Annotated in this window: 52 protein-coding genes and 1 tRNA gene; 11 read left to right on the top strand and 42 right to left on the bottom strand. The window is 61.3% G+C overall.

Annotated elements, in window-relative coordinates; genetic code table 11:
- A partial coding sequence (locus tag ABQX22_RS24270) for a hypothetical protein (RefSeq protein WP_349802425.1) occupies positions 1 to 507 on the top strand: 507 nt, incomplete at its 5' end.
- Between the two features lie 28 nt (positions 508 to 535).
- Here ABQX22_RS24270 and ABQX22_RS24265 read toward each other — a convergent pair.
- The 8 genes from ABQX22_RS24265 to ABQX22_RS24230 all read right to left on the bottom strand — a co-directional run bounded on the left by ABQX22_RS24265 (position 536) and on the right by ABQX22_RS24230 (position 6,986).
- Positions 536 to 1,588 (bottom strand): AI-2E family transporter, encoded by a 1,053-nt coding sequence (locus tag ABQX22_RS24265; protein WP_349802424.1) that lies wholly within the window; start codon positions 1,586 to 1,588, stop codon positions 536 to 538.
- Between the two features lie 105 nt (positions 1,589 to 1,693).
- Positions 1,694 to 2,512: a DUF4892 domain-containing protein gene (locus tag ABQX22_RS24260; protein WP_349802423.1), complete on the bottom strand. Its 819-nt coding sequence runs from the start codon at positions 2,510 to 2,512 to the stop codon at positions 1,694 to 1,696.
- Positions 2,513 to 2,664: 152 nt separating this feature from the next.
- A complete protein-coding gene (locus ABQX22_RS24255) occupies positions 2,665 to 3,519 on the bottom strand; it encodes an alpha/beta hydrolase (RefSeq protein WP_349802422.1) in 855 nt (284 codons plus the stop codon).
- Positions 3,516 to 4,349 carry an alpha/beta fold hydrolase gene (locus ABQX22_RS24250; RefSeq protein ID WP_349802421.1) on the bottom strand — a complete coding sequence of 278 codons (834 nt, stop codon included), beginning with the start codon at positions 4,347 to 4,349 and terminating at the stop codon, positions 3,516 to 3,518. The genes ABQX22_RS24255 and ABQX22_RS24250 overlap by 4 nt, the downstream gene beginning before the upstream one ends.
- Positions 4,350 to 4,467: 118 nt before the next feature.
- Positions 4,468 to 4,911, bottom strand: coding sequence for a hotdog fold thioesterase (locus ABQX22_RS24245; protein WP_349802420.1), 444 nt, complete (start codon positions 4,909 to 4,911; stop codon positions 4,468 to 4,470).
- A 173-nt stretch (positions 4,912 to 5,084) separates the two neighbouring features.
- Entirely contained in the window at positions 5,085 to 5,543 is a 459-nt protein-coding gene (gene sixA, locus ABQX22_RS24240; protein ID WP_349802419.1) for a phosphohistidine phosphatase SixA, read from the bottom strand.
- Positions 5,540 to 5,938 carry a DUF4389 domain-containing protein gene (locus tag ABQX22_RS24235; protein WP_349802418.1) on the bottom strand — a complete coding sequence of 133 codons (399 nt, stop codon included), beginning with the start codon at positions 5,936 to 5,938 and terminating at the stop codon, positions 5,540 to 5,542. Before ABQX22_RS24235 ends, sixA begins: the two co-directional genes overlap by 4 nt.
- 22 nt (positions 5,939 to 5,960) lie before the next feature.
- Complete coding sequence (locus ABQX22_RS24230; RefSeq protein WP_349802417.1) at positions 5,961 to 6,986, bottom strand: NAD(P)H-dependent glycerol-3-phosphate dehydrogenase; 1,026 nt, start codon at positions 6,984 to 6,986, stop codon at positions 5,961 to 5,963.
- 308 nt (positions 6,987 to 7,294) lie between these two features.
- Between ABQX22_RS24230 and ABQX22_RS24225 the strand changes: the two genes are divergently transcribed.
- The 4 genes from ABQX22_RS24225 (at position 7,295) to ABQX22_RS24210 (ending at position 12,277) form a co-directional block, all read left to right on the top strand.
- Positions 7,295 to 9,220 carry an ATP-binding protein gene (locus ABQX22_RS24225; protein ID WP_349802416.1) on the top strand — a complete coding sequence of 642 codons (1,926 nt, stop codon included), beginning with the start codon at positions 7,295 to 7,297 and terminating at the stop codon, positions 9,218 to 9,220.
- Positions 9,221 to 9,429: 209 nt separating this feature from the next.
- Positions 9,430 to 9,945 carry a 3-hydroxyacyl-[acyl-carrier-protein] dehydratase FabA gene (fabA, locus tag ABQX22_RS24220; protein ID WP_268800733.1) on the top strand — a complete coding sequence of 172 codons (516 nt, stop codon included), beginning with the start codon at positions 9,430 to 9,432 and terminating at the stop codon, positions 9,943 to 9,945.
- A gap of 10 nt (positions 9,946 to 9,955) precedes the next feature.
- Positions 9,956 to 11,176: a beta-ketoacyl-ACP synthase I gene (fabB, locus tag ABQX22_RS24215; protein ID WP_349802415.1), complete on the top strand. Its 1,221-nt coding sequence runs from the start codon at positions 9,956 to 9,958 to the stop codon at positions 11,174 to 11,176.
- A gap of 219 nt (positions 11,177 to 11,395) precedes the next feature.
- A complete protein-coding gene (locus ABQX22_RS24210) occupies positions 11,396 to 12,277 on the top strand; it encodes a pirin family protein (RefSeq protein ID WP_349802414.1) in 882 nt (293 codons plus the stop codon).
- A gap of 112 nt (positions 12,278 to 12,389) precedes the next feature.
- Here the strand turns inward: ABQX22_RS24210 and ABQX22_RS24205 are convergent, their stop codons facing one another.
- The gene (locus tag ABQX22_RS24205) at positions 12,390 to 13,115 is read right to left on the bottom strand and encodes a dienelactone hydrolase family protein (RefSeq protein WP_349802413.1); all 726 of its coding nucleotides are present in this window, start codon (positions 13,113 to 13,115) and stop codon (positions 12,390 to 12,392) included.
- A gap of 91 nt (positions 13,116 to 13,206) precedes the next feature.
- The gene (gene htpG, locus ABQX22_RS24200; RefSeq protein WP_349802412.1) at positions 13,207 to 15,111 is read right to left on the bottom strand and encodes a molecular chaperone HtpG; all 1,905 of its coding nucleotides are present in this window, start codon (positions 15,109 to 15,111) and stop codon (positions 13,207 to 13,209) included.
- A gap of 319 nt (positions 15,112 to 15,430) precedes the next feature.
- Between htpG and ABQX22_RS24195 the strand changes: the two genes are divergently transcribed.
- Positions 15,431 to 15,685 (top strand): hypothetical protein, encoded by a 255-nt coding sequence (locus ABQX22_RS24195; protein ID WP_349802411.1) that lies wholly within the window; start codon positions 15,431 to 15,433, stop codon positions 15,683 to 15,685.
- Between the two features lie 97 nt (positions 15,686 to 15,782).
- Here ABQX22_RS24195 and brnQ read toward each other — a convergent pair whose 3' ends face one another.
- From brnQ to sdhC, 10 genes are all read right to left on the bottom strand, one after another.
- Entirely contained in the window at positions 15,783 to 17,096 is a 1,314-nt protein-coding gene (gene brnQ, locus ABQX22_RS24190) for a branched-chain amino acid transport system II carrier protein (RefSeq protein WP_349802410.1), read from the bottom strand.
- 419 nt (positions 17,097 to 17,515) lie between these two features.
- Positions 17,516 to 18,403, bottom strand: a complete 888-nt coding sequence (gene sucD, locus ABQX22_RS24185; protein WP_349802409.1) for a succinate--CoA ligase subunit alpha — start codon at positions 18,401 to 18,403, stop codon at positions 17,516 to 17,518.
- Positions 18,403 to 19,569, bottom strand: coding sequence for an ADP-forming succinate--CoA ligase subunit beta (gene sucC / locus ABQX22_RS24180; protein WP_349802408.1), 1,167 nt, complete (start codon positions 19,567 to 19,569; stop codon positions 18,403 to 18,405). The genes sucD and sucC overlap by 1 nt, the downstream gene beginning before the upstream one ends.
- A 200-nt stretch (positions 19,570 to 19,769) precedes the next feature.
- Positions 19,770 to 21,206 (bottom strand): dihydrolipoyl dehydrogenase, encoded by a 1,437-nt coding sequence (gene lpdA / locus ABQX22_RS24175; RefSeq protein ID WP_349802407.1) that lies wholly within the window; start codon positions 21,204 to 21,206, stop codon positions 19,770 to 19,772.
- Positions 21,207 to 21,379: 173 nt separating this feature from the next.
- Positions 21,380 to 22,633 carry a 2-oxoglutarate dehydrogenase complex dihydrolipoyllysine-residue succinyltransferase gene (odhB, locus tag ABQX22_RS24170; protein WP_349802406.1) on the bottom strand — a complete coding sequence of 418 codons (1,254 nt, stop codon included), beginning with the start codon at positions 22,631 to 22,633 and terminating at the stop codon, positions 21,380 to 21,382.
- A gap of 41 nt (positions 22,634 to 22,674) precedes the next feature.
- Complete coding sequence (locus ABQX22_RS24165; RefSeq protein ID WP_349802405.1) at positions 22,675 to 25,506, bottom strand: 2-oxoglutarate dehydrogenase E1 component; 2,832 nt, start codon at positions 25,504 to 25,506, stop codon at positions 22,675 to 22,677.
- Positions 25,507 to 25,780: 274 nt separating this feature from the next.
- Complete coding sequence (locus tag ABQX22_RS24160; protein WP_349802404.1) at positions 25,781 to 26,485, bottom strand: succinate dehydrogenase iron-sulfur subunit; 705 nt, start codon at positions 26,483 to 26,485, stop codon at positions 25,781 to 25,783.
- A gap of 11 nt (positions 26,486 to 26,496) precedes the next feature.
- Positions 26,497 to 28,269 carry a succinate dehydrogenase flavoprotein subunit gene (gene sdhA, locus ABQX22_RS24155; RefSeq protein ID WP_349802403.1) on the bottom strand — a complete coding sequence of 591 codons (1,773 nt, stop codon included), beginning with the start codon at positions 28,267 to 28,269 and terminating at the stop codon, positions 26,497 to 26,499.
- Between the two features lie 3 nt (positions 28,270 to 28,272).
- Positions 28,273 to 28,641, bottom strand: coding sequence for a succinate dehydrogenase, hydrophobic membrane anchor protein (sdhD, locus tag ABQX22_RS24150; RefSeq protein WP_349802402.1), 369 nt, complete (start codon positions 28,639 to 28,641; stop codon positions 28,273 to 28,275).
- Positions 28,635 to 29,009, bottom strand: a complete 375-nt coding sequence (gene sdhC, locus ABQX22_RS24145; RefSeq protein WP_349802401.1) for a succinate dehydrogenase, cytochrome b556 subunit — start codon at positions 29,007 to 29,009, stop codon at positions 28,635 to 28,637. Before sdhC ends, sdhD begins: the two co-directional genes overlap by 7 nt.
- Positions 29,010 to 29,372: 363 nt before the next feature.
- Here sdhC and gltA point away from each other — a divergent pair, with 363 nt between their 5' ends.
- Positions 29,373 to 30,662 (top strand): citrate synthase, encoded by a 1,290-nt coding sequence (gene gltA, locus ABQX22_RS24140; RefSeq protein WP_349802400.1) that lies wholly within the window; start codon positions 29,373 to 29,375, stop codon positions 30,660 to 30,662.
- Between the two features lie 80 nt (positions 30,663 to 30,742).
- On the opposite strand, the gene ABQX22_RS24135 is transcribed toward gltA, so the two are convergent.
- From ABQX22_RS24135 to ABQX22_RS24095, 9 genes are all read right to left on the bottom strand, one after another.
- Positions 30,743 to 31,348 carry an START domain-containing protein gene (locus ABQX22_RS24135; RefSeq protein ID WP_349802399.1) on the bottom strand — a complete coding sequence of 202 codons (606 nt, stop codon included), beginning with the start codon at positions 31,346 to 31,348 and terminating at the stop codon, positions 30,743 to 30,745.
- A gap of 53 nt (positions 31,349 to 31,401) precedes the next feature.
- Positions 31,402 to 31,662, bottom strand: a complete 261-nt coding sequence (locus ABQX22_RS24130) for a YkgJ family cysteine cluster protein (RefSeq protein ID WP_349802398.1) — start codon at positions 31,660 to 31,662, stop codon at positions 31,402 to 31,404.
- A gap of 90 nt (positions 31,663 to 31,752) precedes the next feature.
- Complete coding sequence (locus ABQX22_RS24125) at positions 31,753 to 32,421, bottom strand: hypothetical protein (protein ID WP_349802397.1); 669 nt, start codon at positions 32,419 to 32,421, stop codon at positions 31,753 to 31,755.
- 144 nt (positions 32,422 to 32,565) lie between these two features.
- The gene (locus ABQX22_RS24120; RefSeq protein WP_349802396.1) at positions 32,566 to 34,005 is read right to left on the bottom strand and encodes an aminotransferase-like domain-containing protein; all 1,440 of its coding nucleotides are present in this window, start codon (positions 34,003 to 34,005) and stop codon (positions 32,566 to 32,568) included.
- A gap of 220 nt (positions 34,006 to 34,225) precedes the next feature.
- The gene (locus ABQX22_RS24115; protein WP_349802395.1) at positions 34,226 to 35,020 is read right to left on the bottom strand and encodes an OmpA family protein; all 795 of its coding nucleotides are present in this window, start codon (positions 35,018 to 35,020) and stop codon (positions 34,226 to 34,228) included.
- Positions 35,021 to 35,037: 17 nt separating this feature from the next.
- Positions 35,038 to 35,391 (bottom strand): DUF4398 domain-containing protein, encoded by a 354-nt coding sequence (locus tag ABQX22_RS24110; RefSeq protein WP_349802394.1) that lies wholly within the window; start codon positions 35,389 to 35,391, stop codon positions 35,038 to 35,040.
- A 10-nt stretch (positions 35,392 to 35,401) separates the two neighbouring features.
- Entirely contained in the window at positions 35,402 to 36,223 is an 822-nt protein-coding gene (locus ABQX22_RS24105) for a substrate-binding periplasmic protein (protein ID WP_349802393.1), read from the bottom strand.
- Positions 36,224 to 36,379: 156 nt separating this feature from the next.
- Entirely contained in the window at positions 36,380 to 37,312 is a 933-nt protein-coding gene (locus ABQX22_RS24100; RefSeq protein WP_441005323.1) for an electron transfer flavoprotein subunit alpha/FixB family protein, read from the bottom strand.
- A complete protein-coding gene (locus tag ABQX22_RS24095; RefSeq protein WP_349802391.1) occupies positions 37,309 to 38,058 on the bottom strand; it encodes an electron transfer flavoprotein subunit beta/FixA family protein in 750 nt (249 codons plus the stop codon). Before ABQX22_RS24095 ends, ABQX22_RS24100 begins: the two co-directional genes overlap by 4 nt.
- 541 nt (positions 38,059 to 38,599) lie before the next feature.
- Between ABQX22_RS24095 and ABQX22_RS24090 the strand changes: the two genes are divergently transcribed.
- The gene (locus tag ABQX22_RS24090) at positions 38,600 to 40,240 is read left to right on the top strand and encodes an electron transfer flavoprotein-ubiquinone oxidoreductase (protein ID WP_349802444.1); all 1,641 of its coding nucleotides are present in this window, start codon (positions 38,600 to 38,602) and stop codon (positions 40,238 to 40,240) included.
- Positions 40,241 to 40,342: 102 nt separating this feature from the next.
- Here ABQX22_RS24090 and ABQX22_RS24085 read toward each other — a convergent pair whose 3' ends face one another.
- On the bottom strand, positions 40,343 to 41,248 hold the full coding sequence (locus ABQX22_RS24085; RefSeq protein WP_349802390.1) for an AraC family transcriptional regulator: 906 nt from the start codon (positions 41,246 to 41,248) through the stop codon (positions 40,343 to 40,345).
- Between the two features lie 177 nt (positions 41,249 to 41,425).
- On the opposite strand from ABQX22_RS24085, the gene ABQX22_RS24080 reads away from it, so the two are divergent.
- Positions 41,426 to 42,478: an NAD(P)-dependent alcohol dehydrogenase gene (locus tag ABQX22_RS24080; protein ID WP_349802389.1), complete on the top strand. Its 1,053-nt coding sequence runs from the start codon at positions 41,426 to 41,428 to the stop codon at positions 42,476 to 42,478.
- A gap of 123 nt (positions 42,479 to 42,601) precedes the next feature.
- Here ABQX22_RS24080 and ABQX22_RS24075 read toward each other — a convergent pair whose 3' ends face one another.
- The 5 genes from ABQX22_RS24075 to ABQX22_RS24055 all read right to left on the bottom strand — a co-directional run bounded on the left by ABQX22_RS24075 (position 42,602) and on the right by ABQX22_RS24055 (position 47,797).
- Positions 42,602 to 43,408 carry an IclR family transcriptional regulator gene (locus tag ABQX22_RS24075; RefSeq protein WP_349802388.1) on the bottom strand — a complete coding sequence of 269 codons (807 nt, stop codon included), beginning with the start codon at positions 43,406 to 43,408 and terminating at the stop codon, positions 42,602 to 42,604.
- Positions 43,409 to 43,473: 65 nt separating this feature from the next.
- Complete coding sequence (locus ABQX22_RS24070; protein ID WP_349802387.1) at positions 43,474 to 44,787, bottom strand: MFS transporter; 1,314 nt, start codon at positions 44,785 to 44,787, stop codon at positions 43,474 to 43,476.
- Between the two features lie 175 nt (positions 44,788 to 44,962).
- Positions 44,963 to 46,111, bottom strand: a complete 1,149-nt coding sequence (gene dgoD, locus ABQX22_RS24065; protein ID WP_349802386.1) for a galactonate dehydratase — start codon at positions 46,109 to 46,111, stop codon at positions 44,963 to 44,965.
- A gap of 44 nt (positions 46,112 to 46,155) precedes the next feature.
- On the bottom strand, positions 46,156 to 46,794 hold the full coding sequence (locus ABQX22_RS24060) for a 2-dehydro-3-deoxy-6-phosphogalactonate aldolase (RefSeq protein WP_349802385.1): 639 nt from the start codon (positions 46,792 to 46,794) through the stop codon (positions 46,156 to 46,158).
- Position 46,795: 1 nt separating this feature from the next.
- Positions 46,796 to 47,797, bottom strand: coding sequence for a 2-dehydro-3-deoxygalactonokinase (locus ABQX22_RS24055; protein WP_349802384.1), 1,002 nt, complete (start codon positions 47,795 to 47,797; stop codon positions 46,796 to 46,798).
- A 318-nt stretch (positions 47,798 to 48,115) separates the two neighbouring features.
- Between ABQX22_RS24055 and ABQX22_RS24050 the strand changes: the two genes are divergently transcribed.
- Entirely contained in the window at positions 48,116 to 49,279 is a 1,164-nt protein-coding gene (locus ABQX22_RS24050; RefSeq protein WP_349802383.1) for an acyltransferase family protein, read from the top strand.
- A gap of 70 nt (positions 49,280 to 49,349) precedes the next feature.
- Here the strand turns inward: ABQX22_RS24050 and asd are convergent, their stop codons facing one another.
- The 4 genes from asd to leuC all read right to left on the bottom strand — a co-directional run bounded on the left by asd (position 49,350) and on the right by leuC (position 53,899).
- Entirely contained in the window at positions 49,350 to 50,462 is a 1,113-nt protein-coding gene (gene asd, locus ABQX22_RS24045) for an aspartate-semialdehyde dehydrogenase (RefSeq protein WP_349802382.1), read from the bottom strand.
- Positions 50,463 to 50,563: 101 nt separating this feature from the next.
- A complete protein-coding gene (gene leuB, locus ABQX22_RS24040; protein WP_349802381.1) occupies positions 50,564 to 51,646 on the bottom strand; it encodes a 3-isopropylmalate dehydrogenase in 1,083 nt (360 codons plus the stop codon).
- Positions 51,647 to 51,819: 173 nt separating this feature from the next.
- Complete coding sequence (gene leuD, locus ABQX22_RS24035) at positions 51,820 to 52,464, bottom strand: 3-isopropylmalate dehydratase small subunit (protein ID WP_349802380.1); 645 nt, start codon at positions 52,462 to 52,464, stop codon at positions 51,820 to 51,822.
- A 10-nt stretch (positions 52,465 to 52,474) separates the two neighbouring features.
- The gene (gene leuC / locus ABQX22_RS24030) at positions 52,475 to 53,899 is read right to left on the bottom strand and encodes a 3-isopropylmalate dehydratase large subunit (RefSeq protein WP_349802379.1); all 1,425 of its coding nucleotides are present in this window, start codon (positions 53,897 to 53,899) and stop codon (positions 52,475 to 52,477) included.
- Positions 53,900 to 54,058: 159 nt separating this feature from the next.
- Here leuC and ABQX22_RS24025 point away from each other — a divergent pair, with 159 nt between their 5' ends.
- Positions 54,059 to 54,934, top strand: coding sequence for a LysR family transcriptional regulator (locus tag ABQX22_RS24025; RefSeq protein WP_349802378.1), 876 nt, complete (start codon positions 54,059 to 54,061; stop codon positions 54,932 to 54,934).
- A gap of 32 nt (positions 54,935 to 54,966) precedes the next feature.
- On the opposite strand, the gene ABQX22_RS24020 is transcribed toward ABQX22_RS24025, so the two are convergent.
- The 3 genes from ABQX22_RS24020 to ABQX22_RS24010 form a co-directional block, all read right to left on the bottom strand.
- Positions 54,967 to 55,926 (bottom strand): tRNA dihydrouridine synthase, encoded by a 960-nt coding sequence (locus ABQX22_RS24020; RefSeq protein WP_349802377.1) that lies wholly within the window; start codon positions 55,924 to 55,926, stop codon positions 54,967 to 54,969.
- 75 nt (positions 55,927 to 56,001) lie between these two features.
- Positions 56,002 to 56,442 (bottom strand): acyl-CoA thioesterase, encoded by a 441-nt coding sequence (locus ABQX22_RS24015; protein ID WP_349802376.1) that lies wholly within the window; start codon positions 56,440 to 56,442, stop codon positions 56,002 to 56,004.
- Positions 56,443 to 56,608: 166 nt separating this feature from the next.
- Positions 56,609 to 56,684 (bottom strand) — tRNA-Glu (locus ABQX22_RS24010).
- Between the last annotated feature and the right edge of the window lies 1 nt (position 56,685).

The raw sequence follows: 56,685 nt of genomic DNA, 5'->3' as shown, positions 1-56,685 counted from the left end.
TCAACAAGCCTGACCCACCGCACACTCTGGTTTACTGCCGGTGCCCGGCAGATCGCAGGCAAGCCAGCTCCCACGGCCTTCGGCCAGAATCAACAGTCAAAATCGCCGCAAGATCGCTCTACGGCCTGCGGCCAGAATCAAAAGCCAAACTCGCCGCCCTATCGCTTCTGCCCGGAGGGCGTGGGAGTCCGGCTTGCCGACGATGGGCTGGGCACCAGCCCCAAAACAGGCGCCTCAACAGGCCTGACCCACGGCACGCTCTGGTTTACTGCCGGTGCCCGGCAGATCGCAGGCAAGCCAGCTCCCACGGCCTGCGGCCAGAATCAAAGGCCAAACTCGCCGCAAGATCGCTCCACGGCCTGCGGCCAGAATCAAGGGCCAAACTCGCCGCAAGATCGCTCTACGGCCTGCGGCCAGAATCAACAGCCAAACTCGCCGCCATATCGCCCCACGGCCTTCGGCCAGAATCAAAAGCAAAGTGTGCTTCGCTTCCCCACGCAAGCCTAAAGTCAGCGGCGGCTTTTATGACAGGAACTCAAACCCGTGGCGGCTGCGCGCGGCTGCTGCCCACCCAGTCCAGCAGCAGGCTGTAGGCCACCGCCAGCAATGTCGGGCCGATGAACAGGCCGATGAAGCCGAACGCCAGCAAGCCGCCGAATACGCCCAGCAGCACGATCACCAGCGGCAGGTTGCCGCCGCGGCTGATCAGGTACGGTTTGAGCACGTTGTCGACGCCACTGACGATGAACGTGCCCCACAGCCCCAGAAAGATCGCCATGCCGTAGTCGCCTTTCCAGGCCAGCCACGCCGTGGCCGGAATCCAGATCAGCGGCGGGCCCATGGGCACCAGGCTGAGCAGGAAGGTGCCGATGCCCAGCACCAACGCCCCCGGCACCCCGGCGATCAGGAAGCCGATCAATGCCAGCAGCGCCTGGGCCGCGGCAGTACCGATCACCCCGTTGACCACCCGTTGCACGGTGCCGGCCACCAGATCGACGTAGTATTGCGCGCGATCGCCGATCAGCCGTTCCAGCAGGCTGAGCACGAAGGCCGCCAGTCGCGGGCCGTCGCGGTAGAAAAAGAACACGAACACGATACTCAGCGTCAGCTCGAGAATCCCGCCGCCGATCTGCGCACTGCGCGCCAGCAGGAAATTACCCACCTGGCCCAGGTACGGCCGCACGCTGGCCAGCATGGCCGCGCCCTGCTGATCGATGGTGCTCCAGAAGCTCACCAGCCGTTCACCCACGATTGGCACACTCGCCAGCCACGTGGGTGGATCCGGCAGGCCGTCGACCTGAACGTCCTTGATGAACCCGGTGGCATCGCGCACGTGGTCTGCCAGGTTGAAACCCAGCCACACCAGTGGCGCCAGCACCAGCACCGCCCAACCAAGGGTCAGCAGCGCCGCCGCCAACGATTCCCGGCCCTTGAGCCAGCGCGTCAACAGGCGCATCAGCGGCCAACTGGCAAACGCCAGCACCGCCCCCCAGAACAGCGCCGACCAGAACGGCGCCATCACCCACAGGCAGGCACCGAGCAACGCCAGGAGCAGAATCTGCACCAACAGGCGATCGTTATTGAGCATGGTGTATCCCACCGATAAAGCATTGAGCCACAGAGGATAACGGCGAACACCGGCATTGCCAGCCTTCGCCCGTCAGCGATTTGAACGCGTGCCCCGGTCAAGGGCTCAGGGGATGAGTTCGATGACCAGACCATCCGCGTCACGGTTGCCCGCTTCCAGCCGCGCCGCACGCACGCCTTTACTCACCAGCCCCTGGCGCCAGGCCTCGGCGTTTTTGCCGGACACCGTTGCCCGCAGGCCGCTGTCCAGGTTCAAGCCTCGGGACAGCAAGGTGATCCAGGGTTCGGCGGGCGCACCGGCCAGCATCGGCAGGTCCAGCTCGCCGGTGCTCTTGAGCTGGCGTAACAGGGTCGCGGACGTCGGCAGCAATTCACCCAGCGGCGCGCTGGCCTGAAATTGATCGACATGCAGGTAGGCGCGACGATTGCCCCGGGTGATGCCGTACAACGCCACCAGTGTGTTGTCGTTCGGCGCTGCCAGGCGCAACAGCAGGTACGCCTGCTGATCGTCGGACCCATACAGCTTGGCGTTGCCGAACACCTCGTTGGCCCACAGGCTGCTTTCGCCGCAGTCCCGGGACTGGCACCAGAACAACAGCTGCGCGTCCTGCTTTTGCAGGGCCTGACGCGCGGCGGTGAAGGCTTCATCGGAGGTGTGTTCGGCGGGAATCTGGTAGGTGATGGCGGTGACGTTCCCCCGGGCGCTGACCTGGCCGTCGAAGCGCAACTGGCCGCTGATCTTGCGAATGGAGCCCATGGGGTAGATACGTTCGAGCTCAGCGCTGGGGCGATAGTCGACGATTTCAGTGTCTGGCAGCCGGGGCACAGCGGCCAGGTCCTGACTGCCCGGCACATCGTCGGCGTGACTGAATGCACTGAGGGCGCAGATGCACACCGTCAAACCGAGGGCGCGGGTAATACGCATGGGTGCTTTCATCGGCTCGCTGTCGGAAGGGGGAAGTGGCGAAAAAAGCGCGTAGCGGAGCGGTTTGAACGGCCAGGGGCGGCGTGGTGGGGGTCCGTCATGGGGAGTCTCCTGTCTCAACCCGCTCAGCCTCGGCAGTTGCCGGTCGCAAGTCAAGGCACAGCGAAGAACCGATTGAAACAGTCTGCAACAGCGCATGCCCCCGCCTCGTCGTTGAGGTGCAGGTGATGCCCGCCCGCCAGGTGTTTGACCTCGAACGGCAGGCTCGCCAGCAGTGCGTTGTTTTTCGCCAGCATGCCGTCCTCGGCGACGATCAACTGGGCCGGACAGGCGATGGCCTGGACAAAATCAAGGGCCTGGGCCTCGGTGAAGCGGATCGGCGACGCCTGGGTCAGGCGGCTGTCGCTGCGCCAAGTGTAACCGCCCGGCACCGGCATCAGACCGCGTTGCGCCAGCAGTTGCGCCGCCTCGCGACTGACCGCCACCACGCCTTTCATTCGCGCTTCGACGGCGCGGTCGATGTCGGCGTAGACCGGTTTGCGTTTGGCCGATTGACGCAATTGCGCCTGCAACGCGGTGCCCATGCGTTCGGCAGCGCTACCGGCCTCACCCAGCGGCGGTATCAGGCCGTCGATCAGCGCCAGTCGTTCGACCCGATGGGGCAAGGCGCCGGCGATGACCACCGAGACGATGGCGCCCAGCGAATGCCCCAGCAGGGAAAATGTCTCCCAGCCAAACTGCTCGGCCACCTGCAACACGTCATGGGCGTAATCCGGCAGGCTGTAACCGGCGCCGGTCGGCCGATGATCGGAATGACCGTGACCGGCCATGTCCAGGGCGACGATGCGCAGCCCCTCAAGCTTTGGCGCCAGCCGGGCGAAGCTGTTGGCGTTGTCCAGCCAGCCGTGCAGCGCGATCACCGGCCGGCCGTCCGCAGGGCCGAACAGATGGGCCGCCAGTTCGATGTGCGGCAGGCTCAGCCGGACTTCTTCAACGTTGCAGGTCATGCCTCTGCACGCGCGGGCGGTTGCAGGTCATTGGCCGACGCGCGACGCAAGGTCCAGCGGGCAAACAGGGTTTTGAGCATGTGCGCGGTGTCCTCGGGATGTTCCAGCGGGAACATGTGCCCGCCCGGCACTGAAAGGTACTCCCCTTCGCGCATGCTTTTCACGGAATAGGCGTGATGGCGCCTGATCACCTGGCTGTGTTCGCCGCGGACCACCGCCAAAGGCACCCGCAACTGCCGCGCCAGGCCGGGACTGGTGTGGGGCACGCTGCGGTAAATGCTGATCTCGGTGGCGGGGTCGAAACGCAATCGCAACGTGTCGCCGTCCGCCAGCAGGCCGTGCAGCAGGTAGGCCTCGAAACACTCGGGATCGAAGCGCCGGAACAGGGTCTTGCCGGAGAAATAGTGCCGCGCGGCGTCGAGGTCGGAAAACACTTCACGCCGCCCCAACGTACGGCCTGCCGGGGTGATGCGATCGATAAAGCCGAAGCGCTTGGCCGCGCGGATCATCCATTGATCGAACCGCGTCAGCACCGGCGAATCCAGCATCACCACGCCCCGGTACAGCTCCGGGCAACGCAGCGCGGCGTGGTAGTGCAGCACGCCGCCCAGGGAGTGCCCGACGCCCCAGACCGGTTGCGGTTGTTCGCGCAGGTGGTGGATCAGCTCGTCCACCAGGGTCGACCAATTGTCGGTCACCGGGAAGCGTGGATCATGGGCGTGCTGCTCCAGGTGCGTGACCTGAAACTCGGGACCCAGCGCGGCAAACAATTTGCCGTACGTGGCGGACGGAAAACCGTTGGCGTGAGCGAAAAAGACAGGTTGAGTCATGCCAGCGCCTCCCGGACAGCCAGATATGGCGGCCATTGTGGGCAGCGGCCAGGGGCACGGCAACGACCGGAAGCGCCATCGACAGTGACACTCCGGTCATGGGGTGAAACAAATGGGCTTATTGCTTCGGCGGCTGCTCGCCATGGGGCACCACCGCCACGGTCAGGCGCGAGATGCAGCTGGCTTTGCCGTCATCGCTGGTCAGGCGGATGTCCCAGACGTGGGTGGTGCGGCCCAGGTGCACCGGACGGGCCACGGCGGTCACCCGGCCACTGCGCAAACCGCGCAGGTGGTTGGCGTTGACCTCGATGCCAACGCAGAAGAACTTACTCGGGTCGATGACCAGGTAACTGGCGGAAGACCCCACGGTTTCGGCCAGCACCACCGATGCGCCGCCGTGCAACAGACCATAGGGCTGATGCGTGCGCTGATCGACCACCATGCTTGCGGTGAGGGATTCGTCGTCGACGGCCTCGAAGCGGATGTCCAGCAGCTCGCCGATGGTGTTTTTCTGCTTTGCGTTCAGCGCGTCGATATCAGGTGGGCTGTGCCAAATCGTCATGTTCATTCCTTTGTTGTTTTGACCGGCTGGGAGAAACCTTGAATGATCGTGCCCACGCGGAGCCTGGGAACGATCAACAGAATCTGTAGGAGCCAACTTGTTGGCGAAGCTCCTGACCGGGCGTGTCGGCAAGGCCGCCTCGCGAACACGTTCGCTCCTACAGATTTTCAGAACTATGCGGGATGCTTCACGCCCACTATCTCCATGGACCCCGCCAGCGGAAAATCCCCTTCCAGCTGCGCAAGGCTGGCGGTGTGCATCGGCTGCGCCTGCTGGACGTTGCCGTGCACGGCGAGGCCGATCAGGGTGCCTACCAGCGGTTGGTGGCTGACCAGCAGCACCTCATCGCCGGCATACGCGTCAAGCTGGCTGAGCACCTTGCGCGGATCGCTGTCCGGCGTCAGCCATGGCACGGTGACGATGGACTCGCTAAACCCCAGGGCCTGACGCACAAGTTCAGCGGTCTGCTGTGCACGCACGTACGGGCTGGCGATGATGCAGCGCAGCGGCTTGCCCATCAGATGCGCCGCACTGGTCAGCACCTCTTCGCGCCCGTGGGCGGTCAACGGGCGCTCGGCGTCGGTGCGGGCCTGCTGCTCGGCCTCACCGTGGCGCAGAATCCATAGCTTCACAGCTTCGGCTCCTCTTCATGTACTGGAGGGGTTGTTTCATGTACTGGAGGGGTTGCGGTCGGCACCGGCTGAGTCGCGGCCGGCCCGTTGCGCGGCTCGGTATGCGGCGCTTCACCTTCAGGCGGGCGTGGCGTCGGCCAATCGGCAAACGGCCAGGGCTTCTGATCGGTATGGAAGGTGCCGAAGCGGCCGATCTGCGCCAGGAACTGGCTCAAGCTGTCGCCGAACTGCATCATGCTCAGGCTCGGCGCGCCGTAGAACAGGCGGTAGGCAAGCTGCACCAGCACCACCACGGCCAGCACCAGTTCGGCCACCTGCCATACCACGACAAACACCACCATCCACAGAATGCGCAGCAGCATCGATTCGTTTTGCTTGAATCTGGATTCGTTCAAGAGGCTCTCCTGCCGGGTTATTTCAATTGAAACCGCTGGTCGAAATGAAGTCGACATCGGTTTTGGGTTCGGCGCGCATCAACAGTTCAATCACCTGTTCGAGGGTACGACCTTCAAACAGGATGGCATGCAGACCCGCGACCAGTGGCATGTAGACCTGCAGCTCCTGGGCCTTGACCTTCAACACCTTCAGCGTGTTGACGCCTTCGGCGACTTCGCCCAGACGGGTCACGGCTTCGTCCAGGCTCAGCCCCTGGCCCAGCGCGAAGCCCACCTGATAATTGCGGCTCTTGGGTGAGGAACAGGTGACGATCAGATCGCCGACGCCCGCCAGCCCCAGAAAGGTCATCGGGTTGGCGCCCTGGCTGACGGCGAAGCGGGTCATTTCCGCCAGCGCCCGGGTGATCAGCATGCTCTTGGTGTTTTCGCCCATGCCCAGCGCTACCGCCATGCCGGAAATGATCGCGTAAACGTTTTTCAGCGCACCGCCGAGTTCGACCCCGAAGCGGTCGGCACTGGCGTAGACCCGGAACGTACGCCCGTGCAGCGCGGCCTGGACCTGCTGGCAAAGGTCTTCGTCTTCACTGGCGACCACGGTGGCGGTCAGCGCGTGTTCGGCGATTTCCCGGGCCAGGTTGGGCCCGGAGAGCACGCCGATCCGGGCTTGCGGGGCGATGTCTTCGAGGATTTCGCTCATCAGTTTGAAGGTGTCGGCCTCGATGCCCTTGGTCAGGCTGACCAGCATTTTGCCGGTCAGCCGTTCGACATGGGGCGTGAGCACTGAACGCAAGGCGCTGGACGGCAGCGCGACGAACACCAGCGCGCTGCCTTCGAGGGTGGCTTTGAGGTCGGTGACCGGTTCCACGCCGTCGAGCACCTTGATGCCCTTGAGGTAGCGCGGGTTTTCACGGTTGACGCGGATCGCCTCGGCCTGCCCGGGGTCGCGCATCCACTGCACGACCCGGTGGCCGTTTTCGGCCAGCAGGTTGGCCACGGCCGTACCGAAGCTGCCGCCGCCGAGCACTGCGATAGGTTGCTGTGGGGTCATTTCACAATCCAGTCAGGGCCAACACATCTGGCGATGGACGCATTATACGGTGCGACGCCGATGCGACCAGCGGCAAACGCAACACCGCTCAAAGGCCGCGCAGCGCCCGCCGCCGACGAAACCCCGTCGGCTCGGTTAAGATGCCGGGCCGCAGGGAAAATTCCAGCGCGCCGCCCATGAGCTATCGTTACGCCGCCGCCCGACGAGACCGACTTGATGCCACCCATTTGTGCTTATCGCTGGCCCGCACGGGTCGCGTTCAGCGCCTTGTTCCCCGTGACGTGGCCAACCCCTGCAGACGTGCAGCCATGACCCTGCGCCGCGCCTGGAACATCAGCACCCGCACACAAGTCCTCAGCCTGGGACCGGCACTGTTGCTGACCCTGTTGCTGATCAGTTTCTTCACCGTGGTACGGATTCAGGACCTGCGTCAGGAACTGACCCACACCGGGCAACTCATCGCCAACCAGCTGGCACCGGCCTGCGAATACGGTGTGATCGTGGGCAACACCGACGTGCTGGAAAGCCTGATGCGGGCCACGATGCAAACGCCCCACGTCAGGTTTCTGGAGTTGCGGGACAGCAGCGGCAAAAGGGTGGTGCATCTGGAGCAGCCGGCCGACAAGCACACCCCGCCTCGGCAGATCGAAGTCTTCCAGGCGCCCATCCGCTTGCAGCGCCCCCCGTTCAGCGGCCTGACCGTGCCCGGCGCCGCGTCCCCCGGCGCGCATGCCAATCAGTACCTGGGCCAGGTGCTGGTGGGGATGTCCAGCGACGCCTTCAATCAGCGCGAACAGGAAATCCTGCTCAAGGCCGGCATCCTCGCCCTCTTCGCCTTGCTCTTCACCTACATCCTGGCCCGCCGTCTGGCCCTTAGCCTGTCCCAGCCCATCAGCGCCATGAGCCAGGCGGTCAAGGCGATCCAGCGGGGCGACTATTCCAAGCCGCTGCCGGTGGCCGATGACGCCGAACTGGGCGACCTGGCCCGGCACATCAACAACCTGGCGTTCGGCCTGGAAAAAGCCAGTCGCGAGCAGAAACAGGCCATGGACGAGCTGATCCGGACCCGCGAGGAAGCCGAGCGGGCCAACAGCGCCAAATCGGAATTCCTGGCCATGATGAGCCATGAACTGCGCACCCCGATGAATGGCGTGCTGGGCATGCTGCAGTTGATGGAAACCACCACCCTGACCGAAGAACAGGCCGAGTATTCGGCGCTGGCCACCGAGTCCACCGAGCACCTGTTGCGGGTGATCAACGACATCCTCGATTTCTCGCGCTTTGAACGCGATGCGCTGGAGCTGGAAAACATCGCGTTCTGCCTGGGCGGCTTGATTACCACGTCGGTGCAAGCCTTCGCCCCGGACGCGCAGCAGCGTGGGCTGGCGCTGGAGCTGAACCTGCAGCCGGGCATCGATCAGCTTCAAGTCAACGGCGATCCAACCCGGATTCGCCAGGTGCTGGTGAACCTGATCGGCAACGCGCTGAAGTTCACTCAGTTCGGCAGCGTGCGCATTCACACGAGTTGGACGCAACCGGACCCCGAGCACATCCACTTCACCTGTGCCGTAGAGGACAGCGGTATCGGCATTTCGCCGCAGCTGCTGGAATCGATGTTTGACCCGTTTCAGCAGGCCGACAATTCGATTTCCCGGCGCTACGGCGGTACCGGCCTGGGCTTGCCCATCGCCCGCAACCTGGCCGAGCGCATGGGCGGCACATTGACCGCCCAGAGCAACGAAGGCCTGGGCTCGGTGTTCACCCTGCAGATCCCGTTGCCACTATTGCCCCCGGAAAAACCGGCGAGCGAACACGCGACCGTGGGCGATCAATCCGGCCAGCGCCAGGGCCACGTGCTGCTGGTGGAGGACAACCCGGTCAACCGCACCGTGGTGGAAGCCATGCTGCGCAGCCTGGGGCTGGAGGTGCGCGTCGCCGGCGATGGCGCCCGGGCAGTGAGCATGGTGAGCAAGGAACCGTTCGCCCTGGTGTTGATGGATTGCCGACTGCCGGTCATGGACGGCTACGAGGCAACGCGGCGCATCCGGGCGCTGCCGGGGCTCGAGTCGCTGCCGATCATCGCGCTGACCGCCAATGCTCGCCTGGGTGACCGCGAGCTGTGCCTGCAAACCGGAATGAACGATTACCTGGCCAAGCCGTTCAAACGTACTGATTTGCAGCAGGTTTTACAGCGCTGGTTGACCATTAAGGCATCTGCGACTGGCGATAAATGATAAATTGCGGCAGTCTTGTACGCCGATTCGCTCCACGGAAAAGTGTGGACGGAAAATTTCAGTGCACAGGTGTACATTCATTTCGCCTGTGCTGTGACTTTCACTACAACGACACAGTCTATGAGTAGGCTGCCGGCAGGGACCAGAGCGCGTAAATGCGACCCGCTGGTGGATTGCACCCTGCCGCACAGGATTATCGAGGAGCTCGCATGACCAAACAAAACGCCTTTACCCGGGAAGATCTGCTGCGCTGCAGTCGCGGCGAGCTGTTCGGCCCAGGTAATGCGCAACTGCCCGCCCCCAACATGCTGATGGTGGATCGCATCACTCACATCAGCGAAGAAGGCGGCAAGTTCGGCAAAGGTGAATTGGTCGCCGAACTGGATATCACTCCCGACCTGTGGTTCTTCGCCTGTCACTTTGAAGGTGATCCGGTCATGCCAGGCTGCCTGGGCCTGGATGCCATGTGGCAACTGGTAGGCTTCTTCCTCGGCTGGCAGGGTCTGCCGGGCCGCGGTCGCGCACTGGGTTCGGGCGAAGTCAAATTCTTCGGCCAGGTCCTCCCGACTGCAAAGAAAGTCACCTATAACATTCATATCAAGCGCGTCCTGCGCGGCAAGTTGAACCTGGCCATCGCCGATGGTTCGGTCAGCGTCGATGGCCGCGAGATCTACACTGCCGAAGGCCTCCGGGTCGGCGTGTTCACTTCCACTGAAAATTTCTAAGGGTATTCGCATGCGCCGCGTCGTTATCACTGGTCTGGGCATTGTTTCCTGCTTGGGCAATGACAAAGACACCGTTTCCGCCAGCTTGCGTGAAAGCCGCCCTGGCATCCGGTTCAACCCGGAATATGCCGAAATGGGCCTGCGCAGTCAGGTGTCCGGCTCCATCGACCTCAATCTGGAAGAACTGATCGATCGCAAGATCTATCGCTTCGTCGGTCACGCGGCGGCCTACGCCTATCTGGCGATGAAAGACGCCGTCGCCGACTCCGGTCTGACCGAGGAGCAGGTGTCCAACCCGCGTACCGGCCTGATCGCAGGTTCCGGTGGCGCCTCGACGCTCAACCAGATGGAAGCGCTGGATATCCTGCGCGAAAAAGGCGTCAAGCGCGTCGGTCCGTACCGCGTGACCCGCACTATGAGCAGCACCGTGTCAGCCTGCCTGGCAACGCCGTTCAAGATCAAAGGCCTGAACTACTCCATCGCTTCTGCCTGCGCCACCAGTGCTCACTGCATCGGTACCGCCATGGAACAGATCCAGATGGGCAAGCAGGACATCGTGTTCGCCGGCGGCGGTGAAGAAGAGCACTGGAGCCAGTCCTTCCTGTTCGACGCCATGGGCGCACTGTCCAGCAAACGCAACGACTCCCCGCAGACCGCCTCCCGCGCCTACGACGCCGACCGTGACGGTTTCGTCATCGCCGGCGGTGGTGGCATGGTGGTGGTCGAGGAGCTGGAGCACGCACTGGCCCGCGGCGCGAAAATCTACGCCGAACTGGTCGGCTACGGCGCGACCTCCGACGGCTACGACATGGTCGCCCCGAGTGGCGAAGGCGCCATCCGCTGCATGCAGCAGGCACTGTCCACCGTTGAAGGCCCTATCGACTACCTCAACACCCACGGCACTTCCACCCCGGTGGGCGATGCCAAGGAAATGGAAGGCGTGCGCGAAGTGTTCGGCGGCAATGCCCCGGCCATCAGCTCCACCAAGAGCCTGTCCGGTCACTCCCTGGGCGCCGCCGGCGTTCACGAGGCGATCTACTGCATGTTGATGATGGAAGGCAACTTCATGGCCGGTTCGGCCAACATCGACGAGCTGGACCCGGCCGTTGCTGACATGCCGATCCTGACCAAGACCCGCGAAAATGCCGAGATCAACCAGGTCATGAGCAACAGCTTCGGCTTCGGCGGCACCAACGCCACGCTGGTGATGAAGCGCTGGACCGGTAAGTAACAGTCGCAGTCGCAACACCTGAAAAAGGCGCCCTTCGGGGCGCCTTTTTTATGCAAGACATTTCCTGGATACCGTGGGAGGGAGCTTGCTCGCGATGATGCCAATGCATCCGACCCACCCTCAGATGGTAAATGACGGCATCGCGAGCAAGCTCCCTCCCACAGACCAGAGCTCCCGGTTTAAGCTTTGCCCATACAACCCACCTTCGAGAGCCCTGAGATGTTAACCATCACCCCCCGCGCCGAAGACGTCGAAGGCCAGCCAATCCTGCGCCCCCTGCCCTCCGCCGGATGCCGCAGTGTCGGGCCGTTCGTGTTTTTCGATCATATGCTGGAGACCACTTACCCGGCAGGTCGCGGCATGGACGTCCGTCAGCACCCGCACATCGGGCTGTCGACGCTGACGTACCTGTTCGAGGGCCAGCTCCGGCACAAGGACAGCCTGGGCAGCGATCAGCGTGTGCGGCCAGGTGAAGTCAGCTGGATGACGGCGGGACGCGCCATCGCCCACATCGAACGCACGCCGGATGATCTGCGCGACAGTGGCTCGACACTGCATGGCCTGCAGGTCTGGCTGGCCTCACCGCAATCCATGGAACAGGGAGACGGCCATTACAGTCACCACGCCGCCAGCACCCTGCCGGTCAGTGACAGCATGGGCATCCACATTCGCCTGATTGCCGGCAGCGGGTTCTGCCTGACATCGCCGGTGCCGGTGCTCTCCTCCACCTTGTACGCCGAGCTGCAACTGCAAACCGCCACGACACTGCTCATCCCCAACGAACACGCTGAACGTGCGTTGTACGTGATCGAGGGCGAGGCGCGGCTGAACGGCGAACCGGTGCAGGCCCGGAGCCTGGTGGTGCTGACGCCTGGTGACGAGCCGACGCTGTGCGCGGACAGTGACTGTCACGCGGTGCTGATCGGCGGGACTGCGCTGGACGGGCCGCGGCGCATGAACTGGAACTTCGTGGCCAGCAACGCAGCGTTGATCGAGCAGGCACGGGCGAAGTGGGCGGCCGGCGATTGGCCGACGGTGCCGGGGGAAACGGGCAGGATTGAGCTGCCGGCCAGCCCGAAAGCCAGACCGCAACCGTTGTGAACTGGCACACCCTGGAGTAGCGAATTCATTCGCGAAACGATGTTGCAGGCGCCGAAGATGCCTCACATGCGCCGCCGTTCGCGAACAAGTTCGCTCCTACAGGGCCGTGTCCTTACTTGGCGAACACTTCATCCAGCAAGTTGTACATCGACTGGAACGCGCGGTCCGAGACTTTCTTGTTGTACATCTGCTTGCCGGGGTTGTTGGCTTCCGGGTCGGTGAACGAGTGGTACGCACCGCCGTAGCTCAACAGCTGCCAATCCACGTTTGCCGCGTTCATTTCGTCTTCGAACGCGGGTAACTGCTCTTTCGGCACCAATGGATCGGAAGCACCGTGCATCACCAGCACCGCGCCCTTGATGTTCTTCGCATCAGACGGGTTCGGGGTGTCGAGGGTGCCGTGGAACGAAACCGCTGCCTTTAATGGCGCACCGGTCCGGGCCAGTTCCAGCGAGCAGCAACCGCCGAAGCAGAAGCCGAACGTCGCCAGCTTGCCAGCGTCCACCGGCGCCTCCGTCTGCGCGGTGAGTTGATCCAGCGCCGCCTGCATCAGGGTGTTCAGGCGCTTGCGGTCATTCTTCAACGGCATCATCGCGGCCAGTGCTTCATCGGCGTTCTCCGGGCGAACGCCTTGACCATAGAGGTCGGCCAGCATGACGACATAACCCTGAGCGGCAACATTCTTTGCGATTTGCTCCGCGCCTTCGCTGGCGCCCATCCAGTTGGGGGCCATCACCAGGCCGGGACTGGACGCCGCGCCCTCGCTGAACGCCAGACGGCTTTCGTAGCTCACGCCATCGACCTGATACACCACGGAACGCACTGTAACGTTGCTCATTGCTGACTCCTGCTAATGGAAAAAACGACGAATGAAGTAAGGGGCTGTAAATGACAAAACCCGCCGAAGCGGGTCTTGCGTGCAGCGGATGTTAAACCGAGAGTTCAACCAGTAACTTGTTCAAACGGCGCACATACGCGGCCGGATCTTTCAAGCTGTCGCCTGCCGCCAGCGCGGCCTGGTCGAACAGGATGTGCGAGAGGTCGCCGAAGCGCTCTTCGCTCTGCTCGTTGTCCAGCTTGGCGATCAGCGGGTGGGCCGGGTTGAATTCGAAGATGGGCTTGGAGTCGGGCACCTTCTGACCGCTGGCCTCGAGGATCTGACGCATCTGCATGCCCAAATCCTGCTCGCCAATGGCCAGGATCGCAGGCGAATCGGTCAGGCGGTGGGAAACCCGCACTTCGCTGACGGCCTCGCCCAGCGCCGTCTTCAGGCGCTCGATCAACCCTTCCTTGTCCTTGGCGACTTCTTCCTGAGCCTTCTTGTCCTCTTCGGAATCAAGCTTGCCCAGGTCAAGGTCACCACGGGCCACGTCGACAAAACCCTTGCCGTCGAAGTCGCTGACGTAGCTCATCAGCCACTCATCGATGCGGTCGGTCAGCAGCAGCACTTCGATGCCTTTCTTGCGGAAGACTTCCAGGTGCGGGCTGTTCTTGACCTGCGCGTAGCTTTCGCCGGTGAGGTAGTAAATCTTGTCCTGACCTTCCTTGGCACGGGCCAGGTACTCGGCCAGGGAAACGCTTTGCTCGCCGTCTTCGCTGGAGGTGGACGCGAAACGCAGCAGGCCGGCGATTTTTTCCTTGTTGGCAAAATCCTCGGCCGGGCCTTCTTTCATGACCTGACCGAAGTTCTTCCAGAAGCCCTTGTATTGTTCAGGCTCGTTCTTCGCCAGTTTTTCCAGCATGTCCAGCACGCGCTTGGTCAGCGCCGACTTCATCGAATCGATGATCGGGTCTTTCTGCAGGATCTCGCGGGACACGTTCAGCGACAGGTCGTTGGAATCCACCACACCCTTGATGAAGCGCAGGTACAGGGGCAGGAACGACTCGGCCTGATCCATCACGAACACGCGCTGGACGTACAGCTTCAGGCCGCGAGGGGCTTCGCGCTGGTACAGGTCGAACGGTGCGCGGGCCGGTACGTACAGCAGCGAGTTGTATTCCAGCTTGCCTTCGACCTTGTTATGGCTCCAGCTCAGCGGGTTCTCGAAATCGTGGGCGACGTGCTTGTAGAACTCCTGGTATTCCTCGTCTTTGACTTCAGTGCGCGGACGGGTCCAGAGGGCGCTGGCACGGTTGACGGTTTCCCATTCAACGGCAGGCTCGGCCTCGCCTTCGGCAGCCGCCACTTCTTTGGGCAGCTCGATCGGCAAGGCAATGTGATCGGAGTACTTCTTGACGATGTTGCGCAGGCGATAGCCGTCGGCAAATTCGGTTTCAGCGGGCTTGAGGTGCAGCACGATCCGGGTGCCACGCTCGGCCTTCTCGACGGTGGCGATTTCGAATTCGCCCTCGCCCTTCGACGACCAGTGCACGCCTTCGCTGGCAGCGAGGCCGGCACGGCGGCTGAACACGTCCACTTTGTCAGCGACGATGAACGCCGAGTAGAAGCCCACACCAAACTGACCGATCAGGTGCGAGTCTTTCTTCTGGTCGCCGGACAGGTGCTTCATGAAGTCGGCAGTGCCGGATTTGGCGATGGTGCCCAGATGGGTCACCGCCTCTTCCCGGCTCAGGCCGATACCGTTGTCTTCAAGCGTGACGGTGTTGGCGTCCTTGTCGAAGCTCACACGGATTTTCAGTTCGGCGCCGCCTTCGAGCAGGTCCGGTGTGGACAGCGCTTCGAAGCGCAGTTTGTCCACGGCGTCAGAGGCGTTCGAGATCAATTCGCGGAGAAAAATCTCCTTGTTCGAATACAGCGAATGGATCATGAGGTGCAGCAGCTGCTTTACCTCGGTCTGGAAGCCCAGGGTTTCCTTTTGAGTTTCCACACTCATGGTCATCAAACTCCAATCAGATGGCATAAGCCGCCAGCTCAGGTCAGGCCTGCGCCGGTCAGCGGGTTGTCATCAAGGTGGGGGCTGGGTTGCGGATTTCAAGAGGGGGCAAATGCGACTGAACTGAATCTTCATGCTCAGGGTCGCCGACAGCTTCATCGCAATCCGGCCTGGCACCAAAACGTTTAACCGGCGCAGTGCCGCAAACAGCCCTTAATAAGGCTGAAAACCTTATTTATTTATAACGGAAATATGCGGAACTAAATTTATCGCGCCACGCTCGAAAGGCTCGTAGATATTCAATAAGGAGAAACACCCCATGCGTAAATCTTTAGCTATCGCCCTGATGCTTTCTGCCACCCTCGGTCTCGCTGCCTGCGATAAAAAATCCGAGGACAAACAACAAGATGCCAACAAGGCTGCACAAGAGTCCCAGGAGTCGATGCAAAAGGCTCAAGACAAAGTAAACGACGCTGCCAAGGAAAGTCAGGAAGCTGCCCAGAAGAACGCCGAAGCTGCGCAAGAGCGCGCGAAAGAGGCTAACCAGCAGGCACCGGCACCAACTAAGCCGTAAGCCCGCAAGTTTCAAAATAATAAAGCCCGCGATCAGCGGGCTTTATCAGTTTAAGGGAAAGGCATTCTCGGACGCGCTTCAGCGACCGCCCTTCCCTTCAGGCCAGCGCTTCGCTGCGCTTGCCCATCACTCGATCCACCACGAACGCCACGAACAGCGTGATCAGTGCGGGGATCAACCACGCCAGGCCTTGCTCACTGAGCGGCAACTGCGCCAACGCTGCGGGCAGGTATTCACCAAAGCCTGCACCCTTGAACGCGTCGACCATCCCGAACAGCAGCGACACCAGCATCACCGGGGCCACGATCCGGCCTTGCTCATGCCAGAAATCCTTGCAAAAGCTCAACGCCACCAGCGCGATGCACGGCGGATAGATTGCGGTTAGCACGGGAATCGAGAACTGAATCAGGTTGGTCAGCCCCAGGTTCGACACGAGCAGCGAAAACGCCGCCAGCAGGATCACCAGGGTCTTGTAGGACAGCGGCAGTACGCGGCTGAAGTACTCGGCGCAGGCGCAGGTGAGGCCTACTGCCGTGACCAGGCAGGCCAGGGAAATAAGCACTGCGAGGAAGCCGCTGCCCAGGGAGCCGAACGTGTGCTGCACGTACGCATGCAACACGGCCGCGCCATTGCTGGCCCCGGCGGCGACAGCGTGACTGCCGGACCCGAGGCGGAACAGGCTGATGTAGACCAAGGCCAGCCCGACGCCCGCGATCAAACCGGCAATGATGGCGTAACGGGTGATCAGCCGAGGTGACTCCACGCCCCGAGAACGAATGGCGTTGACAATGACGATGCCGAAAACCAGCGCCCCCAGGGTGTCCATGGTCAGGTAGCCGTTGATGAAGCCCTGGGAAAATGGCGCCGCGACGTAGGCAGGCTCGGCGGTGCCGATGTCGCCCGCTGGCAGCGCGAAGGCGGCAATCCCGAGGACTGCGAGCGCGATGATTTTCAGCGGCGCCAGGAAGCGGCCGACGGTGTCCAGCAGGCGGCCCGGGTACAGCGACACCCAGAACACCAACAGGAAATACACCAGACTGTAGAGAAACAGCGCCAGCGGGCTTTCGCCCGTGAGGGGCGCCAGCCCGACTTCAAAGGAAACGGTGGCCGTGCGCGGCGTCGCGAAGAGCGGGCCGACCGCCAGATAGGCCACGGCGGCGAGAACCCCACCGGCGACCTTGCCGATGGGGCTGCTCAACGCGTCCATGGCGCCGCCGACCTTGGCCAGGGCAATCACAGTGACCACCGGCAGACCGACCGCGGTCACCAGAAAGCCCAGGGCCGCCATCCACACATGAGGACCGGCCTGCAAGCCAACGATCGGGGGGAAGATGATGTTGCCGGCGCCCACGAACAACGCGAACGTCATGAAACCCAATGCCAGGATGTCCTGACCTTTCAACACTTTCATCGAAGAATCCACACAGCTGATCGGAATTGAGAAGAGGATTTCCCGGTGGATGCGGGAAATGCTGCCAGCCCTTTTAAGGCTGACCCGTCGCGCAACGCAGACCCTTGTGGGGTCGGCAGCGCAAAATGGCGGCTAGCCTACCCTATTTTGCGCACCTATACAGGGCGCACCGACCGATGCCTGCACGTTCGTGTCGCATTCAGAAACGTCCTACAGATGAATGCATCCAGACCGGTTGGAGCGAGGCTTGCCCGCGAAGCTGACGACGCGCCGTATCAGGCAAGACCAAGATGCTCACTTCGCGGGCAAGCCTCGCTCCAACACGACGGACATCGGGGCGCGGATCGAGAAACGCGAGTGCCAGAAACACAAAAACCACCCGAAGGTGGTTTTTGTCGATCAGGCAGATCAGACGGCAATTAAGCCTTCTTCACTTCCCAACCAGTCAGCTCAGCCAGGGCTTTGCCGATGTCTGCCAGCGAACGCACGGTTTTGACGCCTGCGTCCTGCAGCGCAGCGAATTTCTCGTCTGCAGTGCCTTTGCCGCCAGAGATGATTGCGCCCGCATGGCCCATGCGCTTGCCCGGAGGAGCAGTCACACCCGCGATGTAGGAAACAACCGGCTTGGTCACGTTTGCCTTGATGTAGGCAGCCGCTTCTTCTTCAGCCGAACCGCCGATCTCGCCGATCATCACGATCGCTTCGGTCTTCGGATCTTCCTGGAACAGCTTCAGGATGTCGATGAAGCTTGCGCCCGGGATCGGGTCACCGCCGATGCCGACGCAGGTCGACTGGCCGAAACCGGCGTCGGTGGTCTGCTTCACAGCTTCGTAAGTCAGGGTGCCGGAACGCGACACGATACCGACTTTGCCTGGCAAGTGAATGTGACCGGGCATGATGCCGATCTTGCATTCGCCCGGGGTAATGACGCCTGGGCAGTTAGGACCGATCAGGACCACACCCAACTCGTCGCACTTGACCTTGGCATCCAGCATATCCAGGGTAGGAATGCCTTCGGTGATGCAGATGATCAGCTTGATGCCGCCGAACGCTGCTTCCAGGATCGAGTCTTTGCAGAACGGAGCCGGTACGTAGATGACCGAGGCGGTGGCGCCGGTCTTTTCAACGGCTTCAGCCACCGTGTTGAACACCGGCAGGTTCAGGTGCGTGGTGCCGCCCTTGCCTGGGGTCACGCCGCCGACCATTTTAGTGCCGTAGGCAATGGCTTGCTCGGAGTGGAAGGTACCTTGCGAACCAGTGAAACCCTGGCAGATAACCTTGGTGTCTTTATTGATCAGGACGCTCATTATTTGCCCTCCGCAGCTTTGACGACTTGTTGAGCAGCGTCGGTCAGGCTGGTAGCTGCGATGATGTTCAAGCCGCTTTCTGCCAGTACTTTAGCGCCCAGGTCAGCGTTGTTGCCCTCAAGACGCACAACGACCGGGATTTTCACGCCGACTTCTTTCACCGCGCCAATGATGCCTTCGGCAATCATGTCGCAACGAACGATGCCGCCGAAGATGTTGACCAGAACGGCCGCGACATTGCTGTCGGACAGGATGATCTTGAACGCTTCGGTGACGCGTTCCTTGGTGGCGCCGCCGCCAACGTCAAGGAAGTTGGCAGGTTTGCCGCCATGCAGGTTGACGATGTCCATGGTGCCCATGGCCAGGCCAGCACCGTTGACCATGCAACCGATGTTGCCTTCCAGTGCCACGTAGTTCAGTTCGAACTTGGCAGCATGGGCTTCACGCGGGTCATCTTGCGATGGGTCGTGGAATGCCTTCAGCTTTGGCTGGCGGTACATGGCGTTGGCGTCGATGTTGATCTTGGCGTCCAGGCAATGCAGATCGCCGTCAGCCTTGATCACCAGCGGGTTCACTTCCAGCAGGGCCAGGTCGTGGTCCTGGAACAGTTTGGCCAGACCGGTGAAGATCTTGGCGAACTGAGTGACCTGCTTGCCTTCCAGACCGAGCTGAAATGCCAGGTCGCGACCCTGGAACGGCTGAGGGCCAACCAGTGGATCGATGGTGGCCTTGAGGATTTTCTCAGGCGTGTCGTGAGCGATTTTCTCGATGTCCACGCCACCTTCGGTGGACGCCATGAACACGATACGACGGCTCGAACGGTCTACGACAGCGCCCAGGTACAGCTCTTTGGCGATGTCAGTGCAGGATTCAACCAGGATCTTGGTGACTGGCTGGCCAGCCGCATCAGTCTGGTAAGTCACCAGACGCTTGCCCAGCCACTGCTGAGCGAATGCCGCTGCGTCTTCTTTGCTGCGAACCAGCTTGACGCCGCCCGCCTTGCCGCGACCACCAGCGTGAACCTGGGCTTTGACAACCCATTCAGTCCCGCCAATCTTGTCGCACGCTTCTGCGGCTGCTTCGGGAGTGTCTACCGCGTAGCCTTTGGAGACTGGCAGACCGTATTCAGCGAACAGCTGCTTACCCTGATACTCGTGAAGATTCATGCTTATTACCGTCTTCGTTAGGTACTGCGCATTCGGTGCTGCTCGTCGAAACGTGCCGCACCACCTGTGACCGCTACTCCCGGACGCCGCAAGCACCTGAGTGCCGCAAGCGTTCCGAAGGGTCGAGTCCAACGCACTTTCCGCGGTGAGCCTTGCTCGCAAGGCTCACGACGGGCTGCGCGTCGTGGTTTCTTTTTGTCTTAGCGTTTTTTCTTGTTCTGGATGTGGATGGCGCCGCCATTCACTGCCAGGGCTGCTTCGTGCAGCGCTTCGGACAACGTCGGGTGGGAGAAGACCATCATGCCGATGTCTTCGGCACTGGTGCCGAACTCCATGCCGATCGCGCCCTGCTGTACCAGTTCTGCTGCGCCTGGACCGATCACGTGAACGCCCAGAACGCGGTCGGTCTTGGCGTCGGCGATGACCTTGACGAAACCGCCGGTGTCGTTGGCAGCCATCGCACGACCACTGGCCGCGAACGGGAAGCTGCCGACGTTGACTTCAACGCCTTCGGCCTTGAGCGTCTGCTCGGTCTTGCCCACCCAGGCGATTTCCGGGTGAGTGTAGATAACCGACGGGATCAGGTCGTAGTTCATCTGGGTCTTGTGACCCTTGATGCGCTCGACAACCATGATGCCCTCTTCAGAAGCCTTGTGGGCCAGCATCAGACCACGAACCACGTCACCGATCGCGTAAACGCCCGGCACGCTGGTCTCGCACTGATCGTTGACAAAGATGAAGCCACGCTCGTCGATGTCCACGCCGCTGTCCGAAGCCAGCAGGTCGGTGGTCACCGGACGACGGCCCACGGCCACGATCACGCGGTCGAAGGTGATGTTCTGCTCGCCTTCCTTGTCGGTGTAGGTCACCACGACTTCGTCGCCATTGACCTTGGAACCAGTCACCCGAGCGCCGAGCTTGATGTCCAGGCCCTGCTTGGTGAAGGTCTTCTGCGCTTCCTTGGCCACGGCTTCGTCGGCAGCCGGGAGGAATTTCTCCAGCGCTTCCAGCACGGTGACCTTGGCGCCCAGACGGGCCCATACCGAACCCAGTTCCAGGCCGATCACGCCGGCGCCGATGACGCACAGACGCTCAGGCACGGACGGAAATTCCAGGGCGCCGGTCGAATCGACGATGGTGACCTGATTGACTGGTGCAGGTGGAATGTCGATCGGACGCGAGCCGGAGGCCAGGATCACGTGGTCGGCTTCGATGATTTCAACGGTGCCGTCAACGCCGGTCAGCTCGACTTTCTTGCCGGCCAACAGCTTGCCGTGGCCTTGCAGGGAGGTAACGCCGTTGGCCTTGAACAGGCTGGCAACGCCGCCGGTCAGGCCTTTGACGATCTGTGCCTTGCGGCCAATCATGGCGGTCACGTCCATCTTCACTTCGGAAGTGGTGATACCGTGAACCGCGAAGCCGTTCTTGGCTTCGTAGAATTTCCAGGAGCTGTCCAGCAGCGCCTTGGAAGGAATGCAACCGACGTTCAGGCAAGTACCGCCCAGGGCCAGTTTGCCCTCCTTGTCCTGATATTTCTCGATGCAGGCAGTCTTGAGACCAAGTTGCGCGGCCTTGATGGCGGCAACATAACCGCCAGGACCTGCGCCAATCACTACCACGTCGAATTTCTGGGACATAACAAAGAGTTCCTCTTTAGCTGCGAGCTTCAAGCTGCAAGCTACAAGCCGATCTGCGCTGTACTGCAGAGCCGACTCGCGACCTATTGATTAGATGTTACCTACACGCCTCAAGCTGCATGCCGCTGCGCTTCGGTCTTGAAGCGTGCGGCTTGCAGCTTGCGGCTGCTTCATCAGATGTCCAGCAACAGACGAGCCGGATCTTCCAGCAAGTTCTTGATGGTGACCAGGAAAGTTACTGCTTCCTTGCCATCGATCAAACGGTGATCGTAGGACAACGCCAGGTACATCATCGGACGGATGACCACCTGACCATTGATCGCCATCGGGCGCTGCAGGATGTTGTGCATGCCCAGGATAGCGGCCTGCGGCGGGTTGACGATCGGGGTCGACATCATCGAGCCGAAGGTGCCGCCGTTGGTGATGGTGAAGGTACCACCGGTCATTTCGTCGATGGACAGCTTGCCGTCACGGGCTTTCTTGCCGTACGTGGCAATGCCGCCTTCGATTTCGGCCAGGCTCATCTGTTCGGCGTTACGCAACACGGGCACCACCAGACCGCGGTCGCTGGAAACGGCGACGCCGACATCCGCATAACCGTGGTAGACGATGTCCGCACCGTCGATGGAAGCGTTGACGGCCGGGAAGCGCTTCAGCGCTTCGGTCGCCGCCTTGACGAAGAACGACATGAAGCCCAGACGCACGCCGTTGTGGGACTTCTCGAACAAGTCCTTGTACTTGGAGCGCAGCGCCATCACTTCGGTCATGTCGACTTCGTTGAAGGTGGTCAGCATTGCCATGTTCGACTGTGCTTCGACCAGACGACGAGCCACGGTGGCCCGCACACGGGTCATCGGCACGCGCTTCTCGACGCGGTCACCGACCGCAACGGCAGGCGCGGCTTCGGCGGCAGGCTTGGCAACTGGTGCAGCAGCAGGCGCGGATTTCTTCGCTTCTACAGCGGCAACGATGTCTTCCTTGGTGACGCGACCGTCTTTGCCGGTGCCTTTGACGCTGGCCAGGTTGATGCCGTTTTCTTCAGCCAGCTTGCGGGCAGCAGGACCGCCGATGGCATCGTCGTCGGCGGCCGAGGCAGCCGGTGCCGGCGCAGCCTGAGCAGGCGCGGCGGCAGCAGGGGCAGGGGCAGAGGCCGGTGCAGCAGCGCCAGCCGGTGCAGCCGAGGCGGTGCCGCCGGCGTCCAGGGTCGCAATCAACTCATTGGAGAGGACGGTTTCGCCTTCGCCTTTTACGATCGATGCCAACACGCCATCGGCTTCGGCCAGGACTTCGAGCACGACTTTGTCAGTCTCGATATCCACCAGAAGCTCGTCGCGCTTTACCGCTTCGCCCGGTTGCTTGTGCCATTTGGAAATGGTGCCGTCGGCAACGGATTCCGGGAAAGAGGGGGCTTTGATCTCAATAGCCATTGTTCTAAATTCCTTAATTCGGTTTCAAATGCGCGAAGGCGTTAAACAGTGAACGCGTCTTTCAGCAGTTTTTCCTGCTGTTCGGCGTGCATCGATGCGTAGCCACAAGCTGGAGCAGCAGAAGCATCACGACCGGCGTACTCGAGCACGAGGTTACGGTTGTGATTGCCGATGCTACGGCGCAAGTGATGCTGGCTGCTGTACCAGGCGCCCTGGTTCATCGGTTCTTCCTGACACCAGACCACATGGGTCAGGTTGGTGTAGGACGCGATCGCGTCCATCAGGTCGTCTTCCGGGAACGGATAGAGCTGTTCGAGACGCACGATGGCCACATCTTCACGGCCTTCGGCACGACGTTTTTCCAGCAGGTCGTAGTAAACCTTGCCGCTGCACATCACCAGGCGCGTCACTTTGGCGGCATCGAGGGTATCGATTTCCGGAATGACGGTCTGGAACGAGCCGTGAGCCAGATCTTCCAGGGTCGAGATGGCCAGCTTGTGACGCAGCAACGACTTGGGCGTGAGCACGATCAACGGTTTGCGCAGCGGACGGATCACCTGACGGCGCAGCAGATGGTAGATCTGTGCCGGGGTGGTCGGTACGCAGACCTGAATGTTGTGCTCGGCGCAGCCTTGCAGATAACGCTCGAGACGTGCGGACGAGTGCTCCGGCCCCTGCCCTTCATAACCGTGAGGCAGCAACATGGTCAGACCGCACAGACGGCCCCACTTGTGCTCGCCACTGGTGATGAACTGGTCGATGACCACCTGGGCGCCGTTGGCGAAGTCGCCGAACTGTGCTTCCCAGATGACCAGCGCGTTAGGCTGGGTAGTCGAATACCCGTACTCGAACGCCAGCACGGCTTCTTCCGACAGGAAGGAATCGTACAGATCAAAGCGCGGTTGGCCGGCATACAGGTTCTGCAGAGGGATGTAAGTGCTCGCATCCTTCTGGTTGTGCAGAACGGCATGACGGTGGGAGAACGTGCCACGGCCAACGTCCTGACCGGTCAGGCGAACCTGGTGGCCTTCGAACGCCAGGGTCGCGTACGCCATGGTTTCGGCGTAACCCCAGTTGATCGGCAGCCCGCCCTGTTGCATCTTCTGGCGGTCTTCGTAGATCTTCTGGACCTGGCGCTGAACGACGAAGCCCTCTGGCAGTTCCATCAGCTTGGCCGACAGTTCCTGCAGGGTCTTGAGGTCAAAGCTGGTGTCGTGGCGCGCTGTCCAGGCGTGGCCCAGATACGGACGCCAGTCAACGAACAGCTCTTTGTTCGGTTCCTTGACCAGGCTTTTCACCACGTGCATGCCGTTGTCGAGCGCGTTGCGGTACTCGTCAACTTTGGACTGCGCAGCGGCGGCGTCGACAATACCGGCGTTGACCAGGTATTCGGCGTACAGCTCGCGGGTGGTGCGCTGCTTGGCGATCTGCTGATACATCAGCGGCTGGGTGCCACTCGGTTCGTCGGCTTCGTTGTGCCCGCGACGACGGTAGCAGACCAGGTCGATCACTACGTCACGCTTGAACTGCATGCGGTAGTCGATGGCCAGTTGGGTCACGAACACCACGGCTTCAGGGTCATCACCATTCACATGGAGAATCGGCGCCTGAATCATCTTGGCAACGTCGGTCGCGTACTCGGTGGAGCGCGAGTCTTCCTGGTTGCTGATGGTGAAGCCGACCTGGTTGTTAATCACGATGTGAATCGTGCCGCCGGTCTTGAAGCCGCGGGTCTGCGACATCTGGAAAGTTTCCAGTACCACACCCTGGCCAGCGAAGGCCGCGTCACCGTGAAGCGAGATCGGCAAGACTTTCTCGCCGGTCAGATCGTTACGACGATCCTGACGTGCGCGCACCGACCCTTCGACCACCGGAGACACGATCTCCAGGTGAGACGGGTTGAAGGCCATCGCCAGGTGAACTTCGCCACCGGTGGTCATCACGTTGGAGGAGAAGCCCTGGTGATATTTCACGTCACCGGAACCCAGCTCGACCTTCTTCTTGCCTTCGAACTCGTCGAACAGCTCGCGCGGGTTCTTGCCGAAGGTGTTCACCAGCACGTTCAAACGACCACGGTGGGCCATGCCGATGACGATTTCCTTGGTCCCGTAGGAACCGGAGCGCTGGATCAGCTCGTCAAGCATCGGAATCAGGCTTTCGCCGCCTTCCAGACCGAAACGCTTGGTGCCCGGGTACTTGGTGCCCAGGTATTTTTCCAGGCCTTCCGCTGCAGTCACGCGCTCAAGCAGGTGGCTCTGGATTTCAGGCGAGAACGTCGGACGACCGCGCACGCTTTCGAGGCGCTGCATAAACCAGTTGCGCTGCTCGGAATCGACAATGTGCGTGAACTCGGCGCCGATGGTGCGGCAATATGTCTTCTGCAAGACATCGATAATTTCGCGTAGGCTCGCCTCCTCTTTGCCAATGAACAAGTCACCGGCACGGAAGGTTGTATCGAGATCGGCGTTGGTCAAACCGTAGTGATCGATCGACAGGTCCGCAGGCGCAGGACGCTTCCACAGGCCCAGCGGGTCGAGCTGGGCGCCCTGATGGCCGCGCATACGGAATGCCTGGATTAGTCGCAGGACTTCAACTTGCTTCTTCTCGTGTTCGCTGCTCACGCTCCCGGCAGACACCGGTTGAGCGCGGCGCTGGTTTTTACCCAGCAACACGAAATGATCGCGAATGGTCGAATGCGATACATCGGTGGCAGTGCTGCCGTCAGCTGGCAGCTTCTGAAAGTAGTTGCGCCACTCTTCTGGCACAGCGTTAGGGTCGTGCAGGTAGAGCTCATAAAGCTCTTCCACATAGGCAGCGTTACCACCGGATAGGTGGGCACTGTTCCACATGCGCTGCATCACGCTTTCTTGCATGCTTGGTCACCCTCGGTAAGGGGACACCACCGGCGACGACACCACAGCGAGCCTGAAAACAGTCCATGTGCAGCGACTGTGACAAGCCACTAAGGATCTCGCAGATAGTCCGGGTACCAGCCCGGATGCCCCTGCTGGTCGTGTTTCTTCAAAATAAGAGCCGCAGCCACACGGTTGCTGCTCAAGTTAGAACTACGGCGCCGGTTGAAGCCTGCGCCGCAGCGGTTACAGGTGAAGCGCTTACAAATGCTGCAATGCTACGGGTGCAACGAAATCAGACACCGCTCTTGAGAAGCATGTTGCGCACGTGACCGATCGCCTTCGTCGGGTTCAGGCCTTTCGGGCACACGCTTACGCAGTTCATGATGCCACGGCAACGGAACACGCTGAATGGGTCGTCCATCGAAGCCAGACGTTCCTGGGTCTTGGTGTCACGGCTGTCGGCCAGGAAACGATAGGCCTGCAGCAATGCGGCAGGACCCAGAAACTTGTCCGGGTTCCACCAGAAGGACGGGCACGACGTCGAGCAGCAAGCGCACAGGATGCACTCGTAAAGACCGTCGAGCTTTTCACGTTCTTCCGGCGATTGCAGACGTTCGATGGCCGGAGGCGGCGTATCGTTCAACAGGAACGGCTTAACCTTCTCATACTGCTTGTAGAAGATGCTCATGTCGACGACCAGGTCACGGATCACCGGCAAGCCAGGCAGCGGACGCACGATCAGCTTGTTGCCCTTGACCACAGCCGACAGCGGCGTGATGCACGCCAGCCCGTTCTTGCCGTTGATGTTCATGCCATCGGAGCCGCAGACACCTTCGCGGCACGAGCGACGGTACGAGAAGCCCTCGTCCTGCTCTTTGATCAGCGCCAGCACGTCCAGCACCATCAGGTCTTTACCGTTGGTATTGACCTGAAATTCCTGCATGAACGGCGCAGCGTCCTGATCCGGGTTGTAGCGATAAACACTGACTTGCAACATATCGGCCACCCTTAGTAAGTCCGAATCATGGGTTCGAAAGTCGGAACCGTCTTCGGCGAGAAGTTGACAGCGCGCTTGGCCACACGTTTCTCACCCGGGAAATACAAGGTGTGGCAGAGCCAGTTGATGTCGTCGCGATCTTCGAAATCTTCGCGGGCGTGAGCGCCACGGGATTCCTTGCGGTGCTCGGCAGCGATCGCCGTGGCCTCGGCCACTTCCAGCAGGTTTTGCAATTCCAGCGCTTCGATCCGGGCGGTGTTGAACGCCTGGCTCTTGTCGTTGATCTTGACGTTGGCGATACGCGCGCGCAGGTCAGCCAGCTGGGCAATACCCTTCTGCATGTATTCGCCGGTGCGGAATACGCCAAAGTAGTTCTGCATGCAGCTTTGCAGCTCTTTACGCAGGGTTGCCACGTCTTCGCCATCAGTACGTTCGTTCAGGCTGCTCAAACGAGCCAGAGCCACGTCGATGTCGGTTTCCGAGGCGCGACGGTAGTCGATGCCTTCGTTGAGGGCCTGCTCCAGGTGCAGACCGGCCGCACGACCGAAGACCACCAGATCGAGCAGCGAGTTGCCGCCAAGACGGTTGGCACCGTGAACCGATACGCACGCCACTTCACCGACCGCAAACAGGCCAGGGATAATGGTGTCCACGCCAGCGGCGTCCTGAGTGATCGCCTGACCATGAATGTTGGTGGCAACGCCGCCCATCATGTAGTGGCAGGTTGGAACGACCGGGATCGGCGCGACGGCCGGATCGACGTGAGCGAAGGTTTTCGACAGTTCCATGATGCCCGGGAGACGGCTGTGTAGCACTTCCTCACCCAGGTGATCGAGCTTGAGCATCACGTGATCGCCGTCGGGACCGCAGCCATTGCCGGCAATGATCTCTTTGACCATCGAGCGTGCTACCACGTCGCGACCGGCAAGGTCCTTGGCGTTTGGCGCATAGCGCTCCATGAAACGCTCGCCGTGCTTGTTGATCAGGTAACCGCCTTCACCACGGCAGCCTTCGGTGACCAGTACACCTGCGCCGGCAATGCCGGTCGGGTGGAACTGCCACATCTCGATGTCCTGAACCGGAACGCCTGCACGCAGCGCCATGCCAACGCCGTCGCCGGTGTTGATCAGTGCATTGGTGGTCGACGAATAGATGCGACCCGCGCCGCCGGTGGCCAATACCGTTGCGTTGGCACGGATGTAGGAGGTTTCACCGGTTTCGATGCAGATGGCAATGATGCCGACAAAGGCACCGTCCTGGTTCTTGACCAGGTCCACGGCGTAGTACTCGTTGAGGAACACGGTACCGGCTTTCAGGTTCGCCTGATAAAGGGTGTGCAGCAGCGCGTGACCGGTACGGTCGGCAGCAGCACAGGTACGTGCAGCCTGCCCGCCCTTGCCGAAGTCCTTGGACTGGCCACCGAACGGACGCTGATAGATGCGGCCCTGTTCGGTACGGGAGAATGGCAGCCCCATGTGCTCGAGCTCGAACACGGCTTCAGGGCCTACGGAACACATGTATTCGATCGCGTCCTGGTCACCGATGTAGTCGGAACCCTTGACGGTGTCGTACATGTGCCAGCGCCAGTCATCGTTTGGATCGGCAGAGGCGATGGCGCAGGTGATGCCGCCCTGGGCGGACACGGTGTGGGAACGCGTCGGGAACACCTTGGTGACGACTGCGGTCTTGTGGCCACCCTGAGCCAGCTGCAAGGCGGCGCGCATGCCTGCGCCGCCGCCGCCAATGATGATGGCGTCGAATGAAAGTGTATTAATGTTAGCCATGAATCAGATACCCCAAAGAATCTGCACACCCCAGACGAAGTACGCGAACATCGCAATGCCGCAGACTGCCTGGAACAGGAAACGCACCACTGTCGCGGACTTGCCCAGCGCCATCGGCGTCAGGTAGTCGGTCGCGATAGTCCACATGCCAACCCAGGCGTGAGCCGCCAGGGCCACAAGGGCCAACAGACTGAAGATGCGCATCGCGTTATGGGTGAAAAGCGCGTGCCACGTGGCGAAATCAAGGCCAGGGTGCGCGATCAGGTACCCGATCAGGAAAATGAAATAAGCCGCGAGCACGACGGCGGAGACGCGTTGCGCCATCCAGTCATACAGGCCCGAACGAGAAAGGTTGGTGACGTTGGTTACCATATCCACACTCCTGCCAGAACGATCACCACCACAGACACGGCGATAACGATTTGAGAGCCCAGCTTGCCGCCTTCCAGCGTCTCGCCAATGCCTGTGTCCATGATCAGGTGACGGACGCCCGCCACCAGGTGATACAGCAGTGCGGACAGAAGCGCCCAGATCACAAACTTGACCAGCGGACTGGTCAGTCCCGCTTTCACCGACGCGAAGCCTTCCTCGGAGCCCAGCGACACATCCAATGCATAGAGCATGATGGCAATGCCGACGAAGAGGATGACACCGGAGACACGGTGAAGGATGGACGTGTAAGCGGTGATAGGGAGTTTGATGGTCCTTAAGTCTAGGTTTACAGGTCGTTGGCTTTTCACGGCTTTTTTTCACACTGAAGAGCCCCTAACAATCAGGGCAAATTATTGGGAAGTGCACTGGTCAGGTACCCACCACCCAGGAAGTGACGACCCCTAGAAAATCAGGCCTGAAAGCCCCTGGCGGTCGGACGCCGAGTATAGACAGTTAGGTTACTAATGACAACGCGTCAACCCCACCCTAATGGTGGATTGCGCTGGCTCGATAAAAGGCGTAAATGGCAGGGAAATTCGCGGAAAAGCATCGCTTCGACCCTTCTGCGGCGGGACTTTAGGCAAATTGACTTTAGAATTTATCTCACTATAGTGGTGCGGGCCCTGCGTGGGGGGCCTGTCTGATGATTTGAAGCATAAATAGGAGGCCACATGGCTGACAAAAAAGCGCAGTTGATCATCGAGGGCGCAGCCCCCGTCGAGCTGCCCATTCTGACCGGCACGGTTGGTCCCGATGTAATCGACGTACGCGGCCTTACCGCCACAGGACGCTTCACATTCGACCCAGGCTTCATGTCCACCGCCTCATGCGAATCCAAGATCACCTACATCGACGGTGACAACGGCATCCTGCTGCACCGCGGCTACCCGATCGAACAGCTTGCCGAGCAATCGGACTACCTGGAAACCTGTTACCTCCTGCTCAACGGCGAACTGCCGACTGCCGAGCAGAAGGCGCAATTCGTGGTCACCGTGAAGAACCACACCATGGTGCACGAGCAGCTGAAGACCTTCTTCAACGGCTTCCGCCGCGACGCCCACCCGATGGCGGTCATGTGCGGTGTGGTTGGTGCCCTGTCGGCGTTCTACCACGACTCCCTGGACATCAATAACCCGCAGCACCGGGAAATCTCCGCGATCCGCCTGGTCGCCAAGATGCCGACTCTGGCCGCGATGGTTTACAAGTACTCCATGGGCCAGCCCATGATGTACCCCCGTAACGACCTGAGTTACGCGGAAAACTTCCTGCACATGATGTTCAACACGCCGTGCGAGATCAAACCGATCAGCCCGACGCTGGCTAAGGCCATGGACCGGATCTTCATCCTCCACGCCGACCACGAACAGAACGCCTCGACGTCCACCGTGCGCATGGCCGGCTCATCGGGCGCCAACCCGTTCGCCTGTATTGCGGCCGGCATTGCCGCGCTGTGGGGCCCCGCTCACGGCGGCGCCAACGAAGCAGTCCTGACCATGCTTGATGAAATCGGCGATGTGTCCAACATCGACACCTACATCGCCAAGGCCAAGGACAAGAACGACCCGTTCAAACTGATGGGCTTCGGTCACCGGGTTTACAAGAACCGTGACCCACGCGCCACCGTGATGAAGCAGACCTGCGATGAGGTCCTGCGCGAGCTGGGCATCACTGACGATCCGCAACTGGAACTGGCCATGCGTCTGGAAGAGATCGCATTGACCGACCCCTATTTCATAGAGCGCTCGCTGTACCCGAACGTCGACTTCTACTCGGGGATCATCCTCAAGGCGATCGGCATTCCGACCAGCATGTTCACCGTGATCTTCGCACTGGCCCGCACCGTCGGCTGGATCTCGCACTGGAAGGAAATGCTCTCCAGCCCGTACAAGATTGGCCGTCCGCGCCAGCTGTACACCGGCGAGGTTTCTCGCGACATCGTGCCATTGGCCGATCGCAAGTAAGTCAAGCGGTAACGGAAAAAGGCTGCCAGTGGCAGCCTTTTTTGTTGATCCGTAAAACTGTACGGGTCATTGACGGGCGATTATTTCTCGGCCCGCTCCTTCAGCGCCTTCAATGTATTGAAAGGGGCATCCACCACAAACTTGTTGGCCAGCCAGGAAGGTACGCTGCCACCGGGCTCGGTGTGGACTTGATAGGTGACCTCCGTCACCCCCGCGCCCTTGGGCACAAATTTCCAGAAACCTTCGACTTGCGACACCCGAACGAAGCCTGGCTCTTCCGGAATGTACTTGGGCTGCCCTTCCAGATTGCGGGTGACGCTGCCATCGGCACCGTTCACGGTGGTGACCTGCAACACCGAGTCACGGGGCGTGACCGGCCACGGCGTGTTGAACTGGGAGTAGGTCCAGACCTTGTCGCCTTCGTGCTTGAGGATCTTCTGCGACTTGCACTCGTGAATCCACGCGCACGCGCCTGCGACATCCTCCTGGAGGGCGCGCAGTTTGGATATGTCTGCCTTGATCGTCGTCTCGCCACGGTAGGCCTTGTATTTGGAGCCCGCCACCTCGCTGAGCGACACCTTGATCCCGGCCTCATCCTTGGCCACCTGCCAGTCGTCTGCGTGAGCGGCGGTTGCCACCGCCATCGCAATACTCAATCCCAACGCCATCCGATGCAACGAACCCATATTGTCTTCCTTATTGTCGTGATGTCAGATCAATGCCTTAACCCGACAGGCCTTTAGCAGGCAGCTGTCGTGGCCTGCTCCCACCATCCGATCAAGCGAATGGCCTCGTCCTGACTGCTGCCGCACACCTCTGGCTCAGCCTTGAATCGGCCGCACACGTCGGGACGTCCCGGAAGACCGAACAACGCACACAGCATCTCGACCGACAAGTGCAGACAGCGCACCCCGGCCGGCTTGCCGTCGGGCATGCCGGGGATCGGTGAGGAAATCGATGGCGCAACGCAACACGCGCCGCAGCCCGGACGGCAATCCATGAGGATGATTCTCGAAAATGGCAGGAGGAAACGGAATCTTACCCGTTAAAACGCCTGTATGAAAATGAACGATGACGCTCGGCGCATCGCTCACTTGCGGAAGGTGAAGTCCACCGCGGCGCCTTCGACGTCGCGACGTGAGTCGTTACGCAGTTGCAGCTGCATTTCGTTGCTGAGCAGGCGGCCGTTGAGCTCAAAGTCCGGATCACTCTGCGCATCGGGGAACATTTTCGGCAGCAGCGGCTTGGGGTGTGCAGCTGTGATCACTTTACTGGGCGGCGTGAGCTGCTTGACCATATCCGGAGGCAAGCTCAGGTCCAGGTTGGCTTTGGGCAGCTGTGTGTCCTTGACCACCTGCGCCGGTGTCTTGCTCTTGCTGGCAACCGGCGCGCGACGTGCGACTTCGGCATTGTCTTCCTTGACCTTGGCCGACCTGGCGTTGCCCGAGGGGGCATTGCTTAGGGGCGACTTGGCCGAGACGCCGGGTGCCGACGGCTTGGCGGGCACAGGCTGCGGCTTGCTGGAAGCCACCACCGGCACCGTCGGCACGTTAGGCGCCAGTGCGTGCTCAGCCGGTTCGGCAGGCTCGGGCTTTGGGATGGCGACTACAGGCGCCGCGACTGCCGACGAGACGTTATCGTCCGCAGCCTTTGCCTGCACAGCCGCGTCCTTTGCCTGAGGCGCAGGGGCCTCGGCCGCAACTTTGGGCGTGGGCGGCGGCTGCTTGTCAGCATCACAACCGCCCATCAGCACTACCATCAACAATCCAGCACAACGCAGTGAGTTCATAGTTCGAAGGCAGAAATAAGTCAGAGGCCATATGCTGGCCCTACGCAAGCCACCTGACAAGATGTCGGGGCTAATCGAGTTCCTTCTTGATAGAAACCTGTGACGCGCAAGGGTTCACCACGCATGCACAGCTTCCTGACAAAGTTGCTTGGCAAGCATCCCCAATGTCATCAGCGCACGCTCTGCTTCGCGGTTCCACGGCATGCCGCAATTGAGGCGGATGCAGTGATTGAACTGCTCGGTGTTGCTGAAGATCAGCCCCGGCGCAATGCTGATGCCCTGTTCCAGCGCCCGCACGTGCAGCTCCTGAGTGTTCACCCTCCCCGGCAAGCTGATCCAGAGAATGAAGCCCCCCACGGGGCGGCTGATCTGCGTGCCCTCGGGAAACATCTGCTGCACCGCCAGCTGGAAGGCGCTGAGGTTTTTCCGATGCTCTTGACGGATATAGCGCAGGTGCCTGTCGTAGCCACCGTTCTCAAGGTAGGACGCCACCGCCATCTGCGTCACGCTGCACGCAGAGTGGGTACTGAACGTCTGCAAGCGCTGGATCTCGGCCTGGTACTTGCCGGCAATCATCCAGCCGATACGCACGCCCGGCGACAGGGTCTTGGAAAAGCTGGAGCAGTAGATGACGCGGCCCAGCCGATCAAAGGCTTTCAGCGCCTTGGTCTTGCCCTGCTCGTACATCAGCTCGCCGTAGATATCGTCCTCGATAATCTGGATATCGAAATCCGACGCCAGCCGCAGCAGATGCTTCTGCCGCTCTTCGGGCATGGTGCTGCCCAGAGGATTGCTGAGCCGAGAGGTCAAGACAAGCGCCTTGATGGACCACTGATTGGCCGCGAGCTGCAGCGCTTCCAGGCTGATGCCGGTGGTGGGGTCGCTGGGAATTTCAATGACCTTGAGGCCGAGCAAGTCGGCTAATTGCAGGAGGCCGTAATAGGTGGGCGACTCCGCCGCGATCAGATCGCCAGGGCTGGTCAGTACCCGCAACGACATCTGCAGCGCATCGACACAGCCGTGGGTGATGACCACCTCGGACGGATCGATCACCACACCAGCATCACGCATTCGAATAGCCACCTGACGGCGCAAGGGTTCGAAACCCGGGCTGAACATGTAGCTGAAGGCCCGAGGGCTCTGGAAGCGCGTGACCTTGGCCAACTGCTGATGCAGCGCACGGACCGGCAGATAATCCACGTGCGGCACTGCAGCGCCGAAGGCGAACACCCCTTCCCGCCTGGACTCCACCAGCACCTGCTGAATGATACTGGCCCGGGTCACCAGCCCAGGACGTTCGACCCGCGCGATGTCGGGGGTCGGCGCGGTCAGTGCCGGTGTCTGGTGAACGTAATAACCGGATTGAGGGCGGGCGCGAATGAGCCCCTGATCTTCGAGATTCGCATACGCCTGCAACACGGTGGCGTGACTCACATTGAGCTGCGAGCTCATCTTTCGCACCGACGGCACCCGTTCTCCGGGTTGGTAAACACCGCGCCGAATGTCTTCGGCCAGTTGCTGAGCGATACGTTGATACAACAGAAGATTGGTCATTTGACGCCCCTTGATCCCACCCTTAATCCATTCGTTCGAACAATCAGTGCGCCTGACCGCCAGAACAGTTGCAAAGTGTACGGGGACAGTTGTCCTGCTCACCAGTAATTTGTACGGGTGCTGAAATATTTAATGCGCCATAAGTGCCAACATCACCGACGTATCGGCACAAAAAAGCCCGACCGCGCAATACGCGGTCGGGCTGTTCGCAAAAAATAATTTACCTCGGGGCGCTCAAACGTCCTTTTTCGTCCGAAAAAACCAGCTCCACCCGACGATTCTGAGCCCTTCCGCGCTCGGACGCGTTGCTGTCCACGGAAAACTGATCGCCATAACCTTCCACCTGAATCCGTTCGTCTTCAATCCCCAGGTCGGACAGCACGTCGGCCACCGCTTGGGCGCGATCTTTCGACAGCTTCAGATTTTCCTGACGGTCACCGGTGCTGTCGGTGTATCCCTCGATGCGCACCACGCGCTTGGGATTGAGCAGCATAAATTGCACGACCTTCAGCACGGTTCGGTTTGCGGAGCTTTTAAGCTCGGCATGCCCGGTGTCGAACAGCATATCGCCCAGGGTCATGACCAGGCCCCGCTCGGTCTGGTTGGTCGACAGACTGGTGATCTGATCTTCCGCCCATTTGCCCTGCTCCTGCGCGCCCGCCAGCTTTTGTTCGCGCAAGGCCAGTTGAAGGCGTTGACGCTCCAGCTCAAGGCGGGCCAGCCGTTCCTGGTTCAACAGCAGTTTGCTGTGCTCACGGGCGATGGCGCTGTAGCGACTGCTCAAGTACGCGTAATGGCTGACGTCCTCGCCGCTGCCGATGTAGCCGGACAGGCGCTCTGCCCGGCCCAGCAATTCTCCGGCGCGGATCACGTCTTTCGGCGCGCTGCGCAACACGTTGGTGTCTTCCTTGACCTGCTGGTAATCCGCGCTGGCGGACTGCAGCGCACTGTCACTGCCTTGATGCCCGGCACAGCCGTAAAGTCCGGCCGAACCCAGCAGTAAACAGACACTCATTGCACGCGGGAAACCAGTCATTGCGCGGCCCCCAACTGCTTGCGCAGACGGTTGAGCCGGGTGTTCATCTGGGTCAATTGTTCTTCACTTTTCACGGTCAGCACCCGCGCTTCCGCCAGTCGCGCATCGAGCTCGGCCTGTTCGGCCTGCATGCGGGCTGCTTTGTAGGACTTGTCTTGCATGTCGGCTCGCGCCTGGACCAGCCTGGATTGCGCCAATGCCATATCAGGTTCGTCGTCGGTGGCGCCCACGGCTGTGGCCTGATTGACCGCCTGCTCAGTGAGTTTCAACTGCTCGGTGGGCGCGGGGTCGTTTGCGCAGCCGAACAGCGAGGCGAGCGCCATGGCGGCGAATAAGGGTCGAATTCTCAAAACAACATTCCTACTGGTGTGTGGCGCTGGCGGGCTGCTGAAGCTGGGCTTTCCACAACTCGACATTGCGCTGGATGGCTTCGGCAGACCGGCCCGAGGCGGCCAATTCTGTCATTTTTTTGGCCAGCTGTCCGCGCAGCCAGGAGTCGTTGCACGCCGAATTGAAAGACACCGCCAGATAAAGCCCGGGTTTGTCCAGCACCAACGGCTGGGCCACCAGCTCTCCAGCGGGGCTCATGGCCTGGGTCAACGCCATGCCGGCGTAGCGTCCAGCCAGCACGTATTCGACCTTGCCGGTCAGCAACTGCTCGAACGTGCGGGTCAGGTTCGGCTGCTTCTCGACGGTCAATTGCTCTTTGATCGCAGCCTCGAACGACGGCGTAATGCGCGTTTTCTCGGACAAGGCCCCCGGATGCCCGTGCAGGTCGGCCAGCAGGTTGAACGGCAGCGCCTGATCCTTGCGTGTCCAGACCATGATTTCGTTTTGAACGATGGGCGGATGAATGAAATCCAGGGACTCGAGTTCCGCGCTGGTCAACGGTGCATCGGCCAGGATGTCCATGCGTCCGGTGCGCACCTCATCGAGGGCCTGGCTGCGCTTGCCGGCATACAGCAGTTCGACCTTGACGCCGATCTGCTGCGCAGCTTCCTTCATCAGATCGGCATTGGCGCCCATCAGGTGTTTGGCGTCTTGCGGATCACGCCACAAATAAGGGGGGGCATCGGGACTGCCGGTGACGATCAAACGCTCGCATTTTCCAGCGGCCAGCGTCAGGGGTGGCAGCAGCGTAAGACTCAGCATCAGCGCTGTCAGGCTGGACCGTGGTGACATGGGTACTTCCCTTCTTCGCGCTGATAAAAATGCCGCCCAATAAAAAACCCGTTCATCGCCGGCTGCGCAACGTACTCAGCATCCACAACCGGCGATGACAGAGCAGTTCAAACAGCCCGAAACGAACGGGTTCTCTTTATAAGTCAGGCCACTGGATTAAACCAGCTTCTCCAACTCGGGGATTGCTTCGAACAGGTCAGCCACCAGGCCGTAATCAGCTACCTGGAAGATTGGCGCCTCTTCATCCTTGTTGATCGCAACGATCACCTTGGAGTCCTTCATGCCGGCCAGATGCTGAATCGCGCCGGAGATACCGACGGCGATATACAGCTGGGGCGCGACGATCTTGCCGGTCTGACCGACCTGCATGTCGTTGGGCACGAAGCCGGCATCGACCGCAGCACGGGACGCGCCCACGGCCGCGCCCAGCTTGTCGGCCAACGCGTACAGGTGCTTGAAGTTGTCGCCGTTCTGCATGCCGCGGCCGCCGGAAACGACGATCTTGGCAGCAGTCAGTTCAGGACGATCGGACTTGGCCAGCTCTTCGCTGACGAAAGACGACTTGCCTGCGTCGTGAGCGGCAGACACCGCTTCAACGGTGGCGGAACCGCCTTCGGCAGCAACCGCGTCGAAGCCGGTGGCGCGCACGGTAATGACCTTGATGGCCGCCGAAGATTGCACGGTCGCAATGGCGTTGCCGGCGTAGATCGGACGCTTGAAGGTGTCAGCGCTTTCAACGGCGATGATTTCCGAGATCTGATCAACGTCCAGCTGCGCAGCAACGCGGGGCAGGATGTTCTTGCCGTTGGACGTTGCCGCGGCCAGCACGTGGCTGTAGGCCGATGCCAGCTCGACCACCAGCGGTGCAACGTTTTCCGGCAGCTGGTGCGCGTAGGCAGCGTGGTCGGCGACCAGGACTTTCGTCACGCCGGCAATTTTTGCAGCGGCCTCGCCCACGGCGCCCACACCCTGGCCTGCGACCAGGACGTGGATGTCGCCACCGATTTTAGCGGCGGCTGCAACAATGTTCAGGGTGGCGGGAGCGACTGCGCCATTTTCGTGCTCAGCGATAACCAGGATAGGCATCAGATCACCTTCGCTTCGTTTTTCAGTTTCTCGACCAGTTCCGCCACCGATTTGACCTTGATGCCAGCGCTGCGAGCAGCCGGGGCTTCAACTTTCAGGGTCTTGTTGGTGGAGGCAGTGGACACACCCAAAGCGTCAGGCGTCAGCACTTCGAGCGGCTTCTTCTTGGCTTTCATGATGTTGGGCAGCGAGGCGTAGCGCGGCTCGTTCAGACGCAGGTCGGTGGTGACAATGGCCGGCAGCTTGAGCGAGACGGTTTGCGCACCGGCGTCGACTTCACGGGTTACGCTGACGCTGTCGCCGGACACTTCGACCTTGGAGGCGAAAGTGCCTTGAGCGTAACCGCTGAGTGCGGCGAGCATCTGGCCGGTCTGGTTGTTGTCGCTGTCGATGGCCTGCTTGCCGAGAATGACCAGCTGCGGCTGTTCTTTATCGACCACGGCCTTGAGCAGTTTGGCGATGGCCAGCGAGGTCAGGTCTTCGGCCGATTCGACGAGGATGGCGCGGTCGGCACCCAGTGCCAGTGCGGTGCGCAATTGCTCCTGAGCGGTGGTCGGGCCAATGGTGACCACGACGATCTCGGTCGCAACGCCCTTCTCTTTCAAGCGGACCGCTTCTTCTACAGCGATTTCGCAGAAGGGGTTCATGGACATCTTGACGTTAGCGAGATCGACGCCGGAGTTGTCCGCTTTGACGCGAACCTTGACGTTGTAGTCGACGACTCGTTTGACAGCTACAAGAACCTTCATGGATTCCTCGTTTCTCTCCGATGAAAAGAAAGTCGCCAGGCCTGGGCCGGCGATGGGTAGGCAGCAGTGTAGTGACAGCGCTGCGAACCCTGTATTCGTGCTTGCTGAAGGGTGAGTTCGGCAAAAACAGTCGCTCAACCCCTGCATTCCAAGCCAGACGCCGGGCGGGTGTGTAAACTGCACCGCGCTTTAATGGCGTGAGGTAGCGGTTGATTTGCCGCACCACGCGGGCAAACGCCTCAAGCGGTGGTCATGCACCTGCGGGCAGCCTGCGGCGAGTGCAAAACCGCCCGTATCTTGACCGGAACACCTAGTCGGGTCAATACGACAAAAACGCCAGTCACAAGCCGCGCCGCCATGTTTTATCCGCCCTGCGGCCATTTCAAACAAACGTTTGTATTGGACCTGCCGGGTGGTGTAGATATAATGCGCCCCTTTAAGAGGGCGCCCGGAAAGACATCGTTCCGCGTGCCGGTTTTTGCTTCATATAAAAAAATACTGTTGAGCCCTGAGTAGGAGATAGCCTGTGGAACGCGAATACATGGAATTCGACGTCGTCATCGTCGGAGCCGGCCCCGCCGGGCTTTCCGCCGCTTGCCGCCTGAAACAGAAGGCTGTTGAAGCAGGACAGGAGCTCAGCGTCTGCGTGGTGGAGAAGGGTTCCGAAGTCGGTGCACACATCCTCTCTGGTGCGGTCTTCGAAACCCGCGCGCTCGACGAGCTGTTCCCTGACTGGAAAGCCCTTGGCGCGCCGCTCAATACGCCCGTCAAGCGCGATGACATCTATGTACTCAAAAACCCTGAAGCCTCCAACAAAGTGCCGGGCTTTTTCGTGCCCAAGACCATGCACAACGAAGGCAACTACATCATCTCCCTGGGCAACTTGTGCCGCTGGATGGCCCAGCAGGCCGAGAACCTGGGCGTCGAAATCTACCCGGGCTTCGCGGCTCAGGAAGCGCTGATCGATGAAAATGGCGTGGTGCGCGGCATCCTCACCGGTGACCTGGGCGTCGACCGCGAAGGCAATCCGAAGGAAGGCCTGTACACCCCCGGCATGGAACTGCGTGGCAAATACACCCTGTTCGCCGAAGGCTGCCGTGGTCACATCGGCAAGCAACTGATCAGGCGCTTCAACCTCGACAGCGAAGCGGACGCCCAGCATTACGGCATCGGCCTGAAGGAAATCTGGGAAGTCGAACCGGCCAGGCATGAGCCAGGCCTGGTGGTGCACACCGCCGGCTGGCCATTGAACGACGAGAACCTGGGCGGCTCCTTCCTTTATCACCTGGAAAATAATCAGGTGGTGGTCGGCCTGATCGTCGACCTGTCCTACAGCAACCCCTACCTGTCGCCGTTCGACGAATTCCAGCGTCTCAAGCATCACCCGGTGTTCAAGCAGTATCTGGAAGGCGGCAAACGCATCAGCTACGGCGCCCGCGCCATCTGCAAAGGCGGCCTGAATTCGTTGCCGAAGATGGTCTTCCCCGGCGGCGCACTGATCGGTTGCGACCTGGGCACCCTGAATTTCGCCAAGATCAAGGGCAGCCACACCGCCATGAAGTCCGGCATGCTGGCCGCGGACGCCGTGGCCGACGCGCTGTTCGCCGGCAGCGAAGGCGGTGATGCGCTTAACGGATACGTCGAAGGCTTCAAAGCCAGCTGGTTGCACGAAGAGCTGTTCACCAGCCGCAACTTCGGCGCCGCGATCCACAAGTTCGGCGCGATCATGGGCGGCGCGTTCAACTTCGTCGACCAGAACCTGTTTGCCGGCAAGCTCCCGTTCACGCTGCACGACACCGTGCCGGACTACGCGTGCATGAAGCTGGCGGCCGACTCGAAGAAGATCGACTACCCGCGGCCCGACGGCAAGCTGAGCTTTGACAAACTGAGTTCGGTGTTCATCTCCGGCACCAACCATGAAGAAGAACAGCCTTGCCACTTGAAGCTCAAGGACCCGAGCATCCCGATCAGCGTCAACCTGCCCAAATACGACGAGCCCGCGCAGCGTTACTGCCCGGCCGGCGTGTATGAAGTGGTGACGCAGGAAGATGGCGAAAAACGCTTCCAGATCAATGCCCAGAACTGCGTGCACTGCAAGACCTGCGACATCAAGGACCCTTCGCAGAACATCACCTGGGTGGCACCGGAAGGTTCGGGCGGGCCGACTTACCCGAATATGTGACCTGTAGGAGCGCGCTTGCCCGCGATGCAGTTGTGTCAGCCAACAAATGTGTTTCTGATCCAACTGCATCGCGGGCAAGCGCGCTCCTACAACAGCAATCGATCAAGCCGGGACCCGCAGCTGCTCACCCTCCTCGCCCGGGCTGCGTTCAAAGTAACGTTTATATTCGCGACTGAATTGCGACGTGCTCTGGTAACCCACCCGATGCGCCACCTGCGCCACCCCCAGCCCTTCGCCCACCAGCATCTGCTGAGCCTTGATCAGGCGCAGGCGCTTGAGGTACTGCACCGGCGACAGCAACGTGGTGCGCTTGAAATGCTCGTGAAAGGTCGAAGCGCTCATGTTGGCGCAGTTGGCCAGTGCCTCGACGCTCAAGGCTTCATCGTAGTGGTCACGCAGGAACTGTAACGCGGCGGCAATACGGGCGAAATGCCCCTGCTGCTCGACCAGCGCCCGCAACACGCCGGCCTGCGGGCCACGCAGCGCGGTGTACAAGACTTCCCGCACGCGCGCGGCGCCCATCACCTGACACTCCAGCGGATCGTGCAGACAGCGCAGCAGCCGCTCGACACTGTCGCGCATGGGCCTGCCCAACTCGGCCGAGTTCATCGACTCCGGCGTCTGGGCTTTTACGGCAGCATCCGGCAGCAACCCCATGGATTGCACCAGCTCACCAATCACCAGCCGATCGATCGAGACCGCCACGCCATACAGCGGCTCATGCACCGTGGCGAAGGTCTCGCACATGAACGGAACGGAAAGCGCCTGAACCAGATAATGCCCCGCGCCGTACTCGAACATGCGCGTGCCCAGACGCGCCAGCTTGCTGCCCTGGGCCAGGATGATCAGGCTCGGCTCGTAGATTTGCGGGCTGCTGGCCACGTAGTGATTCCACGACATCACTTGCACGCCGGCAAGCGCGGTGTCGACGAACCCGGGACGAGGGGCCAGCGGCTTGATCAATGAAACCAGCGCGGCATTGGAATCGCAATGAAGAGTCAGTGACATGGGAACCCGGACAGAGGATTAGACAGCACCATCATCGCAGATCGGGCCACGCGGGGGAGACCGATAACCAGACACCGGAGCAATAGGCACGACACACGTAGGAATGGTCATGGCCGCGCACCGCCGCCATCCGGACAATGGGCAGCCTCTTTCGTCATCGCTTCGTGAGGCTCTCTTATGTACACCGCTATCGGTTACGCCGCCAAATCGGCCACCACCCCCCTCGCCCCCATGACCTTCGAACGCCGCAGCCCGCGGGTCGACGACGTGGCCATTGAAATCATGTACTGCGGCGTCTGCCACTCCGACATCCACCAGGCACGCAACGAGTGGGGCATCGCGGTCTACCCGCTGATGCCGGGCCACGAAATCGTCGGCAAGGTCACGGCCGTGGGCGCCAACGTCAGCAAGCACAAGGTCGGTGATCTGGTCGGTGTCGGCTGCATGGTCGATTCATGCCGTCATTGCGAAGCCTGCTCTCAGGACCTGGAGCAGTACTGCCTGGAAGGCCCGACCCTGACCTACGCCACCCCGGACCGTATCGACGGCAGCAACACCATGGGCGGCTACTCCAACAGCATCGTGGTCAGCGAGCACTTTGTCGTGCGCATCCCGGAAAAACTCGACCTGGCGGCTGCTGCGCCGATCCTGTGCGCAGGGATCACCACCTATTCGCCGCTCAAGCACTACGGCGTTGAAGCGGGCGACAAGGTCGGCATTCTCGGGATGGGCGGCCTCGGCCACATGGGCATCAAGTTCGCCAAGGCCATGGGCGCTGAAGTGACCTTGTTCACCCGCTCGGCGAGCAAGGCTGAAGAAGCCCGCCGTCAGGGTGCCGATCACGTGATCGTCTCCACCGACGCGGAGCAGATGAAAGCCGCTGCCGGGCATTTCGACTTCCTGCTGGACACCATTCCGGTGCAGCACGACCTGAACCCGTACCTGGAAACCCTGCGCTTTGACGGCGTGCACATCCTGGTGGGTCTGATCGAACCGGTTGACCCGGCCCTGCATGCCGCCAATCTGGTGATGAAGCGCCGCGTTCTGGCCGGTTCCCTGATCGGTGGTATCGCCGAAACCCAGGAAGTCCTGGATTTCTGCGCCGAGCACGGCATCACCTGCGACATTGAGATGCTCGACATCAAGAACATCAACGAGGCCTACACCCGCATGATTGCCGGTGATGTGAAGTACCGCTTCGTGATTGATATGGCGACGTTGAAGGCCTGATACAGCAAACCCTCTGCAGGAGCGCGCTTGCCCGCGATGCGATTATTCAGTCACTGCATGCAAGACGGGTCGATTGCCATCGCGGGCAAGCGCGCTCCTACAGGTTAAGCGGCCCGCCCACTATCACCCACCCAACTCCGCCGACAACCGTGCCGCGGTCTCTTTGATCAGCGGCACCAGCTCGGCCATCTTTTCCAGCGGCATGTACGGCACGGTACTGGCGATGCTGATACCGGCGACAATGTGCTTGCTCGCATCCCGTATCGGCGCCGCGACGCAGCGGATCGACGGTTCGTTGTCTTCCAGATCGAAGGCATAGCCGCCCTGCACATATTCCTGCATGCGCGCGCGGACCTGTTCCCACGACTGTTCCTGATGTGCCGGCCACAGCGGATTGCGCGCCACGTCCGGCAGGCTGATCTCGTACAGCCTCAACCATTCGCTTTCCGGGGCATCCAGCAGCAACGCCTTGCCAATACCGGTGCGCGCCAGCGGCATCCGGTGCCCGACCCGCGAGCGCATTTCCGGGCCGTTTCGCCCCGGGTTCTTGTGCAGATAAAGCACCTCGTCGCCGTCCCGCATCGCCAGGTGCACGGTGTCGCCGGACAACGCGGACAGCTCATCGAGAAACGGCCGCGCCAGCATCGCCAGCGGTACTTCTTCCCGGGCCTGAAAGCCCAATTCAATCAGCTTGGGCCCCAGCAGATAACCCACTTGGGGCAGGACCCGCAGGTAACGCTCGTCCACCAGGCAACTGGCCAATCGGTGCGTGGTGCTGCGGGTGGTGCCGATCAGCCGGGCGATTTCCTTGAGGTCGCGTGCGCCGCTGGCCACGGCCTGCACCACGCCCAGCCCGCGAAGCAAGGTCTGCGTCCCGGTGGGCGCGGCGTCTTTGCTCGCCACGCTTGGGGTATCGGAAGTGTCTTGCATATCGCGCCTTATGAAATCGAAGAGCCGGCGGCATTATCGTCGCCAGCTTCGGAAGCTGCATAGGGTTACAGCTCGATGCGTTCGACCTTGCCCACCAGCAGGATGTAGGACAGCGCACCCAACAATGCCAGCACGGCGATGTAAGTAATCGCCGGTGCAAACGAGTCGCCGGTGGCCAGGAAGCCGATCACGATGGGCGTGGCGATGGCCGCCAGGTTACCGATCAGGTTGAACGTTCCGCCGGTCAATCCCAACAGCCGCGCCGGCGCCAGGGTCGACACCAGCGACCAGGTGATCGATGCCAGGCCGTTGCCAAAGAACGCCAGCGCCAGGAACGCAATCACCAACGGGGTCGATTCGACGAAGTTGGCGCCGATGATCGACGTGGAAATCAACAGGCCGGCAATGATCGGCAGCTTGCGCGCAAACCCCACGGTGTGGCCCCGGCGGATCAGCCAGTCGGAGAAGAAGCCCGAGCAGAGCACGCCGACGAACGCCGCGAGAAACGGCACCGACGCCAGCATCCCGGACTTGATGAAGTCCATGCCGCGGTATTTCACCAGATAGGTGGGGAACCAGGTCAGGAAGAACCACAGGGTCGAGTTCAGGCAGAACTGCCCCAGGTAAATGCCCCACAGCTTGCGCTTGCTGAGGACGATGCCCAGGTCCATCCAGCTGAAACCCTGCTTGGCCTTGGCCGTGTCGGCCTGGATGTCCACCAGCCCGCCGCCTTCAGTGATCAGGTCGATTTCAGCCTGATTGGCGCCTTTGAAATCACGGGGTTCGCGATAGACCGCGTACCAGATCGCCGCCCAGAGCACGCCGACTGCGCCGGTAGCCACGAACACCATGTGCCAGCCGTAAGTGGCTTGCAGCCAAGCCAGCACCGGGGTCAGAAAGGCCAGGCCGACAAACTGCCCGGAGGTGTAGAAGCCTACCGCCGTCGCCCGCTCCCGCTCGGGAAACCAGGTGGTGACCACGCGGCTGTTGATCGGATAGGCCGGTGCTTCGAGGGCGCCCACCAGCATCCGCAGGATAAACAGGCCGATGAAGCTGCCGACGAAGCCAAGCATGACGGTCGCCAGGGACCACAAGGCCAGGGCAACCGTGTACAGAATCCGGGGCGGCACGCGGTCCACCAGCCAGCCGCCGGGGAGTTGCATGGCCACATAGGTCCAGCCGAAGGCCGAGAAGATCAGGCCGACGTGCACCGGGTCGATCCCCAGTTCGCTGGTCAGGGCCGGCGCGGCGATGGACAGGTTGCTGCGGTCCAGGTAGTTGATCACCACTGTGATGAACAGCAGCACCATGATGAAAAAGCGTTTTCGGGTCGGCGTGGCGGTGGTGGCCCGCGCCTGTGCAAGGGTTTGTGTGCGCATGGGTCGTGCCTCTTTTTATGTTTATCTGAGGTCAGGTACAGCGGGAAACGATCGTTCCCACGCTCCGCGTGGTAACGCCAATCTGGACGCTCCGCGTCCGTACGGATGACGCGGAGCGTCAAGCAATGCATTCCCACGCAGAGCGTGGGAACGATCAGATGCGACTAGCCGCCTATCACCACTCGGCAAAACTGCCATCGGCATGGCGCCAGATCGGGTTGCGCCAGCGGTGGCCGATGGCGGCGCGTTCCTTGACGTATTCCTCGTTGATCTCGATGCCCAGGCCCGGGCCGTTGGGGATCTTCACCATGCCCTTGTCGTAATCGAAGACTTCCGGGTTCTTGATGTAATCGAGCAAGTCGTTGCTTTCGTTGTAATGGATGCCCAGGCTCTGCTCCTGGATGAACGCGTTGTAGCAAACCGCGTCCAGCTGCAGGCACGCCGCCAGCGCAATCGGGCCCAGCGGACAATGCAGCGCCAGCGCCACGTCGTAGGCCTCGGCCATGTTGGCGATCTTGCGGGTTTCGGTGATGCCACCGGCGTGGGACGCGTCCGGCTGGATGATGTCAACGTAGCCTTCGCTTAACACCCGCTTGAAGTCCCAGCGCGAAAACAGACGCTCGCCCAGGGCAATCGGCGTGCTGGTCAACGGGGCCAGCTCTTTGAGCGCTTCGTAGTTCTCGCTGAGCACCGGCTCTTCGATGAACATCAGCTTGTACGGGTCCAGTTCTTTCATCAGCACCTTGGCCATGGGCTTGTGCACCCGGCCATGGAAATCGACGCCGATGCCAACATTCGGGCCGACGGCATCGCGCACGGCGGCGACGTTGGCCAGGGCCAGATCGACCTTGTCGAAGGTGTCGAGGAACTGCAGTTCTTCAGTGCCGTTCATTTTTACTGCCGTGAAGCCGCGCTCCACGGCTTCCTTGGCCGCACGCGCAGTGTCGGCCGGACGGTCGCCGCCGATCCACGAATACACGCGGATCTTGTCCCGCACCTGACCACCCAGCAAATCACTGACCGAGACGCCCAGCGCCTTGCCCTTGATGTCCCACAGGGCCTGGTCGATACCTGCCAGCGCGCTCATGTGAATGGCGCCGCCCCGGTAGAAGCCGCCGCGGTACAGCACGGTCCAGATGTCTTCGATGTTGCGCGGGTCTTTGCCGATCAGGTAGTCGGACAATTCTTCAACCGCCGCCGCGACGGTGTGCGCGCGCCCTTCCACAACAGGCTCGCCCCAACCGGTGACGCCCTGATCGGTTTCGACTTTCAGGAAGCACCAGCGCGGTGGAACGATGAAGGTCGTGAGTTTGGTGATTTTCATCTCTTATCTCTCTTATTCAATGACGCGTATTCAGTGAGGCTCGATTACAAATGTTCGTTGCCACGGCGCGATTGTTTCCAGCCGGCGACGTACGCCTTGGCCCGTTCGGCCACGTCGTCGGCGCTCATGCCCGGTTTGAACAGCCCGGAGCCGAGGCCGAAGCCCGATACACCGGCGTCCAGAAACGGTTTCATGTTGTCCGGGGTGATGCCGCCCACCGGAATCAATGCGGTGCCCACCGGCAATACCGCCAGCCAGGCCTTGACCACCGCAGGCCCCATCTGCTCGGCCGGGAACAGCTTCAGCACGTCGGCGCCGTTGGCCAGTGCCGCGAAGGCTTCGGTCGGAGTCGCGACGCCCGGCGAGAGAAACAGCCCCTCGGCCTTGGCCGCGCGCAACACTTCCGGGTCGCTGTGGGGCATGACGATGACTTGGCCGCCGGCATCCTTCACCAGTCGCACCTGCTCGGGCGTCAACACCGTGCCTGCACCGATCAGGCAATCGGCTGGAAGGCTCTGACGCAGAAGACGGATGCTGTCGTACGGCTGCGGGGAATTGAGCGGGACTTCGATGACCCGAAAACCGGCCTGATACAGGACATCGCCGATGGCCGGGGCTTCTTCGGGGCGCAGGCCGCGAAGGATGGCCACCAGACCGTTTTGCACGAGGGCTTGCTTGAGCATGTCAGTTCTCTACGTGATGAGGCTGTGGGGTGGACGCGAGCAAGCCGGCCTGGAGCGCGACTTGCCACAGACCGTGTTCGGTCGCCTGTTCCGGCTGAGTGACCTGAGGGAAACCGCAGGCCTTGAGCGCGCGCTGATAACGGGCCAGGAGCTGTTCGCTGCCGATCAGGATCACAGCGGGCAACGGTTCGCCGGACGCTTGCAGCAAGGTGCGCAGTGCGACCAGCTCATGACCGATCAACAGGCCGGACAAATAATCGGCCTGTGCGCTGCCGGACAGTTCGCCGGTCAGGCCCAGGGTGCGGCAGCTGAAGACGGTCGACAGTGGCCCGGCCGCGCCATCGGGGGATAACGTCACCGCCACCCCGCGATCAAACGCGGCCTGATCGAAGACGTCGCCGCGCTGCATCGTGCGGCCGAGAATCGTGTGTGCGGATAGCGCGGCGTAGACCTCGCCGGTCATGAAGGTATCGAAATGGACGATGCAGCCATCCACCGCGCGCACCCATTTCGAATGACTGCCCGGCAGGCCGATCAACAGCGGTTCGGCGCTTCGGCCATTGAAGGCACTGAGAATGCCCAGCACCTGGGTTTCTTCACCGCGCATGACATTGGGCAGTGCCGAGCGCTGGAGCACGCCGGGAATGATGTGCACGTCGCCGCCACGCAGGCTGCGCACCGTGACCAGTGCTGAACTGAGCGCCGCGACACTGGCGGGCGTTTCGCGGTAGGGCGCCTCGCGCCAGCCCTGGGCGCTGCCGACCATACCGCAGGCGATGACCGGAAGGTCGGGCTGGGCGTCGAGCCAGTCGCCACAGGCCTGATCGAAGGCCAGTTCGAATCCGTTGCTGCACAGCTCGCCTGCGATCGACCGGGGGGTCGACGGCAGCTGCATGATGCCCGCGCTCAAGGCGCGTTGTTCCAGTACCCGGCCGTGTTCGCCGAGTCGATAAGCACGAAGAGAGGTGGTCCCCCAATCGAGCGCGATCAATTGCGCCTGCATCGCTTCACCTTTTTGTTTTTTATGAGTGAGTGCCGGGCAACTATAACCGTAGGTACAGATAAATCTCAATATATAACTAGACAACCCATATTGTGGGATTTACATAGGATTGCGTCAGCCCCCTGCCCCACGTCGCCAGACTGCGGCATACTGCGCAGCACCACCCGCCCTGCTCCATCCGCCTTCAGCGCGGAAGGTGGTAACCACCCCGCAGCATTCCCCACCTCCCTCCGTATCCTGCTGCTTGTGATGAGCCCCCTCATTGCGAACCGTTGTGCTGTGCATTCGGCGGACTTCCTCTGCACAAGGATCCGTAAGATGAAGCGATTTCCCGTATTCGACAGTTTGCGTGGGCTGTGCGCGCTGGCGCTGATCGTTCACCACACCCACATCGAGCGCAGTTTCTCGCAGCTGCCTGTGTTCAGAAACGCCAGCTACCTGGTCGGGCTGTTCTTCGCCATCAGTGGCTTTGTGCTGTACCGCCACTACATGAACCGCCTCTCGACCCCGCGTCAGCTGCGTGACTTCGCCATCGCGCACATCTGCCGGATCTACCCCTTGCACGTGTTGATGCTGCTGGTGTTCATCGGTTTCGAGTGCGTCAAGTTCGTGCTTGAACGCAATGGCCTGCTGCTCAACGGCCCCGCCTTCAGCGGCGACCGCGCGCCTCGGGAGATCCTGCCCAACCTGCTGCTGATTCAAGCGTGGTGGCCCGGTTTCAATGCGCTGTCGTTCAACTACCCGGCCTGGATCGTCAGCGTGCAGTTTTACCTGGCCCTGCTGTTCGCGCTGATCACGTTCGCGATGCCAAGCCTGGCGCGGATGGCCGTGACGTTATTGGCAATTGCAGCCTGCGCCATGTTGTTCACCCAGAGCCCTTTGCTCACGCCAAACGTGCAATGGGGCGCGGCGGCGTTCTTCGCGGGCGCGATGACCTACCGACTGTACGTGCGCCTGCATGACCTGGCGCCCGGCCCGGTGGTGGGCAGCGTCCTGGAAATCGTCATCGTCGGGGTGATTTACGCGCTGATGGTCGACGGCGAACCGCCGCAGACGCTGAATCTGGCGCTGCTGTTTTGCGTTGCCATGCTGATCTTCTCGTTTGAAGCAGGGATCGTTTCCCGGCTGCTGCAACTGAAGGTGCTCAGCCGCATCGGCCGGCTGTGGTTCTCGATCTACATGACCCACGCCGCGGTGATCTTCGTCATCGGCACGGCGCTGCAAGTCATCGCCAAGCGCACCGGGGTTGCGCTGTTTAACGACCTGCCCGGCGAAAACGCTGGCAGCGTCGTGCGCTACGTGAGCACCGGTACGGCAATCAACGACAACCTGATCATGGTGCTGATACTCGTGGCGGTGGTGGTGGTGTCGATGCTGACCCATCGCTACGTCGAGCAGTGGGGCATTGCTTTCGGCGAGCGCTGGAAAGCCGGGAGGCTGGGGGAAAGGCGGCGGGATCACGACGTCAGCCGCTCTGCCTGAACATTTATTGCCCCCTAAAAAAACCGGCCCCTGAGGGCGGTTTTTTTTGTGTCCGGCATTCAGCGTCAGATCAACGCTCCAGCAGGATCCGCAGCATGCGGCGCAGCGGTTCGGCCGCGCCCCACAACAATTGATCGCCGACGGTGAACGCGCCCAGGTACTGCGAGCCCATGTTCAGCTTGCGCAAACGACCCACCGGGATGTTCAGGGTGCCGGTGACCGACGTCGGGCTCAGCTCCTGAATGCTCGCCTCACGGTTGTTCGGCACCAGTTTCACCCACGGGTTGTGCTGGCTGATCAGGCCTTCGATGTCGGCAATCGGTACGTCCTTGTTGAGCTTGATGGTCAGCGCCTGGCTGTGGCAACGCATGGCACCGATGCGCACGCAGATGCCGTCCACCGGGATCGGGCTCTTGAAGCGACCGAGGATCTTGTTGGTCTCGGCCTGGCCTTTCCACTCTTCGCGGCTCTGCCCGTTGGGCAGTTCCTTGTCGATCCACGGGATCAGGCTGCCGGCCAGTGGCACGCCGAAGTTTTCGGTCGGGAAGCCTTCGCTGCGCATGGCGTCGGCCACTTTGCGGTCGATGTCCAGGATTGCGCTCGCCGGGTTGGCCAGTTCATCGGCCACCGAGGCATTGATGGCGCCCATCTGCTTGATCAGTTCACGCATGTTCTGCGCGCCGGCACCGGAGGCCGCCTGATAGGTCATGACGTTCATCCATTCCACCAGACCGGCTTCGAACAGACCGCCCAGCCCCATCAGCATCAGGCTGACGGTGCAGTTGCCACCGATGTAGTTTTTGGTGCCGGCGTCCAGCTGCTGGTCGATCACCTTGCGGTTGACCGGGTCGAGGACGATGACCGCGTCATCCTGCATGCGCAGGGACGAGGCGGCGTCGATCCAGTAACCCTTCCAGCCCGCTTCGCGCAGCTTCGGGAAGACTTCACTGGTGTAGTCACCGCCCTGACAGGTCAGCACCACGTCGAGGGTCTTGAGATCGTCGATGCTGTACGCATCCTTGAGCGGGGCAATGTCCTTGCCCACCGATGGACCTTGTCCACCGACGTTGGAGGTGGTGAAAAAAACCGGCTCGATCAGATCGAAATCCTGCTCTTCCAGCATCCGCTGCATGAGCACGGAACCAACCATACCGCGCCAACCGACCAGACCTACACGTTTCATCGCAACTACACCTTAACTAAAAGTGGGGCCCCTTACGGAGCGAATCGAAGTGCTTGTGTGCCGCCGCCTCGACTCGAACTCGTGGTAGTGGGCCCGAGATATTACAGATTGCGCAGCGCGGCGACTACGGCGTCGCCCATTTCCTGCGTGCCGACCCTGGTATTGCCTGCCGACCAGATGTCGCCGGTGCGCAAACCCTGATCCAGCACCAGGCTGACGGCCTGCTCGATGGCGTCGGCGGCGGTGTGCTGATTGAAGCTGTAACGCAGCATCATCGACACCGACAGAATGGTCGCCAACGGGTTGGCCACGCCTTTGCCGGCAATGTCCGGCGCCGAACCGTGGCACGGCTCGTACATGCCCTTGTTCTCGGAGTCCAGCGACGCCGACGGCAGCATGCCGATGGAACCGGTGAGCATCGACGCTTCGTCCGAGAGGATGTCGCCGAACAGATTGTCGGTCACGATCACGTCGAACTGCTTGGGCGCACGCACCAGTTGCATGGCGGCATTATCGACGTACATGTGGCTCAGCTCGACGTCCGGGTAATCCTTGGCCACTTGCTCGACCACTTCGCGCCACAGTTGGCTGGAAGCCAGTACGTTGGCCTTGTCCACCGAACACAGTTTCTTGCCTCGCACCCGGGCCATGTCGAAACCGACGCGGGCGATACGGCGGATTTCGCTTTCGCTGTACGGGAGCGTGTCGTACGCCTGCCGCTCGCCATTCTCCAGCTCACGGGTGCCGCGCGGCGAGCCGAAATAGATGCCGCCGGTCAGTTCACGGACGATGAGGATGTCCAGCCCGGCAACGATTTCCGGCTTGAGGCTCGAGGCGTCGGCCAGCTGCGGGTACAGGATCGCCGGACGCAGGTTGGCGAACAGGCCCAGTTGCGAGCGAATCTTCAGCAGGCCACGCTCCGGACGAATGTCACGTTCGATGGCATCCCACTTCGGCCCGCCCACTGCGCCAAGCAACACGGCGTCAGCCTGACGCGCACGGTCCAGCGTCTCGTCGGCCAGCGGTACGCCATGCCGGTCGATGGCCGCGCCACCGATCACGTCGTGGGTCAGTTCGAAATCCAGCGAATACCTGTCATTGGCCAGTTCCAGCACCTTGACCGCTTCGGCCATGATCTCGGGGCCAATGCCATCGCCTGGAAGAATCAGAATCTGCTTGCTCATAACGTCCTCTTTGAAATTACTGCGGCGCTACCATGAGCGCCGACTGAAATACCGGTATTTCCTCGTCCCTGTAGGAGCTGACGAGCAGCGCGAGGCTGCGATTGCAATCTTCCCGCCACACCGCAATCGCGGCCTCGCACGGGCTCGTCAGCGCCTACAGGATCTTGCGTTGTTCATGCGTTACGAAACAACCACGGCTGGGAAGCGCGGTGTTTGCTTTCGAACGTGGCGATGGAATCGGCGTCGATCAGCGTCAGGCCGATGTCGTCCAGGCCGTTCAACAGGCAGTGCTTGCGGAACGCGTCGATCTCGAAGCTCAGGACTTTGCCATCGGGGCGGGTCACGGTCTGCGACGCCAGGTCGACATTGAGCTGATAGCCGGGCGTGGCTTCAACCTGCTTGAACAGCGCGTCAACCTCGGCCTCGTCCAGAATGATTGGTAGCAGGCCGTTCTTGAAGCTGTTGTTGAAGAAGATGTCCGCGTAACTCGGCGCGATGATCGCGCGGAAACCGTATTCTTCCAGGGCCCAGGGCGCGTGTTCACGGCTGGAACCGCAACCGAAATTCTCGCGGGCCAGCAGCACGCTGGCGCCTTGATAACGGGCGTTATTGAGCACGAAATCCGGGTTCAGCGGACGCTTGGAGTTGTCCTGATAGGGCTGCCCCACGTCCAGGTAACGCCACTCGTCGAACAGGTTCGGGCCAAAGCCCGTGCGCTTGATCGACTTCAGGAACTGCTTGGGGATGATCTGATCGGTGTCGACGTTGGCGCGATCCAGAGGAGCCACCATGCCGGTGTGTTGAGTAAAGGCTTTCATGCGGGGCTCCTTATGCCGGGATCATGCTGCGGACGTCGACGAATCGACCGTTGACGGCAGCCGCCGCCGCCATCGCCGGGCTCACCAGGTGCGTACGGCCACCGGCGCCCTGACGGCCCTCGAAGTTACGGTTGGAGGTGGACGCGCAATGCTCGCCACTTTCCAGGCGATCCGGGTTCATCGCCAGGCACATGGAGCACCCCGGCTCACGCCATTCGAAACCGGCTTCGATGAAAATCTTGTCCAGCCCTTCGTCTTCCGCCTGCTGCTTCACCAGGCCCGAGCCCGGCACCACGATGGCTTGCTTGATGGTCGATGCCACCTTGCGGCCCTTGGCGATGCCAGCCGCGGCGCGCAAATCTTCGATGCGCGAGTTGGTGCAGGAACCGATGAACACACGGTCCAGCTGAATATCGGTGATCGCCTGGTTGGCCTTGAGGCCCATGTACTTGAGCGCGCGCTCAATGGAATCGCGCTTGACCAGGTCAGCTTCCTTCGCGGGGTCAGGTACGTTCTGATCCACCGCGAGGACCATTTCCGGCGACGTGCCCCAGCTCACTTGCGGCTTGATCTGGGTGGCGTCGAGCTCAACCACGGTGTCGAATACCGCGTCGTCATCGGACACCAGGTCTTTCCAGTTTTCGACGGCCAGGTCCCACTGCTCGCCTTTTGGCGCGAACGGGCGACCCTTCACGTAAGCGATAGTCTTCTCATCGGTGGCAACCAACCCGACCCGGGCGCCGCCCTCGATGGACATGTTGCAGATGGTCATGCGGCCTTCGACCGACAGATCACGGATCGCACTGCCGGCGAACTCGATGGCGTGGCCGTTGCCGCCGGCGGTGCCGATCTTGCCGATGATGGCCAGCACGATGTCTTTTGCGGTGACGCCAAACGGCAATTTGCCTTCGACGCGCACCAGCATGTTTTTCATTTTCTTGGCGACCAGGCACTGGGTGGCGAGCACGTGCTCGACCTCGGAGGTGCCGATACCGTGGGCCAGCGCGCCGAACGCGCCGTGGGTCGAGGTGTGTGAATCGCCGCAGACCACGGTCATGCCCGGCAAGGTCGCACCCTGCTCAGGGCCGATGACGTGAACGATGCCCTGACGCACGTCGTTCATCTTGAATTCGGTGATGCCGTATTCGTCGCAGTTATCGTCCAGGGTTTTTACCTGCAGGCGCGACACCAGATCGACAATGGCTTCAACGCCACCCTTGCGCTCCGGCGTGGTCGGCACGTTGTGGTCGGCAGTCGCCAGGTTGGCGTCGATGCGCCATGGCTTGCGTCCTGCCAGACGCAGGCCTTCAAAGGCTTGGGGCGAGGTCACTTCGTGAATGATGTGACGGTCGATATACAGCAGCGCCGAACCATCGTCGCGCTGCTTGACCAAATGCGAATCCCAGAGCTTGTCGTAGAGCGTTTTGCCGGCCATCAGACGTCATCCTCATCAGCTTGTTTCTATGCCCCGGTCACTGCTGAACGCGCGTCGCTAAACAATAACCCTTGGCTTGTGAGGGAGATGCTATGGAATATGCTTAAATAACTCAAATTCATAATTTTTATGCTTTGCATAACCAACTGGAATCCGACGATGGATCTGGCCAACCTCAACGCCTTTATCGCAATCGCTGAAACCGGCGGCTTTTCCACGGCAGCCGAGCGCCTGCACCTGACTCAGCCTGCGGTAAGCAAGCGCATTGCCGGGCTGGAGCAGCAACTCGATGTCAGGCTGTTCGACCGGCTCGGCCGGGAAGTCGGGCTGACCGAGGCGGGCCGGGCCTTGCTGCCGCGCGCCTACCAGATTCTGAATGTGCTGGATGACACCCGCCGCGCGCTGACCAACCTGACCGGTGAAGTCAGTGGACGCCTGACGCTGGCCACCAGTCATCACATTGGCCTGCACCGCCTGCCGCCTTTATTACGCGCCTTCACCCGACGTTACCCCGAGGTGGCGCTGGATATTCAGTTCCTCGACTCGGAAGTGGCCTACGAAGAAATCCTCCACGGCCGTGCCGAACTCGCCATTATCACCCTGGCCCCGCAACCGCATGCGCTGGTCAAGGTGATGCCAGTCTGGGACGACCCGCTGGATTTCGTCGCCGCGCCCGAGCACCCGCTGGTCAACAGCGGTGAGGTGACGCTGGCGGACGTCGCAGCCTACCCGGCTGTGTTTCCCGGGGTAAACACCTTTACCCACCACATCGTCAGCCGGCTGTGCGAAGCGCAAGGGATCAAGCCCAACATCGCCATGAGCACCAACTACATGGAAACGATCAAGATGATGGTGTCCATCGGCCTGGCGTGGAGCGTATTGCCCCGCACCATGCTGGATGAACAGGTGGCGCGCATTCCGCTGCCGGGGATACAGCTCAGTCGCCAGCTCGGTTACATCGTTCATACCGAGCGCACACTGTCCAATGCGGCGCGGGCGTTCATGGCGTTGCTCGATGCGCAGGTCGAAGGCTAAACGTTTGTAGCGTTCGGTCAGGGGCCCCGGCGCTACGCGACTTCCCGGTGCTCGGCGCCCAGCATCTGGCTGATGCGGGCGCAGTCGGTTTCGCGGCGCAACGCATCGAACAGCACAACGGCTTCCGGGTAACTCTTGGTCAACAGCACCACCCATTGCTTAAGGCGGCCCGGGGCCTGGACCCGGGTCATCTTGTCCAGCGCCTGCAGCCAGAAATCACGCAGCAGCGGTTGCAGTTCAGCCCAGGTCATCGCCACCACGTCCCTGCCCGCCTCGGCGGCCCCGATTTGCCGCGCCAGGTCCGGTCGCGCCACCAGCCCACGGCCGATCATGATGTCCCGCGCGCCACAGATTTCCTTGCAGCGACGCCAGTCGTCTACGGTCCAGATTTCACCGTTGGCGATGATCGGGATCTTCACCACGTCCTGGATCTTGCCGATCCACTCCCAGTGCGCGGGCGGTTTGTAGCCGTCCACTTTGGTCCGCGCGTGCACGACGATGTGCTCGGCGCCGCCGGCTTCCAGCGCCCGGGCGCAATCCAGGGCCGGATCGGTGTTGTCGAAGCCCAGGCGCATTTTCGCGGTGACCGGTATGTGCGCCGGCACTGCGCGACGCACCTGGCTGATGATGTCGTGCAGCAGCTCCGGCTCTTTGAGCAGGACCGCACCGCCCCGGGAGCGATTGACGGTTTTCGCCGGGCAGCCGAAATTCAGGTCAATCACCGGCGCCCCCAGCTCAGCGGCAAACGCCGCGTTTTCCGCCAGGCACACCGGATCAGAACCCAGCAGCTGGACACGCAGGGGCACGCCGGCGCGGGTCTTGGCGTCGGTCAGCAGTTCGGAAGCGAATTTGTGGAAATAGTGGGCCGGCAGCAGGCGCTCGGTCACCCGGATAAATTCGGTCACGCACCAGTCGATGCCGCCGACCTGGGTCAGCACGTCGCGCAGGATGTCGTCGACCAGGCCTTCCATGGGCGCCAGGGCAATTTGCATTGGGTCACACTCGAAAAAAGTCCGGCAGTTTACGGGGCGGCACACGGATTGGAAACGGCTTTGCCGCGCCGGATGTCAGGATTCGACGGTCATCAGCGCAGGCGCGTAGCCGTTGATGAACTCTGCCGGCATGCGTTTGGGTTTGCCGCTGGACAACTCGATGCAGACAAACGTGGTTTGTGCCCGCAGCAGCGTGACGCCGTCCCGGGGACGCTTGAGTTGAAAGCGTCGGGTCATCTTCAAACGCTGGTCCCATTCGACAATCCAGGTGGCCAGTTGCAGTTCGTCGTCCTGATAGGCGCTGGCCAGGTAATCGATCTCGTGCCGCACGACCGCCATGGCCCTGTCGAGCCGTCGGTATTCGGTCAGGTCCAGCCCCAACTGCTGCGAGTGGCGCCAGGCGCAGCGCTCGAGCCAGGTGACGTACACCGCGTTATTGGCGTGGCCCAGTCCATCGATGTCATCCTCGGCCACACTCAGATCAATGACGAATGGCGTTGCCAGATCCCAGACCATGCTCGCTCCTGCCTACAAGTTCACGTGCGGGCAGTGTAACGAAAAGCGCTTGGAGTGTCGGGGGGATGGCGCGGTGGCCGGGCGAGGTATCGGGGTCAGAACCCCAGAAAAACAAAAGGGCCATTCAATAATCGAATGACCCTTGGTCTCGCAGAGCGAGAAATCGTGGCGTCCCCTAGGGGACTCGAACCCCTGTTACCGCCGTGAAAGGGCGGTGTCCTAGGCCACTAGACGAAGGGGACG

This window comes from Xanthomonas sp. WHRI 1810A (assembly GCF_040202885.1).
Classification (GTDB): domain Bacteria; phylum Pseudomonadota; class Gammaproteobacteria; order Pseudomonadales; family Pseudomonadaceae; genus Aquipseudomonas.
This window is presented reverse-complemented; position numbering and strand designations above follow the sequence as displayed.

Coding starts and splice junctions, on each gene's coding strand:
- sucC (WP_349802408.1), bottom strand. CDS start 19,569: ATGAATCTTCACGAGTATCAGGGTAAGCAGCTGTTCGCTGAATACGGT.
- dgoD (WP_349802386.1), bottom strand. CDS start 46,111: ATGAAAATCACCAAACTCACGACCTTCATCGTTCCACCGCGCTGGTGC.
- brnQ (WP_349802410.1), bottom strand. CDS start 17,096: ATGAAAGTGTTGAAAGGTCAGGACATCCTGGCATTGGGTTTCATGACG.
- odhB (WP_349802406.1), bottom strand. CDS start 22,633: ATGGCTATTGAGATCAAAGCCCCCTCTTTCCCGGAATCCGTTGCCGAC.
- ABQX22_RS24265 (WP_349802424.1), bottom strand. CDS start 1,588: ATGCTCAATAACGATCGCCTGTTGGTGCAGATTCTGCTCCTGGCGTTG.
- ABQX22_RS24085 (WP_349802390.1), bottom strand. CDS start 41,248: ATGTCACTGACTCTTCATTGCGATTCCAATGCCGCGCTGGTTTCATTG.
- ABQX22_RS24135 (WP_349802399.1), bottom strand. CDS start 31,348: ATGGGTTCGTTGCATCGGATGGCGTTGGGATTGAGTATTGCGATGGCG.
- sdhD (WP_349802402.1), bottom strand. CDS start 28,641: ATGGTAACCAACGTCACCAACCTTTCTCGTTCGGGCCTGTATGACTGG.
- htpG (WP_349802412.1), bottom strand. CDS start 15,111: ATGAGTGTGGAAACTCAAAAGGAAACCCTGGGCTTCCAGACCGAGGTA.
- ABQX22_RS24070 (WP_349802387.1), bottom strand. CDS start 44,787: ATGCGCACACAAACCCTTGCACAGGCGCGGGCCACCACCGCCACGCCG.
- ABQX22_RS24080 (WP_349802389.1), top strand. CDS start 41,426: ATGTACACCGCTATCGGTTACGCCGCCAAATCGGCCACCACCCCCCTC.
- ABQX22_RS24115 (WP_349802395.1), bottom strand. CDS start 35,020: ATGAGTGTCTGTTTACTGCTGGGTTCGGCCGGACTTTACGGCTGTGCC.
- leuC (WP_349802379.1), bottom strand. CDS start 53,899: ATGGCCGGCAAAACGCTCTACGACAAGCTCTGGGATTCGCATTTGGTC.
- ABQX22_RS24060 (WP_349802385.1), bottom strand. CDS start 46,794: ATGCTCAAGCAAGCCCTCGTGCAAAACGGTCTGGTGGCCATCCTTCGC.
- ABQX22_RS24090 (WP_349802444.1), top strand. CDS start 38,600: ATGGAATTCGACGTCGTCATCGTCGGAGCCGGCCCCGCCGGGCTTTCC.
- ABQX22_RS24050 (WP_349802383.1), top strand. CDS start 48,116: ATGAAGCGATTTCCCGTATTCGACAGTTTGCGTGGGCTGTGCGCGCTG.
- ABQX22_RS24225 (WP_349802416.1), top strand. CDS start 7,295: ATGACCCTGCGCCGCGCCTGGAACATCAGCACCCGCACACAAGTCCTC.
- ABQX22_RS24165 (WP_349802405.1), bottom strand. CDS start 25,506: ATGCAAGAAAGCGTGATGCAGCGCATGTGGAACAGTGCCCACCTATCC.
- ABQX22_RS24255 (WP_349802422.1), bottom strand. CDS start 3,519: ATGACCTGCAACGTTGAAGAAGTCCGGCTGAGCCTGCCGCACATCGAA.
- ABQX22_RS24130 (WP_349802398.1), bottom strand. CDS start 31,662: ATGGATTGCCGTCCGGGCTGCGGCGCGTGTTGCGTTGCGCCATCGATT.
- fabA (WP_268800733.1), top strand. CDS start 9,430: ATGACCAAACAAAACGCCTTTACCCGGGAAGATCTGCTGCGCTGCAGT.
- lpdA (WP_349802407.1), bottom strand. CDS start 21,206: ATGTCCCAGAAATTCGACGTGGTAGTGATTGGCGCAGGTCCTGGCGGT.
- ABQX22_RS24245 (WP_349802420.1), bottom strand. CDS start 4,911: ATGACGATTTGGCACAGCCCACCTGATATCGACGCGCTGAACGCAAAG.
- asd (WP_349802382.1), bottom strand. CDS start 50,462: ATGAAACGTGTAGGTCTGGTCGGTTGGCGCGGTATGGTTGGTTCCGTG.
- ABQX22_RS24205 (WP_349802413.1), bottom strand. CDS start 13,115: ATGAGCAACGTTACAGTGCGTTCCGTGGTGTATCAGGTCGATGGCGTG.
- ABQX22_RS24075 (WP_349802388.1), bottom strand. CDS start 43,408: ATGCAAGACACTTCCGATACCCCAAGCGTGGCGAGCAAAGACGCCGCG.
- ABQX22_RS24095 (WP_349802391.1), bottom strand. CDS start 38,058: ATGAAGGTTCTTGTAGCTGTCAAACGAGTCGTCGACTACAACGTCAAG.
- ABQX22_RS24195 (WP_349802411.1), top strand. CDS start 15,431: ATGCGTAAATCTTTAGCTATCGCCCTGATGCTTTCTGCCACCCTCGGT.
- leuD (WP_349802380.1), bottom strand. CDS start 52,464: ATGAAAGCCTTTACTCAACACACCGGCATGGTGGCTCCTCTGGATCGC.
- ABQX22_RS24015 (WP_349802376.1), bottom strand. CDS start 56,442: ATGGTCTGGGATCTGGCAACGCCATTCGTCATTGATCTGAGTGTGGCC.
- ABQX22_RS24250 (WP_349802421.1), bottom strand. CDS start 4,349: ATGACTCAACCTGTCTTTTTCGCTCACGCCAACGGTTTTCCGTCCGCC.
- leuB (WP_349802381.1), bottom strand. CDS start 51,646: ATGAGCAAGCAGATTCTGATTCTTCCAGGCGATGGCATTGGCCCCGAG.
- ABQX22_RS24125 (WP_349802397.1), bottom strand. CDS start 32,421: ATGGTAGTGCTGATGGGCGGTTGTGATGCTGACAAGCAGCCGCCGCCC.
- sdhA (WP_349802403.1), bottom strand. CDS start 28,269: ATGGCTAACATTAATACACTTTCATTCGACGCCATCATCATTGGCGGC.
- ABQX22_RS24020 (WP_349802377.1), bottom strand. CDS start 55,926: ATGCAAATTGCCCTGGCGCCCATGGAAGGCCTGGTCGACGACATCCTG.
- ABQX22_RS24105 (WP_349802393.1), bottom strand. CDS start 36,223: ATGTCACCACGGTCCAGCCTGACAGCGCTGATGCTGAGTCTTACGCTG.
- ABQX22_RS24260 (WP_349802423.1), bottom strand. CDS start 2,512: ATGCGTATTACCCGCGCCCTCGGTTTGACGGTGTGCATCTGCGCCCTC.
- ABQX22_RS24160 (WP_349802404.1), bottom strand. CDS start 26,485: ATGTTGCAAGTCAGTGTTTATCGCTACAACCCGGATCAGGACGCTGCG.
- ABQX22_RS24120 (WP_349802396.1), bottom strand. CDS start 34,005: ATGACCAATCTTCTGTTGTATCAACGTATCGCTCAGCAACTGGCCGAA.
- sucD (WP_349802409.1), bottom strand. CDS start 18,403: ATGAGCGTCCTGATCAATAAAGACACCAAGGTTATCTGCCAGGGTTTC.
- ABQX22_RS24230 (WP_349802417.1), bottom strand. CDS start 6,986: ATGACCCCACAGCAACCTATCGCAGTGCTCGGCGGCGGCAGCTTCGGT.
- ABQX22_RS24210 (WP_349802414.1), top strand. CDS start 11,396: ATGTTAACCATCACCCCCCGCGCCGAAGACGTCGAAGGCCAGCCAATC.
- fabB (WP_349802415.1), top strand. CDS start 9,956: ATGCGCCGCGTCGTTATCACTGGTCTGGGCATTGTTTCCTGCTTGGGC.
- ABQX22_RS24055 (WP_349802384.1), bottom strand. CDS start 47,797: ATGCAGGCGCAATTGATCGCGCTCGATTGGGGGACCACCTCTCTTCGT.
- ABQX22_RS24025 (WP_349802378.1), top strand. CDS start 54,059: ATGGATCTGGCCAACCTCAACGCCTTTATCGCAATCGCTGAAACCGGC.
- gltA (WP_349802400.1), top strand. CDS start 29,373: ATGGCTGACAAAAAAGCGCAGTTGATCATCGAGGGCGCAGCCCCCGTC.